The sequence below is a fragment of the Acidimicrobiales bacterium genome, assembly GCA_040219515.1.
Classification (GTDB): Bacteria; Actinomycetota; Acidimicrobiia; order Acidimicrobiales; family Aldehydirespiratoraceae; genus JAJRXC01.
This window is the reverse complement of record JAVJSI010000013.1, coordinates 1-57671: the sequence shown is the minus strand read 5'-3', so window position 1 is coordinate 57671 and position 57671 is coordinate 1. Positions and strand designations below refer to the sequence as shown.

52 protein-coding genes (1 of these 52 running past the window's edge) are annotated in these 57671 nt (G+C 68.5%); 40 read left to right on the top strand and 12 right to left on the bottom strand.

Features of this window, described 5'->3' with window-relative positions; translation table 11 throughout:
* The 4 genes in view from RIB98_12660 to RIB98_12645 are tightly spaced (at most 46 nt apart) and all read left to right on the top strand, a layout consistent with a single transcriptional unit that may run on beyond the window.
* Positions 1–740 carry the 3' portion of an NAD-dependent epimerase/dehydratase family protein gene (locus tag RIB98_12660; protein ID MEQ8841823.1) on the top strand. 355 nt of this gene lie to the left of the window's left edge, so only the last 740 of its 1095 coding nucleotides appear in the window; the start codon falls outside the window, past its left edge; it ends in the stop codon at positions 738–740.
* Between the two features lie 46 nt (positions 741–786).
* A complete protein-coding gene (locus tag RIB98_12655) occupies positions 787–2028 on the top strand; it encodes a cytochrome P450 (protein ID MEQ8841822.1) in 1242 nt (413 codons plus the stop codon).
* A 4-nt stretch (positions 2029–2032) separates the two neighbouring features.
* A complete protein-coding gene (locus RIB98_12650; protein MEQ8841821.1) occupies positions 2033–3673 on the top strand; it encodes a class I adenylate-forming enzyme family protein in 1641 nt (546 codons plus the stop codon).
* Between the two features lie 4 nt (positions 3674–3677).
* Positions 3678–4820, top strand: coding sequence for a hypothetical protein (locus RIB98_12645; GenBank protein MEQ8841820.1), 1143 nt, complete (start codon positions 3678–3680; stop codon positions 4818–4820).
* A gap of 33 nt (positions 4821–4853) precedes the next feature.
* Here the strand turns inward: RIB98_12645 and RIB98_12640 are convergent, their stop codons facing one another.
* Positions 4854–6017 (bottom strand): acyl-CoA dehydrogenase family protein, encoded by a 1164-nt coding sequence (locus RIB98_12640; protein MEQ8841819.1) that lies wholly within the window; start codon positions 6015–6017, stop codon positions 4854–4856.
* On the bottom strand, positions 6017–6832 hold the full coding sequence (locus tag RIB98_12635; protein MEQ8841818.1) for a phytanoyl-CoA dioxygenase family protein: 816 nt from the start codon (positions 6830–6832) through the stop codon (positions 6017–6019). Before RIB98_12635 ends, RIB98_12640 begins: the two co-directional genes overlap by 1 nt.
* Here RIB98_12635 and RIB98_12630 point away from each other — a divergent pair.
* The 8 genes from RIB98_12630 to RIB98_12595 all read left to right on the top strand — a co-directional run bounded on the left by RIB98_12630 (position 6831) and on the right by RIB98_12595 (position 17390).
* Positions 6831–7454: a nitroreductase family protein gene (locus RIB98_12630; GenBank protein ID MEQ8841817.1), complete on the top strand. Its 624-nt coding sequence runs from the start codon at positions 6831–6833 to the stop codon at positions 7452–7454. The two genes, RIB98_12635 and RIB98_12630, sit on opposite strands and share 2 nt — an antisense overlap.
* Positions 7441–7827 carry a nuclear transport factor 2 family protein gene (locus RIB98_12625; protein MEQ8841816.1) on the top strand — a complete coding sequence of 129 codons (387 nt, stop codon included), beginning with the start codon at positions 7441–7443 and terminating at the stop codon, positions 7825–7827. Before RIB98_12630 ends, RIB98_12625 begins: the two co-directional genes overlap by 14 nt.
* The gene (locus RIB98_12620) at positions 7824–8978 is read left to right on the top strand and encodes an acyl-CoA dehydrogenase family protein (protein ID MEQ8841815.1); all 1155 of its coding nucleotides are present in this window, start codon (positions 7824–7826) and stop codon (positions 8976–8978) included. The genes RIB98_12625 and RIB98_12620 overlap by 4 nt, the downstream gene beginning before the upstream one ends.
* 93 nt (positions 8979–9071) lie before the next feature.
* Complete coding sequence (locus RIB98_12615; GenBank protein MEQ8841814.1) at positions 9072–10526, top strand: CoA-binding protein; 1455 nt, start codon at positions 9072–9074, stop codon at positions 10524–10526.
* Entirely contained in the window at positions 10523–11941 is a 1419-nt protein-coding gene (locus tag RIB98_12610; GenBank protein MEQ8841813.1) for an AMP-binding protein, read from the top strand. Before RIB98_12615 ends, RIB98_12610 begins: the two co-directional genes overlap by 4 nt.
* A gap of 24 nt (positions 11942–11965) precedes the next feature.
* A complete protein-coding gene (locus RIB98_12605; GenBank protein ID MEQ8841812.1) occupies positions 11966–13051 on the top strand; it encodes an alcohol dehydrogenase catalytic domain-containing protein in 1086 nt (361 codons plus the stop codon).
* Positions 13048–13488, top strand: coding sequence for a hypothetical protein (locus RIB98_12600; protein MEQ8841811.1), 441 nt, complete (start codon positions 13048–13050; stop codon positions 13486–13488). The genes RIB98_12605 and RIB98_12600 overlap by 4 nt, the downstream gene beginning before the upstream one ends.
* Before the next feature lie 83 nt (positions 13489–13571).
* Positions 13572–17390 (top strand): EAL domain-containing protein, encoded by a 3819-nt coding sequence (locus RIB98_12595; protein ID MEQ8841810.1) that lies wholly within the window; start codon positions 13572–13574, stop codon positions 17388–17390.
* Between the two features lie 4 nt (positions 17391–17394).
* Here the strand turns inward: RIB98_12595 and RIB98_12590 are convergent, their stop codons facing one another.
* Positions 17395–18642, bottom strand: a complete 1248-nt coding sequence (locus tag RIB98_12590) for a phytanoyl-CoA dioxygenase family protein (GenBank protein ID MEQ8841809.1) — start codon at positions 18640–18642, stop codon at positions 17395–17397.
* 35 nt (positions 18643–18677) lie between these two features.
* Positions 18678–19712 carry an acyl-CoA dehydrogenase family protein gene (locus RIB98_12585; protein MEQ8841808.1) on the bottom strand — a complete coding sequence of 345 codons (1035 nt, stop codon included), beginning with the start codon at positions 19710–19712 and terminating at the stop codon, positions 18678–18680.
* A 68-nt stretch (positions 19713–19780) separates the two neighbouring features.
* Here RIB98_12585 and RIB98_12580 point away from each other — a divergent pair, with 68 nt between their 5' ends.
* From RIB98_12580 to RIB98_12560, 5 genes are read left to right on the top strand one after another with little or no spacing between them, the layout of a single operon-like run.
* Positions 19781–20983, top strand: a complete 1203-nt coding sequence (locus RIB98_12580; GenBank protein ID MEQ8841807.1) for an acyl-CoA dehydrogenase family protein — start codon at positions 19781–19783, stop codon at positions 20981–20983.
* Positions 20980–21813, top strand: coding sequence for an enoyl-CoA hydratase (locus tag RIB98_12575; GenBank protein MEQ8841806.1), 834 nt, complete (start codon positions 20980–20982; stop codon positions 21811–21813). The genes RIB98_12580 and RIB98_12575 overlap by 4 nt, the downstream gene beginning before the upstream one ends.
* The gene (locus RIB98_12570; GenBank protein ID MEQ8841805.1) at positions 21810–23009 is read left to right on the top strand and encodes a CaiB/BaiF CoA-transferase family protein; all 1200 of its coding nucleotides are present in this window, start codon (positions 21810–21812) and stop codon (positions 23007–23009) included. The genes RIB98_12575 and RIB98_12570 overlap by 4 nt, the downstream gene beginning before the upstream one ends.
* Complete coding sequence (locus RIB98_12565) at positions 22909–23442, top strand: type II toxin-antitoxin system VapC family toxin (GenBank protein ID MEQ8841804.1); 534 nt, start codon at positions 22909–22911, stop codon at positions 23440–23442. The genes RIB98_12570 and RIB98_12565 overlap by 101 nt, the downstream gene beginning before the upstream one ends.
* A 47-nt stretch (positions 23443–23489) precedes the next feature.
* Positions 23490–24047 (top strand): AAA family ATPase, encoded by a 558-nt coding sequence (locus RIB98_12560; protein ID MEQ8841803.1) that lies wholly within the window; start codon positions 23490–23492, stop codon positions 24045–24047.
* A gap of 42 nt (positions 24048–24089) precedes the next feature.
* Here the strand turns inward: RIB98_12560 and RIB98_12555 are convergent, their stop codons facing one another.
* Both RIB98_12555 and RIB98_12550 read right to left on the bottom strand, forming a co-directional pair.
* Positions 24090–24746, bottom strand: coding sequence for a hypothetical protein (locus RIB98_12555; GenBank protein ID MEQ8841802.1), 657 nt, complete (start codon positions 24744–24746; stop codon positions 24090–24092).
* The gene (locus RIB98_12550) at positions 24743–25810 is read right to left on the bottom strand and encodes a Gfo/Idh/MocA family oxidoreductase (protein ID MEQ8841801.1); all 1068 of its coding nucleotides are present in this window, start codon (positions 25808–25810) and stop codon (positions 24743–24745) included. Before RIB98_12550 ends, RIB98_12555 begins: the two co-directional genes overlap by 4 nt.
* Before the next feature lie 21 nt (positions 25811–25831).
* Here RIB98_12550 and RIB98_12545 point away from each other — a divergent pair, with 21 nt between their 5' ends.
* Positions 25832–26734 (top strand): aldo/keto reductase, encoded by a 903-nt coding sequence (locus RIB98_12545; protein MEQ8841800.1) that lies wholly within the window; start codon positions 25832–25834, stop codon positions 26732–26734.
* An 11-nt stretch (positions 26735–26745) separates the two neighbouring features.
* Positions 26746–27837: an LLM class flavin-dependent oxidoreductase gene (locus RIB98_12540; GenBank protein MEQ8841799.1), complete on the top strand. Its 1092-nt coding sequence runs from the start codon at positions 26746–26748 to the stop codon at positions 27835–27837.
* Positions 27838–27847: 10 nt separating this feature from the next.
* Here RIB98_12540 and RIB98_12535 read toward each other — a convergent pair whose 3' ends face one another.
* Positions 27848–29023: a steroid 3-ketoacyl-CoA thiolase gene (locus RIB98_12535; protein ID MEQ8841798.1), complete on the bottom strand. Its 1176-nt coding sequence runs from the start codon at positions 29021–29023 to the stop codon at positions 27848–27850.
* A gap of 218 nt (positions 29024–29241) precedes the next feature.
* Between RIB98_12535 and RIB98_12530 the strand changes: the two genes are divergently transcribed.
* The 7 genes from RIB98_12530 to RIB98_12500 all read left to right on the top strand — a co-directional run bounded on the left by RIB98_12530 (position 29242) and on the right by RIB98_12500 (position 37237).
* Positions 29242–30558 carry a DUF222 domain-containing protein gene (locus RIB98_12530; protein MEQ8841797.1) on the top strand — a complete coding sequence of 439 codons (1317 nt, stop codon included), beginning with the start codon at positions 29242–29244 and terminating at the stop codon, positions 30556–30558.
* Between the two features lie 108 nt (positions 30559–30666).
* A complete protein-coding gene (locus tag RIB98_12525; GenBank protein MEQ8841796.1) occupies positions 30667–32331 on the top strand; it encodes an acyl-CoA synthetase in 1665 nt (554 codons plus the stop codon).
* Complete coding sequence (locus RIB98_12520) at positions 32328–33233, top strand: SDR family NAD(P)-dependent oxidoreductase (GenBank protein MEQ8841795.1); 906 nt, start codon at positions 32328–32330, stop codon at positions 33231–33233. Before RIB98_12525 ends, RIB98_12520 begins: the two co-directional genes overlap by 4 nt.
* 62 nt (positions 33234–33295) lie before the next feature.
* Positions 33296–34480 carry a Xaa-Pro peptidase family protein gene (locus tag RIB98_12515; protein ID MEQ8841794.1) on the top strand — a complete coding sequence of 395 codons (1185 nt, stop codon included), beginning with the start codon at positions 33296–33298 and terminating at the stop codon, positions 34478–34480.
* The gene (locus tag RIB98_12510; protein MEQ8841793.1) at positions 34477–35436 is read left to right on the top strand and encodes an aminopeptidase P family N-terminal domain-containing protein; all 960 of its coding nucleotides are present in this window, start codon (positions 34477–34479) and stop codon (positions 35434–35436) included. Before RIB98_12515 ends, RIB98_12510 begins: the two co-directional genes overlap by 4 nt.
* Positions 35433–36485 (top strand): phosphotransferase family protein, encoded by a 1053-nt coding sequence (locus tag RIB98_12505; protein ID MEQ8841792.1) that lies wholly within the window; start codon positions 35433–35435, stop codon positions 36483–36485. Before RIB98_12510 ends, RIB98_12505 begins: the two co-directional genes overlap by 4 nt.
* Positions 36485–37237 carry an SDR family oxidoreductase gene (locus RIB98_12500; protein MEQ8841791.1) on the top strand — a complete coding sequence of 251 codons (753 nt, stop codon included), beginning with the start codon at positions 36485–36487 and terminating at the stop codon, positions 37235–37237. Before RIB98_12505 ends, RIB98_12500 begins: the two co-directional genes overlap by 1 nt.
* 15 nt (positions 37238–37252) lie before the next feature.
* On the opposite strand, the gene RIB98_12495 is transcribed toward RIB98_12500, so the two are convergent.
* On the bottom strand, positions 37253–38023 hold the full coding sequence (locus RIB98_12495; GenBank protein MEQ8841790.1) for an SDR family NAD(P)-dependent oxidoreductase: 771 nt from the start codon (positions 38021–38023) through the stop codon (positions 37253–37255).
* A 35-nt stretch (positions 38024–38058) separates the two neighbouring features.
* Between RIB98_12495 and RIB98_12490 the strand changes: the two genes are divergently transcribed.
* Entirely contained in the window at positions 38059–39033 is a 975-nt protein-coding gene (locus RIB98_12490) for a hypothetical protein (protein ID MEQ8841789.1), read from the top strand.
* On the opposite strand, the gene yqeC is transcribed toward RIB98_12490, so the two are convergent.
* Positions 39014–39733 carry a selenium cofactor biosynthesis protein YqeC gene (gene yqeC / locus RIB98_12485; GenBank protein ID MEQ8841788.1) on the bottom strand — a complete coding sequence of 240 codons (720 nt, stop codon included), beginning with the start codon at positions 39731–39733 and terminating at the stop codon, positions 39014–39016. The genes RIB98_12490 and yqeC overlap by 20 nt on opposite strands.
* Before the next feature lie 93 nt (positions 39734–39826).
* Here yqeC and RIB98_12480 point away from each other — a divergent pair, with 93 nt between their 5' ends.
* Genes RIB98_12480 through RIB98_12465 form a run of 4 tightly spaced genes read left to right on the top strand, consistent with a single transcriptional unit; the run spans position 39827 to position 44568 of the window.
* Complete coding sequence (locus RIB98_12480; GenBank protein ID MEQ8841787.1) at positions 39827–41041, top strand: BMP family ABC transporter substrate-binding protein; 1215 nt, start codon at positions 39827–39829, stop codon at positions 41039–41041.
* Complete coding sequence (locus RIB98_12475) at positions 41038–42537, top strand: ABC transporter ATP-binding protein (GenBank protein ID MEQ8841786.1); 1500 nt, start codon at positions 41038–41040, stop codon at positions 42535–42537. The genes RIB98_12480 and RIB98_12475 overlap by 4 nt, the downstream gene beginning before the upstream one ends.
* 13 nt (positions 42538–42550) lie before the next feature.
* A complete protein-coding gene (locus RIB98_12470; protein MEQ8841785.1) occupies positions 42551–43618 on the top strand; it encodes an ABC transporter permease in 1068 nt (355 codons plus the stop codon).
* Positions 43615–44568: an ABC transporter permease gene (locus RIB98_12465; protein MEQ8841784.1), complete on the top strand. Its 954-nt coding sequence runs from the start codon at positions 43615–43617 to the stop codon at positions 44566–44568. Before RIB98_12470 ends, RIB98_12465 begins: the two co-directional genes overlap by 4 nt.
* Positions 44569–44592: 24 nt before the next feature.
* On the opposite strand, the gene leuA is transcribed toward RIB98_12465, so the two are convergent.
* Positions 44593–46308 (bottom strand): 2-isopropylmalate synthase, encoded by a 1716-nt coding sequence (gene leuA, locus RIB98_12460; protein MEQ8841783.1) that lies wholly within the window; start codon positions 46306–46308, stop codon positions 44593–44595.
* A gap of 234 nt (positions 46309–46542) precedes the next feature.
* Between leuA and RIB98_12455 the strand changes: the two genes are divergently transcribed.
* On the top strand, positions 46543–48018 hold the full coding sequence (locus RIB98_12455) for an alkaline phosphatase family protein (protein MEQ8841782.1): 1476 nt from the start codon (positions 46543–46545) through the stop codon (positions 48016–48018).
* An 82-nt stretch (positions 48019–48100) separates the two neighbouring features.
* Here the strand turns inward: RIB98_12455 and RIB98_12450 are convergent, their stop codons facing one another.
* The gene (locus RIB98_12450) at positions 48101–48967 is read right to left on the bottom strand and encodes an alpha/beta hydrolase (GenBank protein ID MEQ8841781.1); all 867 of its coding nucleotides are present in this window, start codon (positions 48965–48967) and stop codon (positions 48101–48103) included.
* 31 nt (positions 48968–48998) lie between these two features.
* Here RIB98_12450 and RIB98_12445 point away from each other — a divergent pair, with 31 nt between their 5' ends.
* Entirely contained in the window at positions 48999–49916 is a 918-nt protein-coding gene (locus RIB98_12445) for an amidohydrolase family protein (GenBank protein ID MEQ8841780.1), read from the top strand.
* Here the strand turns inward: RIB98_12445 and RIB98_12440 are convergent.
* On the bottom strand, positions 49913–51691 hold the full coding sequence (locus RIB98_12440) for an EAL domain-containing protein (GenBank protein MEQ8841779.1): 1779 nt from the start codon (positions 51689–51691) through the stop codon (positions 49913–49915). The genes RIB98_12445 and RIB98_12440 overlap by 4 nt on opposite strands.
* 78 nt (positions 51692–51769) lie before the next feature.
* On the opposite strand from RIB98_12440, the gene RIB98_12435 reads away from it, so the two are divergent.
* The 7 genes from RIB98_12435 to RIB98_12405 are packed head-to-tail and all read left to right on the top strand — an operon-like array spanning position 51770 to position 57529.
* A complete protein-coding gene (locus tag RIB98_12435) occupies positions 51770–52627 on the top strand; it encodes a PAC2 family protein (GenBank protein ID MEQ8841778.1) in 858 nt (285 codons plus the stop codon).
* Between the two features lie 15 nt (positions 52628–52642).
* The gene (locus RIB98_12430; protein MEQ8841777.1) at positions 52643–53089 is read left to right on the top strand and encodes a 2,4'-dihydroxyacetophenone dioxygenase family protein; all 447 of its coding nucleotides are present in this window, start codon (positions 52643–52645) and stop codon (positions 53087–53089) included.
* A gap of 38 nt (positions 53090–53127) precedes the next feature.
* Positions 53128–53868, top strand: a complete 741-nt coding sequence (locus RIB98_12425) for a 50S ribosomal protein L11 methyltransferase (GenBank protein MEQ8841776.1) — start codon at positions 53128–53130, stop codon at positions 53866–53868.
* Positions 53869–53877: 9 nt separating this feature from the next.
* Entirely contained in the window at positions 53878–54393 is a 516-nt protein-coding gene (locus RIB98_12420) for a carboxymuconolactone decarboxylase family protein (protein ID MEQ8841775.1), read from the top strand.
* A 10-nt stretch (positions 54394–54403) separates the two neighbouring features.
* Entirely contained in the window at positions 54404–55231 is an 828-nt protein-coding gene (locus RIB98_12415; GenBank protein MEQ8841774.1) for an alpha/beta hydrolase, read from the top strand.
* Between the two features lie 2 nt (positions 55232–55233).
* Positions 55234–56040, top strand: coding sequence for a thioesterase family protein (locus tag RIB98_12410; protein ID MEQ8841773.1), 807 nt, complete (start codon positions 55234–55236; stop codon positions 56038–56040).
* Positions 56041–56053: 13 nt separating this feature from the next.
* Positions 56054–57529 (top strand): NAD(P)/FAD-dependent oxidoreductase, encoded by a 1476-nt coding sequence (locus RIB98_12405; GenBank protein MEQ8841772.1) that lies wholly within the window; start codon positions 56054–56056, stop codon positions 57527–57529.
* The last annotated feature ends 142 nt before the right edge of the window (positions 57530–57671 follow it).

The following is a 57671-nucleotide window of genomic DNA, read 5'->3' as shown; positions in this document are numbered from 1 at the left end:
CCGATGCCCAGAACGAATACGGCCTCCACAAGCTGCTGTGCGAGGACCTGTTGTGGGCTGCCCGCCGCGACCATGGCTTGCCGGCGACGAGCGTGCCGTTCTCGATGGTCTTCGGGCCTCACAACATGATCTCGGCCCGCGAGCAGGCGATGTTCCGGCGTCTCGTCGAGGGCCGCCCCATCCTGATGCCCGGCGACGGCACCACCCTGCTCCAGGTCGGCCATGTCGACGACCAGGCCCGGGCCCTCGAACAGATGATGGGCAACACCGCCACAATTGGGCGCCGCTACAACCTCACCGGCAATGAGTACGTCACCCGCAACGGCTACGTCGCCGGCCTGGCTGCGGCCGCCGGGGTGACATCGCCCGACGTCCGCCACATCGCACCCGACGCCATGGACCAGTTGTGGAACGGTGAGGTGCTCGTCGATCTCGGTGACAACAACGGCATGAGCCTGGCGGTGCGATCGCGCGGAAGCGGCAACCCGACCGTGAACCGTTCGGCCGGGAGACAGCGTTTCCAACTGAGTCAGTTGGTGCAACACCTGGCGCCGAACATCCATCACTGGAACCGGTCGACGGTGTTCTCGATCGACCGACTCCGCCACGACGTGGGCTGGGAACCGCAACACACGTTCGCGTCGATGGCCGACGACACCTTCCGCTGGTGGCACGACACGGGCCTGGCCGATCGACCCCACGACTGGTCGTTCGAGGACAACATCCTCGCGGCCATCTGACCGACCACCAACGGGCGGCGGACGAGCCGTCGACCTAGGGTTTCCCATGGCCATCGACGGACTCGACCTCATCTCGTCGGCGCACTACGGAAACGCCGGTCCGCCGCACGCCCAATGGCGCGAGCTGCGCAGCCAACCGCTCACCCACTTCGACCCGCCGGGCTACGAACCGTTCTGGGCCGTCACCCGCCATGCGGACATCACCGAGATCTCGAGCCGCCCCGAGGACTTCTGCAACGGCGGCGGCATCGTCCTGCTCACCGAGGAGCAGGCCTACCGCCGGGACAATCCCGAGATCCCGATGCTGATGAAGACCATCATCGAGATGGACCCGCCCGACCATCGGATTTTCCGCAAAGTGGCCAGCGGCTACTTCACGCCTCGCGGCATCGAACGGCTCGACGAGATCGTGACCGAGTCGGCCAGGACGGTGATCGACTCGCTCGGTGCCGAGGGCGAGGCCGACTTCGTCGAGAAGATCACCCAGCAACATCCGCTCCGGGTGCTGTCGACGATCCTGGGCATCGAACCGGATCAGGAGCAACAGCTGCTCGAGCTCACGACTCAGCTCTTCGGCGGCGACGATCCCGACCTCCAGCGCGAAGGCGAGAGCCGGGACAAGGCCAACCTGGCCTTGTTCATGGACTTCTTCACGATGTTCAACACGATCATCCAGGACCGGCGGGCCAACCCCCGCGACGACCTCGCCACCATGCTGGCCACCGCCACGCTGGAGAACGGCGAGCCGCTGGGCGACATCGAAACGCTCGGCTACTACCTGATCATCTTCAACGCCGGCCACGACACCACCCGCCATTCGCTCACCGGTGCGATCCAGGCGTTCCTCGAGAACCCGGGCGAACTCCAGCGGCTGAAGGACGACCCCAGCCTGATGAAGACGGCGGTCGAGGAGGTCGTGCGTTTCGCGGCACCGGTGAACTACATGAAACGCACCGCCACCCGCGACCTCGTCTACGAAGGTCACGAGATCACGAAGGGCGACATGTTCGCCCTCTTCTACGCCTCGGCCAATCGCGACGCCGCGGTGTTCGACGACCCCGACCGATTCGACGTCGGTCGCTCCCCCAATCGCCATCTCGGCTTCGGGTGGGCCGAGCACTACTGCCTCGGCGCCCACCTTGCCCGCGCCTCGATCAAGGCGCTGCTCGAGGAACTCGCGGCGAGAATGGAGTCGATGGAACCCGCCGGGTCGGCCGACTATGTCGCCTCGAGTTTCGTGGTCGGCCCGAAGCATCTCCCGGTGCGCTACCGGATCTCGAGTTCGTGAGGCGATGACCGACGGCCGCAGTTTCCGGGCCCTCGACTATCGGGCCACCGCCGGCGAGTTCATTCGCCACATCGCGACCGAGTGGGGTGACCGGGACCTGGCCGTGCTCGGCGACCACCGCCTCACCTTCGCCGAGGCCGAACGCCGATCGGCCACCATGGCCAGGGCGCTGCTGGCGACCGGCGTGAAGCCCGGCACCCACGTCGGGCTCCTCGCCCCCAACGGGCCGGACTGGATCGTCGGCTGGCTCGCCGCCACCCGCATCGGGGCGCTGGTCCCGCTGCTCAACACCTACTACAAACCCCGCGAACTCGGCTGGGTGCTCGCCCACAGCGAGGTGCAGGTGCTGCTGACCGTCAGCTCACACCTCGGCCACGACTACACCGAACGCCTGGAGGCCATCGCACCGCACCTGGGCCGCCAGACGCATCGAGACATCCGGATCGACAGCCACCCGTCGCTGCGCACCGTCTGGATGTGGGGCGACACCGTTCCGTCGTGGGCCGGCTCGGTCGACGACCTTCTCACCGATGCCGACCGCGTCACCGACGCGCGCCTGCTCGAAGCCGAGGCGAGTGTCAGCCCGACCGACGCGATGCTCGTGATCTACACCTCGGGCAGCACCGCGGAACCCAAGGGCGTCATCCACTCCCATGGCGGCGTGCTCCGTCACCCCTACAACCTGTTGCCGTTCCGCGATCTCGAACCCGGTGATGTCTGCTATACGCCGATGCCGCTCTTCTGGGTGGGCGGCCTCACCTACACCCTCATCAGCTGCATGCACGCAGGCGCCACCGTGGTCTTCGAGGAGCAGTTCGATCCCGGCGCCACCCTCGACCTCATCGAGCGTGAGCGGGTCACCCATGTGATCGGGTGGCCCCACATGGCCAAGGCGCTCACCGAGCACCCGTCGTTTCCCGACCGTGACCTCTCGGCGGTGCGAGGGGGTTCGCTGGATGCCCTGCTCCCTGAGCACCTCCGGGTCGGCGACCCCGAACTACGGGCGAACTCACTGGGCATGACCGAATCGCTCGGGCCTCATTCGATCGAGATGATCGGCAGCCGACTCCCGCCGGAGAAGCGCGGCTCCTTCGGGCGGGCGGTGCCGGGTGTCGAACACCGCATCGTCGACCCGGTCTCGGGCCGTGACCAACCGCCCGGAGAGATGGGCGAGATCTGGATCAAGGGCTACTCACTCCTGCTCGGTCATCTGAAGAAGGACCGGCGCGAGATCTTCACCAAGGACGGCTGGTTCCGCACCGGCGACGCCGGTTACCTCGACGCCGACGGTCACCTCTACTTCAAGGGCCGCATGGGCGATCAGATCAAGTCGTCGGGAATGAACATCACCCCGCGCGAGATCGAGCTCGTCATCGAGGAACAACCCGAGGTGATGCACGCGTTCGTCATGGGGGTACCCCATCCCGAGCGGGGCGAGGACGTCGCCGCGGCGGTCGTTCTCCGGCCCGGCCACACAACCGACGTCGAACAGCTGCGGGCCCGCGTGAAAGCCGAACTCTCCAGCTACAAGGTGCCCCGCCATGTCGCGACCTACGCCTCGCCCGACGAGTTGCCCTGGCTCGACAGCGGCAAGATCGACCGACGGGCCGTGCAGCAGTCGTTGATCGAGCGCTTCGGCAGCTAGCCGCGTGCCCCGACGCTACTGGTGCGGTCTGGCGGCAGTGGCGGCGATCGTGCTGCTGGTGCAGCTGCCGGGAACCCACGCGACCGCCTGGCACTTCTTCGAGCTCGCGGTCGACCTCCTGACCGGCAACGGACCGCCGGGCGATCGTGGCGGACTCGGTCTCTACCGCGATCACCCCGAGCTCCAGTTCGGGCCGGTGAGCATCCTCGTCGCGTTGCCGTTCACCCTGCTCGGTTCCGGTGCCGGCGAGACCGCGGTGATGGTCGCCGGGTCCGTGCTCGGTCTCGCTGTGGTCGGGGTCGTGCTGACGCTGCTTTCCGAAATGACACTGCTCTCGCAGGAGAACCCGGCCGGCCGCTCCGGTGCGACCGTGCGGGAGTGGGTGATCGGCGTCACGCTCGTGGTCGTCTGGGGCGACATCGCGGTGCGGACGGCGCACCTCGACGATGCCATCGCGCTGGCCGCAATCGCCGCCGGACTCGTCGCCGTGCGCCGAGGACACACGGTCCCGGCAACTGCGTTCCTGGCGCTCGCCACCGCGGCCAAACCGTGGGCCGTCGTCTTCGTACCGCTGTGCGCGCTCCCGATCCGCCCGGGCAGCTGGCGACGACCCATCCTCGCTGCGGGCGCCGGCGTGGCGACCTGGTTGCCGTTCATCCTCGCCGAACCCGACACCCTCGACACCTCCGACTTCGGCATCGCCAACGACCCGACCTCGTCGCTCCGCTTCTTCGGAATCGACGCGGCGACGACACCGGCATGGATCCGTCCGGCCCAGCTCATCGGCGGACTGGCGATCGTGGCCCTGCTCGTCCTCTTCCACCGGTGGCCGGGAGCGATCCTCGCCGGCATCTCCTGGCGACTGCTACTCGATCCGGGTGTGCATCGGTACTACACGGCCGGCTTCGTCATCGGCGCACTCCTCGTGGAGCACCGACTTCGACCGGGCAGGCCGCCCTGGTACACCGTGGTCGCGGCCATCGTCCTCGAGCTCAGCGCGGTGCCCGATGTCGCCGTGGGGCCGGGCCGCGCCGCCCGCGTCGCCGTGCTCACGATCGCGCTCATCGCCGCGACGATCGCCCGGGATCCGGGGATGAGGTCGGCCGGACTCGGTCGCCGTCGGCACTGGTTGACCAACACTGGTTGAACAAACACTGGTTGAACGAGTACCGGCGGGCGCTCAGCCGCGCGGCATCCCCAGCATCCGTTCGGCGATGATCGTGCGCTGCACCTCGCTGGTGCCTCCCGCGATCGACGCGGACTTCGACCACAACCACTGGCGTTGCCACGAGCCCGCAGCGGATGCTCCCGTCGGCACGGGCCACAGCGGGGCCTCGTCACCGAGGATCGAGAGCGCCAGCGCCGACAGATGCTGTGTCATGTCCGACCACGTGAGCTTCACCACCGACGACTCGGGGCCGGGTTCCCGTCCCTGACCGAGGGCCGAGAGGGTACGCCAGTTCTGGAGCCGCAGCAGGCGCAGCTGCACGAACGCGTCGGCCAGGTCGTCGGCGATCAGCGGATCGTCGAGCACCCCGCGCGCCGTTGCGAGGCGGGCGAGTTCGTCGAGATAGACCTCGTGGACCACCTGCTCCTTGAACGGGAAGTTGGTGCCTCGCTCGTGAGCCAGGGTCGTGTTCGCCACCGTCCATCCCTGGTTGAGTCCGCCGATGATCTGGTCGTCCGGCACGTACACGTCGTCGAGGAAGACCTCGTTGAACTCGGCTTCGTCGGTGATCTGACGCAGCGGCCGAATCTCGATCCCGTCGGCCTCCATGTCGATCACCATGAAGGAGATCCCTGCGTGTTTCCTCGCCCCGGGGTCGGTGCGCACGAGGGCGATCCCCCACCGGGCGAACTGGGCGTAGGACGTCCACACCTTCTGGCCGGAGACCAACCAACCGCCATCGTCTCGCACCGCACTGGTTCGCAGCGAGGCGAGGTCGGATCCGGCGTCGGGCTCGGAGAACAGCTGGCACCAGATCTCGCTCGCATCGAGGATCGACGGCAGCCACCGTGCCTGTTGCTCGGCGGTGGCACAGGCCAGCAGGGTCGGGCCGGCCAGGTTGATGCCGACCCGATTGACCGGTTGAGGCGCTCCCGCCCGGGCGTACTCCATGTTGTAGAGCGCCACCTCGACCGACGACGCGCCGCGACCGCCCACCGTCTCGGGCCACGAGATCGCCACCATGCGATCAGCCGCCATCCGGGCCTGCCACCGGCGACCCCAGTCGAACTCCTGGTCGATCGACGAGAAGCGGTCGGGCCGGTCCAGGTTTGCCGCCAGCCACGACCGCACCTCGGCCGCGAACGCGGCATCGGACGGCGCCAGGGTCAGATCCATCAGCGGCCCGGTTCGGCGAGATATCCGCCGTGGGCGAGATTGCCGTAGTCGAGCGCGCAGAGGCGGCGCATCCGGGGCGAGAGTTGGTCCACGACGTCGTCGGCCAGCGAACGCCACCAGTTCGTCTGCGGCCGGAGGAATCCCGCCGTGTAGAACGCGAAGAGCAGGGCCCGGTCGCGATCGGTCGAGCGATTGGCGCCCGAGGTGTGCCAGAGGCGGCCGTGCATGAGGATCACCGACCCGGCGGTTGCCGTGAAGGGCGCCATGCCCTCCTTCGGGTCATCGGGCACCTGATCGAAGGCGGTGAACTCGTGGGAGCCCGGCAGGTAGCGGGTGGCACCGTTGTCCTCGTCGGTGTCGTGCAGACACCAGATCGCATTCATCGCCCAGGTCTCGAGCCACGGCTCGGGCATGACGGTCGACTGGTCACAATGGGCGTTCATCGACCCGCTGCCCGGCAGCGCCGTGTTGGCCGTGAAGTTCGACAGGACGATGTCGGGCCCGAGGATCGCCTCGACCGCCGGCAGCACCGACGGATGTTCGGCCAGGTCGGCGAACACCTTGGCGTGGGCGACGAGGTCGTAGACCCGGATGTTGCGCCCGCCCGGGTCGAGGGCATCGAGGCGCACCGGCATGCCTTGCGCCTCGGATGCGGCGGCGGCGTCGATCAACGCGGCGCGGGCTGCAGCGATCTCCGCCGTCGACAGCACGTCGGGAATCACGGCCCAACCGTCGGACCAGAACCGGTCGAGCGTGTCGGGGGCGACGTCGTTCATCTTGGGTGCCAGTATCGACTGTTCTAACGTCCGTGTCATGTCCGACCTCGTCATGTCCGATCTGGAGGCCGTCCGCTCGGTCCTGCGTCGTCAACGGGCCCACCGCTCGTTCACCGACGAACCGGTGCCCGACGACGTCATCACCGACATCCTGGAGCTGGCCACCCGCGCCCCGAGCGCGCAGAACACCCAACCGTGGGAGTTCGTGGTCGTGCAGGATCCGGATCGCCGGGCCGCCTTGTGGGAACTGGCATCACGCCTCTGGGACATGGGCGCCAAGGACGCGACCGACGGCAAGGTGAGCACCACCATGCGCGACGACGTGGAACAGGGCGTGCGCGGTGGCTTCGCCGGCGCCCCGGTCTCGATCGTCGTCTGCGCGAACGCCGAAAGGTGGAACGCCGAACTCATGGACAGTTCGATCTGGCCGGCCACCCAGAACCTGATGACCGCAGCCACCGCTCACGGTCTCGGGAGTGCGCTGACGACGATCGGCACGATCCTGGTCGACGACCTGCGGGCGATCCTGAAACTGCCCGAGCACGTCATCCCGCAGGCGGTGATCCCCGTCGGCCATCCGGCCCGGAACCTGGGGCCGTCGCGTCGCGAACCGGTCCACGCCCATGCCCATCGAGAGGAGTACGGCCATGCCTGGGGCTGAGGAGCAGATTCGCGCCCTGCTGGCGAGCTACTGCCAGCTGATCGACGACGGACACTTCGACGAGTGGATCACCCTCTTCACCGACGACATCGAATTCGTGGTCATGGGCATGCACCAGCACGGCCACGACGAGCTCCGCGGGTTCATCGAACCGAGCCAGCAAGCCGATGCCCGGGGCAAGCACATGCTCAGCGAGCCGTGGATCGAGCTCGAATCCACCACCGCCGCGACAGTGCGCACCGACTTCGTCTGGGTTTCAATGAAGGGAGCAGTCGGTCAGAGTGGCCGCTACGTCGATCAGCTCGTCCACCACGGCGGTCGCTGGAAGTTTCGACGACGAGAGATCGTCTTCACAGGAGACCAACCGGAATGACCAGCCAGGATGTGGCCGACCAGATCATCGAGACCATCGCCAAGTGGGTCGACAAGGACGTCGTCCCCCACGCCGCCGAGCTCGAGCACGCCGACGAGTTCCCCCAGGCGATGTTCGACCAGATGTGCGAGTTCGGACTCTTCGGCGCCACCATCCCCGAGGAGTTCGGCGGGCTCGGCCTCGACATCACGACCTATGCCCGTATCGTCGAGGAGCTGAGCCGGGGCTGGATGACGCTGTCGGGCATCCTCAACACCCACAAGATCGCGGCGACCATGATCGGCCGCTACGGCACCGACGAGCAGCGGCAGGACTATCTGCCCCGCATGGTCGACGGCAGCTTTCGTGCCGCGTTCTCGCTGAGCGAGCCCGACTCCGGCTCCGACGCCGGCGCCCTGCGCTGCAAGGCCACGCAGGACGGCGACGAGTGGGTCATCAACGGCACCAAGATGTGGGTGACCAACGGCGTGCGGGCCAACCTCGTGATGCTCCTCGCACGAACGCCCGACGATCGGGTCACCTGCTTCCTCGTCGAGAAAGAGCCAGGCGACGAATTCGAGGGCATTCGGACGTCGAAGAAGATCCACAAGCTCGGCTACAAGGGCCTCGAGACCGTCGAGATGTCCTACGTCGACCATCGGGTGCCGGCCGCCAACATGCTCGGGGGACCCGAGGGGATGGGCAACGGCTTGCGCTACGCCCTCTCCGCCCTCGAACTCGGTCGCATCAACATCGCGTCGCGCGCCGTCGGAGTGGGCCAGGCCGCGTTCGACGCGGCGATGAAGTACGCCCAGGAACGCGAGACCTTCGGCAAGCCGATCTTCGAACACCAGGCGATCCAGTTCAAGCTCGCCGAGATGGCCACCAAGCTCCAGGCGGCGCGATTGATGACCTACGACGCGGCGGCTCGCTACGACCGCGGCGAACGCATCGACCTCGAAGCGGGCATGGCGAAACTCTTCGCCTCCGAAGCGTGCTTCGAGATCTGCACCGATGCGCTGCGTATCCATGGCGGCAACGGCTACACGCAGGAGTACGACGTCGAGCGTTATTTCCGCGACTCGCCGCTGATGATCATCGGCGAGGGCACCAGCGAGGTGCAGAAGATGGTCATCGCCCGCAAGCTCCGCGAACGCCACGCGATCGACTGACCGTCCCAAAGGTGTCAGACACCCGTCCCCATCGGTGTCAGACCCCTTCGGGACGGGTGTCTGACACCTTTGGGACGGGGAGAGGAAACGACGATGACGATCCGTCAACCGGCCGAGCGGTTCCGGGCGCTGTTCGAACCGCGCGGCATCGTGGTGGCCGGAGCGGCCACCCACCCCGGGAAGTTCGGCTTCGTGGCGTTTCACAACCTGCGCGCCGTCGGCTACGAGGGCGCGCTGTTCGGCACCAACCTGACCGGTGAGGACGTGCTGGGTGAGACGACCTACGCCTCGCTGGACGACATCCCGGAGGCCGACCTCGACCTGGTGTTCCTCGGCGTGCCCGCGTCAGCCACCGCCGACGTGCTGCGTCAGGCAGCCGACCGGGGCATCACGGCCGCGTTCTGCGCGTCGGCCGGCTTCGGCGAGATCGACGACCGAGGCCGCGCCCACCAGGACGAGTTGGCCGAACTGGCCGACAGTCTCGGCATCCTGCTGGCCGGTCCCAACGGGCAGGGGGTGATCTCCACGCCGGTCGCCATGTGCGCCCAGATCGTGGCGCCGATGCCACCGCGAGGCCCGATCGCCATCGCGAGCCAGTCGGGCGGCATGGTGTCGACCTTCGGCAACCTCGCCCGCCAGGCCGGGGTCGGGATCAGCCGCGCCGTCTCGGTCGGCAACGGCGCCCAGGTCGGCGTGGCCGACTTCATGGAGTGGTACGCCACCGACCCCGAGACCACCGTCGGTCTCGCCTATCTCGAGGACATCGCCGACGACACCGTCGAACGACTCGGCGCCGTGGCCGACGAGATGCCCGTGGTCGTCATGCGGGGCGGACGATCACGTTCGGGCGTCGACGCCGTCGCCGCCCACACCGGTTCACGGGCCGGACGCGACGGCACCGACGAATCCCTCGCCGCCGCCGGCGTCACCGTCGTCGACACCATCGGCGAGGCCTACCGCACCGCAGCCACCTTCGCGACCCAGCCCCTCCCCCGCGGGCCCCGCACGCTGGTCTTCGGGACGGCCGGCGGCTGGTGCGTGATCACCGGCGACGCGGTCGAGGCGAGCGAGCTCGACCTCGTCGAACTGCCCGACGATCTCCGCGCCGAGATCGACGCCCGGGTGCCGCCGCGCTGGAGCCGCCGCAATCCGGTCGACCTGGCCGGCGGCGAGACCCGCGACACGATCCCCGAGCTCCTCCCGATCATCGCGTCGCATCCCGACGTCGACGCGGTCATCTACCTCGGCCTCGGCATCCAGTCGAACACGGCGGCCATGGAGCGCGGTGGGCGCTACTACCCCGACCACGGCCTCGAGCGCATCGTCGAGTACCACGAGCGGCAGGACACCCGGTTCGCCGAGGCCGCCGCGGCGGCGAGCGACCGGAGCGGCAAGCCGGTCATCGCCTTCACCGAGCTCGCGCTGACCGATCCCGACAACCCCGGACCCGCCACCGTGCGGGCCACGGGCCGGTTCTGTCACAGCGCCGGCGAGGAAGCCGTCGCCGCGCTCGAGCACCTCTGGCACCACGCCCGACGCCGCCCGTGACGCTCACCGCGCTGCTCGACGCGGCCCCGCCTCGGCCCGACGCGATCGTCCATGGCGACGAACGATGGTCGAGCGCGGCCCTGCACACACGGGCGGCCGCACAGGCCGGTGCGTTCAACGCCCGGGGTATCGGCCACGGTGACCACGTCGCCTTCCAGCTGCCCGTCGGCATCGAAGCCGTGGTCGTCTATCGCGCCTGCTGGTCGATCGGCGTCGTACCGGTGGCGCTGCACCCGTTGGCCGGCCCCGACCAGCTGCGTCACGCGCTCGACCAGTGCGAACCGGCCCTGCTGATCGCCCACCCCGACAGCGCGCTCGCCGATGTCCCCGGTGCCGTGCGGATGAGTGAACTCTCCGGGGGTGTCGCTCCCCCGGTGACCGTCGAGCCGACGGACGACGCACTCGTGATGTTCACCTCCGGCAGTACCGGTGTGCCCAAGGGGGTGGTGCACACCCACGCGTCGCTCGCTTACAAGACGGCCGAGTCCGTCGAGGTCCACGGCTTCACCGCCGACGACGTCGTGCTCATGCCCGCGCCGCTCGCCCATGTCTCGGGACTGCTCCATGGCGTGCTCGTGCCCGGGGCGGCCGGCGCGAAGGCGGTGCTCATGTCGAAGTGGAACCCGGGAGCGGCCCTCGACCTGATCGAGGCCGAGGGAGTGACCTGGATGGTCGGACCTCCCACCTTCTTCCTCGGCCTCATGGACGACCCCGCATTCCGACCCGAACGGGTCGGCTCGCTGCGGCTCGTCTCGTGCGGCGGTGCCGGGGTCAGTCCCGAGTTCGCGGCGCGGGCTCGCGAGGAGCTCGGCGTGGTCGTGAAGCGGGCCTACGGTTCCACCGAGGCACCCACCATCACGACGAGTCGCTTCGACGACCCACCCGAGCGCATGGTGTCGACCGACGGTCGACCGTTCGGCGGCTCCGAGATCCGCATCGACGACGACGGCCAACTCTGGCTCCGTGGGCCGGAGCTCGCCCGGGGCTATCTCGACGACGCCCGCACCGCGGAGCACTTCGTCGATGGTTGGTTCCGCACCGGTGACCTCGCCTCGATCGACGACGGCTGGTTGACGATCACGGGCCGCCTCGGTGAACGCATCATCCGCGGCGGCGAGAACATCTCGGCCGGTGAGGTCGAACGTCATCTCGAGGCCCACCCCTCGGTGCGTCAGGCCGTCGCCGTGGCGGAGCCCCACGAGCGGCTGGGCGAGCGGGTGGCCGCGTTCGTGGTCGCCCCCGACGGGTTCGATCTCGACGAGTGCCGTCGCTGGTTCAGCGAGCGCGGCGCGGCGAAGTTCATCACCCCCGAACGGCTCGAGATCGTCGACGAGATGCCGCTCCTCACATCGGGCAAGGTCGATCGTGCGACGCTGGCGGCATCACTGGTGGCGCCCGACCGATTGCACGGCTGAGCGAACCCGACGAAGCTCTCGACCATGTCCACCCAGCCCACGATGAGAGCGGCGATCTATCGCCGGCGGGGTGAGGTCGACGTCGTCGATCTCCCGCGACCCGGAGGCGAAACCGACGCGTTGGTCGCGGTCGAGTACTGCGGCATCTGCGGCACCGATCTGCACATGATGCTCGACGGCTGGGGCCCGCCCGACTCGGTCTTCGGCCACGAGTGGTCGGGTCGGATACACGATCCCGGCACCACCGGCCTGGCAACGGGCACACTCGTCGTCGGCCTGCCCTCGCCCGCCTGCGGTTCGTGTGCGCTCTGTCGGGCCGGGCGGACCAGCCTCTGCCGCAACCGACCCGAGGCCGGAACCGGCCCGGAACGGGGCGCCTTCGCCGAGTTCGTCGCCGCCGGCGCCGACCGCCTGTTCCCCGTACCGTCGGGTGTCGATGCTCGCGCCGCGGCCTACACCGAGCCGCTCGCCGTCGCCCTCCACGCCATCACGCGCTCCGGTTTGTCCGTGCATCCACCCCGATCATCGTGGTCCGGTCCGCGGGTACACACCGAGGGTGGACACGACCAACGAGCGCTCGTCATGGGCGCGGGACCGATCGGTGCGGCGATCATCGCCGTGCTGGCCGGGGCCGGCATCGCCACGGCCGCAGTCGAGCCCGGCGAACACCGTGCCGCCCTCGCCCACCGACTGGGCGCCGAGGTCCGCGCCGTCGAGGATCTCGAGATCACCGCACACCCCGGCGCCGCGCCGGCCGACGCCGTCGACGTGGTCTTCGAAACCTCCGGCGCCCGGGCTGCCGTCGAGACTGCGCTCACCCAGCTGAAGCCCGGCGGCACCCTCGTCCTCGTGGGCACGGGGCTCGACCTTCCCCAGCTCGACACCAACCGGGTCATCCTCAACGAACTCGAGGTCACCGGCGCGTTCAACTACGACGCCGACGGCTTCGCCGACGCGCTCACCCTCATCGGATCGGGCAGTCTGCCCCTCGACGATCTCCTGGCGCCCGACGAGGTGCGACTCGACGATCTGCTCGCAACGATGCACCGTCTCCGGACGGGCTCGATCGCCGGCAAAGCGCTGGTGCGACCGATGGGAAGGACGACATGAGTGAGTTCCGCGGCCCCGCCCGCTTCAACCACGTGGCGATGAGCATGCCCGCCGACGCCCTCGACGAACGGTCCCGCACCGACATCGTCGACTTCTACTCCGACGTGTTCGGCTGGGTCGAACACCCGACCATGACCGAGGACCGCAAGCGCCTCGTCATGGGCGTGCACGCCTATGACCAATTCGTGTTCCTCATCGCCGACGACGAGCCGATGTCCGCGCCCCGGCTCGATCACTTCGGCCTCGCTGTCGACACCGTCGACCAACTCCACGAGGTGCTCGGTCGGGCCAAGGCCTACGCCGAACGGGACGACCGAGTCGATGTGATCGACTACGAGGTGGAGGACCACGGCGTGCTGAAGCTCCACAACTTCTACGTCGGGTACCTGCTCCCCATGATGGTCGAGGTGCAGTGCTTCGAGATGATCGACACCTGACCTTCCGCCGCCGTCACGGCATTCGTTAAAGGCACAGCCCTCGCGGCCGACAGGAGACTGTCTCGCGCCAGAAGGGCTGTGAAATGAACGCCGAATCCGAGGAGCGCACCGGAACCGCCCCGGCGGTCACCGACGCTCGATCCTTCGCGTTCGAACACCTGGCTGCCGTTGCGGCCGTCATCGACAACGAGGGCACCATCGTCGACACCAACGCAGCGTGGCGACTGTTCGCATCTCTGAACGGGGGAACGATCGCGACGACCGGACCGGGGACGAACTACGTCAAGCTCTGCGAGCGGGCAGGAGCCGACGGCGACGCGGTGGCCGGGTCGATCGCGCGTGGACTCCGGCGGGTACTGTCCGGTGAAACGACGCACTTCGAGTTCGAGTATCCCTGTCCCACGGCCACCGAGGATCGTTGGTTCCTCCTGCAGGCATCGTCCGCGCCGGTGACGACCGGCGGTGGCGCGATCGTGTTCCACGTCGACATCACCACTGAAAAGGCGCGTCGAGACCGACTGTCCTTCGAGGCGTACCACGACGAGCTGACCGGCCTCCCGAACCGCCGGGCGCTGACCCGCCGGCTGGAGAACCTGCGCAGGGAGCACGCGGTCGGACCGAACCCGAGCTGGCTCTTCTTGTTCGATCTCGACGGTTTCAAGAGGGTCAACGACGACCACGGCCACCAGATCGGTGACGACCTACTCGGACTCGTGGCCGCCCGCGCCCAACGCATCGTTCGAGACGGCGACATGGTGGCGCGTCTCGGTGGCGACGAGTTCGTTCTCCTCTGCGAGAACCTCCCGGAAGAGGGAGCCCTGGTGCTCGCTGAGCGACTCCGGGTCTCGCTCGCCCAACCGTTCCAGATCCGATCGCTCGAAGTAGCGCTCGGTGCATCGATCGGCCTGATCCAGGTCGACCGCTCCCTGACCCCGGCCGAACTCCTCGACGTCGTCGACCGCAGAATGTACGACGACAAGCGTCGCAGGTACGAGAACGAAACGAGCCCGCCGACCACGGCCCCACCTCTCCCGATCGCCCCGAGTTCATCAGCTGATGCGGAACGGCATTTCGAACCCACCGCCGCGAACACCCGCGGGTCAGAGGCGAAGCGGGTGATCGCGTCGGCCATGACCGACGCCGTGGTGGCCAACTCCAACGACCTCGTGATGTTCTTCGCCCAGGACGGAACGATCGAGTGGGTCAGTCGGGCGAGCCAACGTGTCTTCGGTGTGGCGCCCGAGGCGCTGGTCGGCCTGAACGGCTTCGACATGATCCACCCATCGGACCGGGATCGGGTGATCGGCGACTTCATGTCGATCCCGAACCTCGAGGACCGCGTGCGCACCGAGTTCAGGATCGTCACGCCCGACGGCCGGGTGGGCTGGGTCGACGAGATCGCCACCAACCTTCTCGAGGACCCCAACGTCGGGATGATCGTCGGAAACCTCCGCGACATCACCGATCGAAAGCAGGCCGAGGACGCCGTGCGCTTCCAGGCTCGCCTCCTCGACGCGGTGCGACAGGCCGTCGTCGCCATCGACCAGCCGGGTGCGATCATCTACTGGAACGAGGCCGCCACGGCGCTCTACGGTTACCGACGCGACGAGGCTCTGGGCCGATCGCTGACCGAACTCCTTCCTGCGGCGGAGGGTTGGGAGTCGATCAGCGACCAGATCCAGGACCGACTCAGGCGGGGCCTCCCGTGGGATGGCGAGATCCGGATCGTGGGAAAGGACGGGCGCGAGATACCTCTGCTGGTATCCGACACGCCCGTCTTCGATGACGACGGGGGACACGTGGCCACCATCGGTGTCGGCACGGATATCACCGAGCGAATCCGATCGGAGGAGATCACGGCACGACTCTCGGCCATCGTCGAGTCCTCGGGCGATGCGGTCGTGTCCGCCGATCTGAACGGTGCCGTCGACACCTGGAACCATCGGGCTCGCGAGCTCTTCGACCCCTCGAGTCGCGACTTCAACGGCCGACAACTGGTGGACCTCTTCGACAGCGAGAACCGAGCAGTCGTCGAGGCCACGATCGGCCAAGTCGCCGACGGCGGACCCGTGACCGGTCTGGAGCTCCGCACTGACGGGCCGGACGGCGATTCGATCGAGCTCGGGGTGACCTTCTCACCGATCAGACGTTCAGTCGACCACACGACGATCGGAATCTCCGTCATCGCCCGCGACATCACCGAGCGACTCCGTCTCCACCGGGGCATCGACCAGGAGCGTCGGCGTTTGGCCGATGCCCAACGCTGTGCCCGGCTCGGAAGTTTCGAACTCGACCTGGACACCGGCAGGAGCACACGCTCAGAGGAGCTGTGTCGCATCCTCGGCCTTCCCGTCGAATCGTCGGGCAGCATCGACCTCGAGTGGGTGCACCCGGACGATCGAGAGGAGTGCGCCACCGCCATGCGCCGCATCGTCGACGGAGAGGTCGACGTCGAAATGACACATCGCATCGTCCGGCCCGACGGCGAGGTGCGATGGGTCGTTTCCCGCACCAGCGATCTCTCCCGCGGCCGGATCATCTGCGGCACCGTGCTCGACATCACCGAACAACGGGTCGCCCAGCTCACTCTCGAACATCAGGCGTCCCACGACCCGCTGACCGGCCTCGAAAACCGAGTCGGTTTGGCGCGATCCGTCGGCCAACTCCTCGCTCGAACGAGGCCCCAGGGTCAGTCGGTGGCGGTCGCAATGCTCGACCTCGATCAGTTCAACCAGATCAACGACACGCTCGGTCACACCGTCGGCGACGAGGTACTCAAGGCCGTCAGTAGCCGCTTCGAACAGGGGCTACCAAGCACTGACATCGTCGCCCGCTTCGGGGGGGACGAGTTCGTCGTGATCCGCACCGACGTCGCCACGTCCGAGGAGGCGGAGGCGCTCGGCGCCGACATCCAGCGGACCCTCGACGACGAGATCCTGCTGGGCCACCGTCGCTTCCACGTGTCCTGCTGTGTGGGTGTCGCGATCTCCACGGCCGATACCGACGTCGACTCGCTGTTGAGCCACGCCGATGCCGCGGTCCACCTCGCGAAGCAGTGCGGTCGCTCGGAGATCGCGGTGTTCGACCCCGCCTCCCGGGCGGCCGCCAATCGTCTCCACAACCTCGAGTCGGCGCTGGCCCGGGCCATCGACAACGACGAGTTGCGGGTCGAGTACCAGCCGGTGATCGATCTCGGCGACGGCACCGCTGCGGGCTTCGAAGCGCTCCTTCGTTGGACCAGCGACGCGTTCGGCGATGTGTCCCCGGCCGAATTCATCCCGATCGCGGAAGCGAGCGGCCTGATCGTCCGTATCGGCCGCTGGGTGCTCGATCGGGCGCTCGCCCAGCTCGCGAGCTGGCGCGCGGTCGACACTGCGTGCGATGTATGGCTCTCGGTGAACGTCTCCGCCCGCCAACTCGACCGACCCGAGTTCGTCGACACGGTCCTGGATCTCATGCGATCTCACGGGGTCCCGTTCCGCAACCTGCACCTCGAGGTCACGGAGAGCGCCGCGCTCCACGAAACCGAGACATCCTCCGACACCCTCGTGCGACTGCGGAACCACGGCATCAAGGTCAGCATCGACGATTTCGGGACCGGCTACTCGTCGCTCAGCTACCTCGACCGGCTCCCGATCGACGTGATCAAGATCGATCGCGCCTTCGTGCGCGAGCTCCACGTGTCGGCCGAGCGAACCGCGATCGTCCGCACGATCGTCGCTCTTGCTTCCACGCTCGATCTCGACATCGTGGCTGAAGGTGTCGAGAACGACTACCAGGCCCGCTTCCTGCGGAAGCTCGGCTGCCGCCACGGCCAGGGATTCCTCTGGAGCCCCTCGCTTCCGGGGGACGAGGCGGCGGCATGGATCGGGACGCGGGCCGCGCTGCCGCCGACGCAGTGAACGGTCAGCGACCTCGGCCCGGGGTGTAGCGGTTGGCGGCCTCGGGGTTGTCGGCGGCTGATATCCGGTCCTGGACGTTGGTGAGTTCGGCTCGCGCTTCTCGGCTGTAGCGGGGATCGGCCTTGACCTCGTCACCCGGCATCGGCGCCAAGCCGAACCCCGAATAGACGACCTTGCGAGGACGTTCGACGGGCGGGTGGGCGCGATGCAGCGTGTCGCTGCAATGCACGGTGACATCGCCGGTGCGGGTCTCGAGCATGCGCGGCGCAAGGTCGAGCAACGGGTCTCGGCCAGTGGCCATGGTGTTGGCCCGATGCGAACCGGGGATCACCCCGAGGGCACCGCTGACCCGATCGGCACCGGTGACGGAGATGCCGCACGTCATCGAGTTGCACATGTACGAATGGCGGCCCTGGCCACAGTCCTTGTGCCAGGGCAGGTCCGACAGGCCCTTCACGATCCCCAGCGGCTTCACCAGACCTTCGGCCCCACCCTTGTGGACGTGGCCATCGCCCGTGAGCCCGGCGAGCCATTGGTACCGCTCGTCGTTCACCAGCTCGCGAAGGGCGTCGGACTTCTCGTAGAAGAAGAGCACCCGCACGGCCTGGTCCAGCCCGTCCTCGTCGGTGGCCCACCACGACTCGCCGTCGTCCGGGGTGGCCTGCGCGATCCAGTGGTCGATGTCGTCGGCCACTACGGCCATCTCGCCCTCGTCGAACACCTGCTCGATGTGGAGGAATCCGGCCTCGCTCAGAAAGTGGGCGATCTCCTCGTGGTCGTCGTCGATCGTGAAGGTGCGCGAAAGATCCAGCGGATTGCCGTCGAGATCGCTGAACGTGACATCGCCGGTCTCGTGCACCCGACGGCCGTCGAACAGCGCCCGCAGGATGGGTTCCCATCCGATCCATTCGTTGATGTTGCCGGCCCGCAGCTGCACCCGCGAGGTCATGGCCAAGCCCATGGTGGACTGAACATCCTGGACGAGATCGGACAGGGCGTCGGCCGCCATCTCGGCCACCACCGCGGCGCCATCCGTGCCCTCCGAGGCGATGAGCACGCCGTCACGCACCGACAACGTGATGCCCCTGCCATCGACATGGAAGCCGAGCGAGGGTGCCTGCTTGTAGGTCGCGCCGCGTCCGGCGAGGTCGCCGTGCGTGTGCAGCGCGGTGACGATGATCTCGTCGAACACCTCGTCGCGCGCCAAGGGTCGTTCGTCCTTGTACAGCCGGGTCCGATGATCGATCGACATCACGCGACCTCCTGTGTGGTTGTGACAAGTGTGGTTCACGCGAGGACCGAGCCGCCACTCTCCATACGGGCCGAGAGCAGCGCGGCGAGACGGCGACGGTGGTGGCGGGCATCGCCGAACGCGACGGAATCGAGCTGGGCCCGTTTCAGGAACAGGTGCACGTCGCTCTCCCAGGTGAACCCGATGCCGCCGTGTACCTGGAGCGCGGATTCGGCCACCCGAACGCCGGCGTCGCTGCACCACACCTTGGCAGTGGCCGCGGAGATCGGTCCCTCCACATCGCCGGCGCCCAGCGCCCACGCCGCGTGGTACACCGCCGACCGCATGCCCTCGACGTCGACGAGCATGTCGGCGCAACGATGCTTGACCGCCTGGAAGCTGCCGATCGGGCGCCCGAACTGTTCGCGTTCCTTGGCGTAGTCGACGGCAAGATGCATCACTGCCTCGGCCCCACCGAGCATCTCCGCGGCATGGAAAACCGCACCGCGGTCGAGATGGGCGGCGACCTCCTGCGCACCGCCCACGACCATGGCGGGCGCATGGTCGAGGTCGATCCATGCCAGCTCACGGGTGAGGTCCATCGACGGTTGAGCCGTCCGCTCGATGCCTCGGAGATCGATGGCGACGAGCTCGTCGCCGGCGGGGACGACGAGCACGTCGGCCCGAGCGCCGTGGATCACCGGCTCGGGTCGACCCGAGACCGTCCCGTCGCCATGACGGGTGAGGGGCGACCGAGCGGCCGTTGCCACCGCACTGCCGTCGAGCAACGACGGGCCCCACTCGGTGCCGGCCAGCACCGACAGCCCCAGGAGTTGCTGGGTGAGGGGCACCGGGGCCAGGTGGGCGCCCGCCTGTTCGAGGAGCACGGCGACCTCCACCAGGCCGAGGCCGACACCGCCGAGCGACTCGGCGACGGCGATCCCCGTCCACCCCTGCTCGACCATCGCGGCCCAGAGGTCGACGTCGAATCCGCGCGCCGCCCGCACCCGGTCGGGACGACAGCGGGCGTCCAACAGGTCCCGCGCCGCGTCGCGCAGCGCAGCCTGGTCGGGCGACAGGTCGAAGTCCATGCGGGAGGCATCGTAGATCGGGGTGGAGATTTCTGACAGTTGTGTCACCTGCCTGGTAGACCCGCGGCGTGGACCTGTCACCGACCGAGGAACAAGAGACGTTCCGGGCCGAGTGTCGTGCGTGGCTGCGGGCAAATTTGCCGTGGGAGTACGGCGTCGGCCTGCCCCCGCACTTCGACGACCTGTCCGAGGAGGTCGAGTTCCTCCGCGAGTGGCAGGGCCGACTGGCCGCCGCCGGCTTCGTCGGGGTCACCTGGCCGATCGCCTACGGCGGCCGCGACGCCGGACCACTGGATCACTACATCGTGCAGGAGGAGCTGGCCCGGGCCCGCGCCCCGGAGCTGGTCGGCCGCATCGGCGTCAACCTGGTCGGCCCCACCGTGCTGGCCCACGGCACCGACGAGCAGAAGCTGCGTTGGCTCCCGAGCATTCTCGATGCCGGCCATTTGTTCTGTCAGCTGTTCTCCGAGCCCGACGCCGGGTCCGACCTCGCCGCGTTGTCGACCCGAGCGGTTGCCGTGGCCGGCGGGTGGGAGCTCCACGGCCAGAAGGTCTGGACGTCCTACGCCCAGTTCGCCGACTGGGGCCTGTGTCTGGCCCGCACCGATCCCGATGCACCGAAGCGGCACGGCATCTCCGCCTTCATGGTCGACATGCGGGCACCGGGCATCGACATCCGGCCGCTGCGCCAGATCACCGACGAGGCCGACTTCAACGAGGTGTTCTTCGACGGGACCTTCGTGGCCGACGACCAGCTGATCGGCCCGCTCCACGGCGGCTGGGCCGTATCGGGGTCGACGCTCACCCACGAGCGGGGCACCAACCCGCGCCAGCTCGTCATCCACACGCAGCTTCTCGACGAGTTGTTCCATCTGGCCGACGATCGTGGCCTCACCGACGATCCCCGTACTGCGCAGGCTCTCGCCCAGTCCTTCGTGGAGCTCCGCCTGTTCCAGCTCCAGAACTGGCGCTCACTCAGCCGGCTCGCCAACGGTCGCGAACTCGGACCCGAAGCGGCAACCGCCAAGCTCTACTGGAGCGAGATGAGCCAGCGCCTCCACCACACGGCGATGGACATCCTGGGCGACGAGGCGCCGCTGTGGCGCGGCGCCGAGGGCAACCCCGCCGACGGTCGCTGGCAACGGTCGTGGCTCTACTACCGAGCCGCGTCGATCTTCGCCGGCACGAACGAGATCCAGCGCAACATCATCGGCGAACGCACCCTCGGCCTCCCCCGCGAACCGCTCCCACCTGAAAGCATGAAGAGATGAACGAGTTCCACACGATCACCTACGCGGTCGACGATGCGATCTGCACGATCACCCTCGATCGACCCGAGGTCGCCAACGCGCAGAACACCGCGATGATCGACGAGCTCGACGCCGCCCTCGACCGGGCCGACGCCGACGATGCCGTGCGCGTCGTCGTGCTCGCCGCCAACGGCAAGCACTGGTCGGCCGGCCACGACCTGAAGGCCCTCGTGGGCGACACCGAGCCCGACGAGTGGCGGCTCATGCGCGAAACCCCCGAAGGCAAGTGGCACCACGAGAAGACGATGTACTTCGACCGTTGCCTTCGCCTGCGCGACTTCCGCAAGCCCACCATCGCCGCCGTCCAGGGCAAGTGCATCGCGGCCGGCGTGATGCTCGCATGCATGTGCGACCTCATCGTGGCGAGCGACGACGCCTCGTTCCAGAACCCGGTCCTGCGGATGACCGGCGCCGCGGTGGAGATCCTGGTCGAACCATGGGAGATGCCGGCCCGCAAGGCCAAGGAGTTCCTGCTCGCGGCCGAGACCTTCAGTGCCGCCGAGGCTGAGCGATTGGGCATGGTCAACCGGGTCGTGCCCCGCGACGAGCTGGCCACCGCCGCGGCCGAACTCGCCGGCCGGATCGCCCTGGTCCCGCCGGCCACCGCCCAGGTGGTGAAACGATCGATCAACAAGACGCTCGATCTCCAGGGCCAGCGCGACTCGTGGGACTACCACTTCCAGGCACACCACTGGATGCACAACACCGCCACTGCGCTCGACGCGCTCGAGGCCCGCAAGTCAAAGGGCTCGATGAAGGAAGTGTTCGCCGAACACCAGGACAACGCGTGAGGCGACCGCTCGAGGGCCTGCGGGTCCTCGATCTCGGCACCCGGATCGCGGCGCCGTTCTGTGCCGGACTGCTCGGCGAGCAGGGCGCCGAGGTCATCAAGATCGAGCAGCCCGATGGCGGCGACCCTCTACGCGATCTCGGCCCGTTCGTCGACACCGACGAGGGCCCGTATTCGCTCTACTGGTCGGTCGAGGGGCGGGGCCGCAAGTCGGTCACCCTCGATCTCCGCAAGCCCGAGGGTCAGGAGCTCTTCCGCCGCCTCGCCGCCGAGTCCGACGTGGTCTGCGAGAACTTCCGCCCCGGCACCCTCGAGCGCTGGAACATCGACCCCACCCGCCTCGACCCGAAGCTCGTCACCATCCGCATCAGCGTGTTCGGCCAGGACGGTCCCAAGTCGCTGCGACCCGGGCTCGACCGCAACGGTGTCGCCTACGGCGGGCTGCTCCACCTCACCGGCGAACCCGACCGCCCGCCGGTGCGGCCGGGCGTGACCGTGACCGACTACCTCACCGGCGTGTTCGCGGCCCAGGCCGCGCTGGCCCTGCTCTACGAACGAGACGCCCGCGGCACCGGCGAGGGCGGCGTGATCGACGCCTACCTCTACGGCTCGGCCCTGCGCATCCTCGAATGGACGATCGCCGCCTACGACAAGCTCGGCATCGTGCGCTCCCGCACCGGCAACCGGCTCGACCACTCCGCACCACTCGACAACTATCGAAGCAGCGACAACCGCTACGTCTGTATCGTGGCCGCCGCCCAGAACAACTTCGTGCGCCTGTGTGCCGCGATGGACCGCGACGATCTCCTCGCCGACGAGCGCTACGCCACGCCGCAGGGTCGTGCCGCGAACAACGAGGCGATCAACCAGATCGTCGCCGACTGGGTCGCGGCCTCTACCGCGGCCGAGATCGAGGAACGGTGCGTGGCCCACGACGTACCCGTGGGCACGGTCTACGACGCCGCCGACCTGAGCAACGACGAACACGTCCTCGCCCGCGGCGACATCCTCTCGGTCGTCGACCCGATCATCGGCGCCGTCCGCCAGCAGGCCCCCTTTCCCCGCCTCGCCGGACAGGCCCACGAGGCGCCCACCGGTGCCCCCCGGCTCGGCGAGCACACCGACGAGGTGCTGTCGACCGTGCTCGCCCTGGCCGCCCCGGAGATCGCTCGTCTCCGGGCCGAGGCCATCGTCTGAGCGGGGGCTCGTCTGTATCGACTCGAGCGCGCTCGTCAAACTCGTCGTGGACGAGCCCGGGTCCGAGGTGGTGGTGGCGCTCTGGAACGGATGCGACGCTGCGCTCTCCAGCCGGTTGGCGCACCCCGAGGTGTGCGCCGCGCTCGCATCTGCCGGCCGCAACCACGACCTCACGCGCTCCGAGGCCGGCGCGGCCCGTGAGGAATGGGAGGCCTTCTGGTCAGCGATGCGCCCCGTCGAGTTGTCCACCGAGGTCGAGCGGCTCGCCGGCGAACTCGCGGCGGTCCACGCGCTTCGTGGCGCCGACGCCGTCCACCTCGCGAGCGCGCTCATCCTGGGAGATGCAGCCCTCACGGTGACCGTCTGGGATCGACGTCTCCACGCCGCCGCCACAGCCGCCGGTCTGGCTGTTGCCCCCGCGACAATCCACTGACGAGCTCGCGTCGCAGTGGCGTTCCGCTTCACACCTACGCTGAGGGCATGGCGCTGCTCGTACTGCTGAACGGTCCGCCGGCGAGCGGGAAGTCGACGATCGCTCGACGTTTCGTCGACACCCGCCCACTCGCTCTGAACCTCGACATCGATGTCGTTCGGAGCATGCTCGGTGCATGGCTCGATGACCCTTCGAAGGCGGGGGCGAGCGCTCGCTCACTCGCACTGGCGATGGCCGAGACGCACCTCGCGGCGGGACACGATGTGATCGTGCCGCAGTTCCTCGGCCGCCCCGAGTTCATCGATCAGCTGTCCGACGTCGCTGCGCGCACCCGGTCGACGTTCGTCGAAGCCGCTCTGTGGCTCGATCGCGCGAGCGCACTCGACGCATTCGCCCAGCGTCGAGCAACCCCGAGCGACCCGACCCACCACGACGCCGCCGCGCTGGTCGATCGCTCCGACGACGCCGACCCGGTCGGCCGGATGTACCACGCGTTCGTCGACGTCGTCGAGCATCGTCCCGCGACCCGGCGAGTCGAGGTCATTCGAGGTGACGTCGACCGCACCTACCGGCGATTCGCCGCGGCGCTCGATCTCGACGCCTGAGAGAGCGGCTTCGAGCACTTCCTGCCGTAGCGAGGCGGGACGCTACTCGGGCTTGCGTTTCCCGATCCGCAGGTAGATCTCCTCCGGCACGTCCTCCACTCGTCGGTAGACGTGATGCACACAGGGATCACCGGCCTGCTCCGGAGGGAACTCGACCGAGGTCAGTCGGCCGGTCGTCTCCACCGACTGCATCTCGTTGTTCACCGAGCAATGGGCGCAGTAGACCCACATCGAGTCGCGGCCGAAGGTGCGCGGGCCCGGCTCGGTGAGCGTCATCAGGGCGTCGTCGCCCTCGTAGGCCCCGGAATCGATGAGCCACCCGCCGCTGCCGCAGCGAAACGACATCACGATCTTCTCGTCGTCTTCGGCGAGTTCGACGTCGGCGCCGTTGGCCAGCATCGCCCGGGCCACGACCTTGGCTCGCACCTCGGCCGGCACCGACCACCAGTCGTTCTCGGCCTCGGCCCGGTCGGCAAGATTGCGGTCGCCGAACCGGCGCAGCGCGGCCTCGACCGCAGCTTCGCCTTCGGTCTCCCCGATCCACGACAGCAACTCCGCGATCCACCGGATCGAGTACTGCTTCAGCTGGCGCGCCTGCCGCTCGGCCCGAGCGATCTGATCGGCCGCCAGTTCGGTGTCTTCCGCTGTCAGCGCTGCGAGCGCCTGGGCGAAATGCGATGTCTCGTCGATGCCGCTCATGACCGCAGGAACTCCGACAGGGCGACGATGCGACCCTCGTCGATCGAGCGATGCGCAGCGGCGCCGATGGCGACCGACCGGAGCCCGTCCTCGAGTGACACCTCCGGAGGGCGACCTTCTCGGATCGCGTCCCGGAAGCGCAGGTGTTCGAGATACGACGAACCGTCGTGGTAGCCCTCGTAGGCCACCGACTCGTCATGGACCTCGTGGGCCTCGACCCCGCCGATCCAGTGCTCCCCGCGGCGGCCGATGCGCACGATGGGTTCGGGCACCGACGTCTCGACCTTGCCGGCGGCGCCCACCACGCTCAGCTCCTCCTGGTGATGGGTCGCTTCGGCGAACATGCAGAGGTCGAGCATGCCTCGGCCGCCGTCGTCGAACTCCACGATCACGAACGCGTTGTCGAGGATGTCGGGCACCTCGCCGTCGTAGATCTCGTCGAGATGGTTCACGTCCTGGGCCCCGCTCGCCATCACCCGCACCGGTTCCCCGGGCATGAGCCGACACATCAGGTCGAAGAAGTGACACGTCTTCTCCACCAGCGTGCCGCCGGTGTTGCGCGAGAACCGATTCCAGTCGCCCACCTTCTCGAGGAACGGGAACCGGTGCTCGCGGATGGCGACCATCCGGGGTCGCCCGACGGCGCCACCGTCGACCTCGTCGATCAGCCGGGCGATCTGGGGTATGTAGCGGTATTCGAGGCCGACCCACGTGAGCGCGTCGCGACCTTCGGCGAGGTCGAGCACGGCGTAGCAGTCGTCGACCGTCGTGCAGAGCGGCTTCTCCACGAGCACGTGGAGGTCGGTGGCCAACACATCGCGCAGCACGTCGACATGGGTCATGTTCGGCGATGCCACGACGACCGCATCACACCCACCGTCGGCGATCAGGCGCACGTGGTCGGTGTGGACCGCAGCGTCGGGAACCAGCGCTGCGGCGGTGTCGCGGCTCGCCTGATGAGGGTCGGCCAGCGCCGTGATGATGGCACCCTCGACATGCAGGAGGTTGTGGATGTGCTCGACACCCATCATCCCGGTTCCGATGATCCCGTAGCGCAAATCCATGAGATGAGTACCTTACGGGCGATGACTGTTTCGCTGATCAACACCGCGGCCCGCACGATCGGGCCCTTCGAGGTCGGCCCACTTGCCTTCGGGTGTTGGCGCCTGACCACCTCGGTGACCGACGACGCTCGCGCGCTCGTGGAGACCGCCCTCGACCTCGGGCTCAACCTCATCGACAACGCCGACGTCTACGGATTCGACTGGGGCGGCGGCGGGTTCGGCGCCAACGAGGAGGTGCTGGGCGCGGTGCTGGCGTCAGCCCCCTCGCTTCGCGAACGCATGGTGCTGGCGACCAAGGGCGGCATCGTGCCACCCACGCCGTATGACTCGAGTCCGCTCGCGCTCGAGGCGGCCTGCGACGCGAGCCTGCGCCGTCTCCAGACCGACGTGATCGATGTCTACCAGATCCACCGACCCGATCTCTTCTCTCATCCCGCCGACGTCGCGGCCACGCTCACCCGGCTGCGGGAGAAGGGCAAGATCCGTGAGGTCGGCGTCTCCAACCACACGCCCGCGCAACACGAAGCACTGGCCGCCCACCTCCCCTTCCCGATCCTCACCACCCAACCCGAATACTCCCCCGCCGTGCTCACGCCGCTGCGCGACGGCACGTTCGACCTCTGCCTGCGTGACGGCGTCGTGCCGCTGGCCTGGAGCCCGCTGGCCGGCGGTCGCCTCGTGTCGGGCGAGGGCATCCGCCCCGAGTTGCTCGCGGTGCTCGACGACCTGGCCGAGCGTGAGAACGTCGACCGCGCCGCGATCTGCCTCGCCTTCGTGCTCGCCCACCCATCGGCACCGGTGGCGATCCTCGGCACCCAGACCCCGGCCCGCCTCGCCACCGCAGCCACTGCGCTGGGCGTGATGCTGGACCGGGCCGACGTCTACGCCATCGTCCAGGCGTCCGAAGGCGTGCCGCTTCCGTGAACGAGAGCGCCGTGAGCGAGAGAGCCGAGCCGGTCGAGATCAGCTGGTTCGCCGCCCTGTGCGACGACGACTACGAGTTCCTCGGCGTACCCGATGATCTGCTGCGCAGCTCGTGGTCGCACTGCCGCGACATCACGCTCGCGGCCGATCGCCACGGCTTCGACAACATCCTCCTGCCGTCGGGCTACCAGCTCGGCATCGACTCGGTTGCGTTCGCCGGCGGCGTGGGTCCGTCGACCGAGCAGATCCATCTGCTGCTGGCCGTGCGGGTCGGCGAGATGTGGTTGCCGCAGCTCGCCCGTCAGCTCGCCACCCTCGACCAGATGTGCGGGGGGCGCCTCACGATCAACATCATCTCGTCGGACCTCCCCGGCCAGTCGCTCGACAGCGAACCCCGCTACCAACGCACCCGCGAGTTCATGCACGGACTCCGGCAGCTGCTCGACGGTGAGCGGCTCGAGATGCACGGCGACTTCGTCGATCTCGCGCTCGATCCGCCCCGCATCGCCACCGAGGGGACGGGCTGCCCGCCGATGTACTTCGGCGGATTCAGCGAAGCCGCCAAGGAAACGGCGGCGGAGTGCGCCGACGTGTTCCTCACCTGGCCCGACACCGTCGCCTCGGTCGGCGAGACGATCGTCGACATGCGGACGCGAGCCGCACGGTTCGATCGGACGCTCCGCTACGGATTGCGCGCCCATGTCATCGTCCGCGAAACCGAGTCCGAAGCCCGAGCCGCGGCCGACCGACTCGTGTCGCAGCTCGACGACGACACCGGCGCCACGATCCGCAACCGATCACTCGACGCCGCATCGGTGGGTGTGTCCCGCCAGGCCGAGCTGCGCGACGCCGCCGACGACGACGGCTACGCCGAGCCCAACCTGTGGACCGGCATCGGCCGCGCCCGCAGCGGGGCCGGCGCCGCCATCGTGGGCGACCCGGACCAAGTGGTCGCCAAGCTGCGCGCCTACCGAGCAGTGGGTGTCGACGCCTTCATCCTGTCGGGCTACACCCACCTGGCCGAGTGCGACCTCGTGGCCGAACACGTCTTGCCCGCCATCGACCACGCCCCGCTCCGGCCGAGGCTCTCGTCGAGCGCGTAAGCCGGATTCGTCAGGGCAGGCGCTGGATCAGCGTGCCGGTGCCGAGTCCGCCACCGCAGCACATGGAGATGAGGCCCCACTCACCGTCGGTTCGTTCGAGCTCGTGCAGCGCCTTGGTGGTGAGGATGCAGCCAGTGCCGCCGAGCGGGTGACCGAGGGCGATGGCACCGCCGTTGGGGTTCGTCTTCTCGAGGTCGGCACCGGTGGCCTTGGCCCAGGCGAGCACCACCGAGGCGAACGCCTCGTTCACCTCGAACACGTCGACGTCGTCGATCGAGATGCCCTCACGGCTGAGCACCCGTTCGGTCGCCGGGATCGGCCCCTCGAGCATGAGGACCGGATCGCAGCCGACGAGCGCGGTCTGGGCCACGCGGGCACGCGGCTTGAGGCCGAGCTCGGCTGCCTTCTCGGCCGACATCATGAGCACCGCAGCGGCGCCGTCGGAGATCTGCGACGACGTGCCGGCGGTGTGGATGCCGTCCTCCCGCGCGACCGGCTTCAGGTTGGCCAGCGCCTCGCGGCTCGTGTCGCGCGGCACCTCGTCGCGGGCGAATTCCACCGTGTCGCCGGTCTTCTTGCCCTCGTCGTCGACCAGCACCGCGTCGACCGGCACGATCTGCGTCTCGAAGCGACCCTCGTCGCGGGCACGGGCGGCGCGTTCCTGCGACTCGAGCCCGAATGCGTCGGTGTCGTCGCGGGTGATGCCGTACTTCGTGGCGATCCGTTCGGCCCCCTCGAACTGCGAGGTGAACTCGTAGTGATCGAAGTAGCTGCGGCTCACCGGACGCCCGGGACCGTTGGCCGTGTTCGACCCGACCGGCAGCATCGTCATCACCTCGACCCCGCAGGCCAGCACGACGTCCTCCACGCCCGACGCGATCAGGGAGTACGCGAGGTTCACCGCATGCTGGCTCGACCCGCACTGCGAATCGACCGTCGAACACGCCGTGTTCTCGTCGCCGCCGTGACTCAGCCACGCCGTGCGGGTGACGTTCATTCCCTGCGCCCCGATCTGGTTGATGCACCCGCCGACCACCTGGTCGACGTCGGCGCTGTCCACCCCGGCCCGTTCGAGACACGCCATCTGCACCGTGCCCAGCAAGTCGGTCGGGTGGGTGTGACCCAGGGTGCCGTTCTTCTTGCCCACGGCGGAACGGACGGCTTCGACGATCACGACGTCGGTCATGGCGGACTTCTCTCTCTCGAGGTGACGCTCCAGCGTGTTCCGCACACGCCCCCAACGCAAGACCGCCAGCTCCACCCACACCCCCGAACCCCCGAAATTGAGGCGAGTTGACCACCCCTACGGTGGGCAACTCCATCAAGTTCGAGGGAAGCACAAACGATCAGTGCGTGAGTCTTCGGCTGATCTGGCTGTCATACCCACTCACTAGAGTCGAACGTATGTTCGCTACTGACGGGTGTTTCGAGACGGAGGAATTCGATGCCGATACCGCCGCGGCCGAGATCGCTTCTCTCGAGCGTGAGGCCCGCCGCCTGGATGCCCGCCGGGTGGCGTTGCTGGACCGGATCGACCGCACCGGGGTGTTTCTGGCCGACGCGCATTTCTCGGCCAAGATCATGATGCGGGTGCACGGACAGTTGTCGGGGTCCGAGGCGTTTCAGCGTGACCGGGTCATGAAATGCCTGCGCGGGTTGCCGGCGGTGGCGGAGTGTTACGGCGATGGTCTCGTCGGCACCGACCAAGTACGGCGCATCGCCGCGGTGTGGGCCAACCCTCGGGTCCGCGAGTACCTGACCGTGTGCGAAGACGAATTCCTTCTCGCCGCCCGCGAGCTCGAGTACCCCGACTTCGACACGTTCTGTGTGCAATGGGTCAACCATGTCGACCACGACGGCGCCCACGACAACACCAACCGACGCTGGCGCCGCCGCTCGATCAAGACCGTGCAGGACTTCAACGGCTTCTGGGACCTGAGAGGCCGCCTCCTCAGCCTCGACGGCGCACAACTCGACGAAACCCTCTCTCATCTCGTCGACGCGCTACGGCTCGCCGACATCGAGCGCGCGCAAGCCGAGCACGGCGACAACTGGCGCCAACACCTCCTCCGCACCGACACACAGCTCCGCTACGACGCCTTCATGGAACTGGTTCGCCGCGGCGCCGCGGTCGGCCCCGACAACCAACCCCTCGACACCACCACCGACCTCGTCATCGACCACACCACCTACGAACACCACCTCGCCAAACTGGTCGGCGCCACCCCTGCCCCGTTGGATCCGACCGACCGCAACCGGTTCTCGCGCACCCTCGACGGCACCTACGTCAACCCCGCCGAAATCGTCGCCCAGACTCTGGTCGACCACGTCCGGCGGGTCGTCACCAACGCCGCCGGCGTCGTCACCGACCTCGGCCGCCGCAACCGACTCTTCACCGGCAACGCCCGCCACGCCGCCCTCCTCGCCGAGACCGCCTGCTACTGGACCGGCTGCTGGGTCCCCGCCACCAAATGCCAGATCGACCACCTCACCCCATGGACCCCCACCACCGGCCAAGACCCCGGCAGAACCAACCCCGACAACGGGGCACCCGCCTGCGGGACACACAACCGCACCAAACAACGCGGCTACCACGCCTGGCGCACCGAAACGGGCGAGTGGGAACTCACCCGCCCCAACGGCCAACCAATCCCCAACCACCAAACCCACTGGCCCAACCCACGCCACGAAACCGACGACGACCAAGCCGACGCGGCCTGAGTCAGCCCGGTTCGATTTCGCCCGCACATGGGCGATCTCCAGGAACTCGCCTCCGGGGGCGAGGGCCCGGAAGTGTTCACAGCGGCCGGGGAATCTAGATTCGCCGCCGTGGGGTTTGACGCAAACATTGCCGAGGCGTTCGAGCGGATCGCGGCGCGGGTTCCCGAGAAGGAGGCCCTCATCACGTCGCAGCGGCGGTTGACGTTTGCCGACGTGGACGCCCGGGCCAATCGGCTCGCCAACGCACTCGTGGCCGCCGGCATCGGCTGCCACACCGAACGGGCCGAGCTCGAGCCGTGGGAGTCGGGGCAGGACCATGTCGCCCTCTGCCTCCACAACGGACCGGAGTATCTGGAGGGGATGCTCGCCGCGTGGAAGGCACGCGGCGTCTCACTCAACGTCAACTATCGCTACGTGGCCGACGAGCTGGTGCAGTTGCTGACCGACGCGGACGCGAAGGCCGTCGTCTACCACGCGTGCTTCGCGCCGGTGATCGACGAGATCCGGTCGCAGCTGCCCGCCGTCCACACACTGATCCAGGTCGCCGACGCCAGCGGCGAGCCACTCCTCGACGGTGCCCACGACTACGAGCAGCTTCTTGCAGCGTCGTCGCCCCGCCGACCCGAGCTCGACCGTTCGCCCGACGATCTCTACATGGTCTACACCGGCGGCACGACCGGGGTCCCCAAGGGCGTCCTGTGGCGTCAGGCCGACATCTGGGCCGCGGCGATGGGTGGAGCGGACCCCCGCGACGGCGAGGAGTTCGAGAGTTACGACGCGGTCGTCGAGGACGCGGCGGGTGAGCGGGTGTATCCGTATCTCATCGCCGCACCGCTGATGCACGGCGGCGGCCAGTGGCTCGCGTGGTTGGCCTGGATGGGCGGGAACCCGGTCGTGCTCGGCGAGGTCGTCGACCGGCTCGACCCGGCCGACGTGCTCCGCACGATCGAGCGGGAGCAGTGCTCGTTCATCATCGTGATCGGCAACGCGTTCGGGCGACCCATCCTCGACGAACTGAACCGGGCGATCGAGGCCGGCGAGCCCTACGACATCTCGGCGCTGAAGGTGCTCGCCACCGGCGCGGCGGCGATGACCACCGGGGTCAAGGAGGAGTTCCTGGCCCACCGGCCCGGGCTGCGGATCATCGACTCGATGGGCGCGTCGGAAAGCGGCACGCAGGGCCGCAACGTGAGCACCGACGACGCCGATGTCGAGGCCGGCGTGTTCGAGCCCGGGCCCGGTACCGGCCTGATCACCGAAGACATGACGGAGGCCGTCGCACCCCGGGAAGGGGCCACCGGCTGGCTCGTCCGCCGCGGCCGCATTCCGCTCGGGTATCTCGGTGATGCCGAGAAGACCGCCCGCACGTTCCCGACCGTCGACGGGGTCCGCTACTCCGTGCCCGGCGATCGGGCCGAGTGGCTGGCCGACGGACGGCTGAAGCTGCTCGGGCGAGACTCCGTGTGCATCAACACCGGTGGCGAGAAGGTGTTCGTCGAGGAGGTCGAGGCGGTGCTGCACGCCCACCCGGCCGTGCGTGACGCCGTGGTGGTCGGCCGACCCAACGATCGCTGGGGCAACGAGGTGTGCGCAGTCGTGTCGACCTCGGCGCCGGTGACGGCCGACGAACTCATCGCCCACTGCGACGGACATCTGGCCCGCTACAAGCTGCCCCGTACAGTGGTCGCCGTGCCCGAGGTCGTGCGCGGCCCCAACGGCAAGGCCGACTATCGATGGGCGGCCGAGATCGTGAAACAGGAGCAACAACCATGAGCGAACTCCGATTCGACGAGCGGGTGGCCATCATCACCGGGGCCGGCAACGGGCTGGGCAAGGCCCACGCGCTGGAGCTCGCCCGCCGTGGCGCGATGGTGGTCGTCAACGATCTCGGCGGCGCGGTGGACGGCGACGGTACGGACTCGAGCGCGGCCCAGCTCGTGGTCGACGAGATCACCGCGGCCGGTGGCATCGCGGTTGCCAACACCGACTCCGTCACCGATGCCGCCGCCGCGCGGTCGATGGTCGACCAGGCGATCGACGAGTTCGGACGCCTCGACATCGTGGTCAACAACGCCGGCATCCTGCGCGACAAGGCCTTCCACAACTCGACCCTCGAGAACTGGCAGGCCGTGATCGACGTGCACCTCACCGGCGCCTACAACGTCACGTTGCCGGCTTTCCAGCACATGCGTGAGCAGGGCTACGGACGCATCGTGATGACCTCCTCCCCCGCCGGGCTCTACGGCAACTTCGGCCAGACCAACTACTCGTCGGCGAAGATGGGGCTCGTCGGGTTCGCCCGGGCCATCAAGCAGGAGGGCGGTCGCAAGGGCGTGCACGCCAACGTCATCGCGCCAACCGCCGACACCCGCATGACCGAAGGCCTGCTCGGCACGATCGCCGAGGACTCCCAGCCCGAGCACATCACCGCGGTGGTCGGCTACCTCTGTCACGAGAGCTGTGAGCTCAACGGCGAGGTGCTCGCCTGCGCCGCCGGTCGCGTCGCCCGCGCCTTCGTGGGCGTCACCCCCGGCATCTTCGATCGTGACCTGTCGATCGACACCGTCGCCGCCAACATCGACGAGATCATGGACGAGGACGGCTACACGGTGCCCGACAACGTCGGCGACGAGATGAAGCTGATCCTCGAGGGGCTCAAGGCCAACCCGACCTGAGCGGGGCCGGTGCCGCCCGCGCAGAAGTGACGTGACTGTCAGAAGTGGTGCATGCTGGCGCCATGGTCGGTGCCGCGAACCCCGACGCCGACGGCGTGGATGTCGACCGCCTTCGCCGCACCCGGCTCGATCGTCTGCAGGCCGAGATGCAGGGCCAGGGGGTCGATGGCGCCGTGCTTCTGCACGGACCACATGTCACCTACGCCACCGGGTTCGTGCCCGACGCGGTGGATGGGAGCCACGCCGTCCACCACCGCGCCGTCGCCATCGTCGCGGCCGAAGGGCCGGCCCGGCTCCACGCCCACCCGACCCGCGATCCGCTGTGGCCCGAACTCGACGAGGGCATGGACGACGTCATCGGGGCGATACGGGACGCGCTCGGGGATCTCGACGGCAAACGCATCGCGGTCGACTCGATCACCGGCGCGATGCATCGCGCCGGCGTGTTCGGCACGGCCGAACTGAGTGACGCCACTCGGGTGCTCGGACCGGCTCGCCTGAGCAAGACCGACGACGAGATCGCCTGCATCGAGCAGGCTCAACGACTCAACGAGCAGGCGATGGAGGCGGCCCGACAACGCTGTGTGCCCGGCGCCCGGCGCTCCGAGGTGGCCGGGGCGCTCCTGGCCGAGCTGCGACGGCTCGGTGCCGATCACAACGAAATCGACCCGATCTTCCAGGTGATGACCCGTCGACGAGCGGACGGCGTGCAGACCGACGTCGGCGCCGTCGCCTTCCCCACCGGCATCGAGGACCCCGAGTTCGCCGAAGGCGACCTGGTCTGGGTCGACGGCGGCCACGCGGTCGAGGGCTACGCCTCCGACTACGGGCGCACGTGGATCGTCGGCCGCCCACCCAACGCCGACGAGCACGCGTGCTTCGCCCGCTGGAAGGAGATCCTCGCGGCGTCGATGGACGCCGTGCGGCCGGGCGCCACGCTGGGCGACGTCGGCCGCGCCGCGACGGCGGCCAATAGCGGCGAACGGCCCTGGCTGCCGCACTTCTATCTCGCCCACGGCGTCGGGCTGTCCAGCGCGGAGATGCCGATGATCGGGTCGGACCTGGGCGACGAGTTCGACGACGGGTTCGTGCTCGCCGAGGGGATGGTCCTCGTGCTCGAACCGATCGTCTGGGTCGACGGCGTGGCCAGCTACCGCGCCGAGGAGATCGTGGTCGTCACCGCCGACGGGTGCCGGGTGCTCACCGGCGCACCGGGGTATCTCCCGTTCGAGGGACCGACGCCATGACCTCGTTACTGAGATCCCGACGCGACCGGGTGCTCGCGGCCATGGCCGACGCCGAGCTCGACGTGCTCGTGCTCGGACGCCAGGACGACGCCAACTTCGCCAGCGGCATGCACCGCTTGTGGACCGCCGGCACACGGCCGTTCGGCGCCGGGTGCATCGTCGTGCGATCGACGGGCCGCACGCATGTGCTCTCGAGCTGGGACGCCGGACTGCCCCCGACGATGTCGCGCGACGACCTGTTCCCGGCCTCGTGGAACCCCCGCATCATGGCCGGCCACATGGCCACGGTGCCGGGGCTGGCCGACGCCCGTCGGATCGGCGTCGACGAGATGTCGCCCTCCTTCGGCCGGGCGGTGGCCCGCCTGGCCCCCGACGCCGTGGTGGTGCCGGCCGACGTCGTCATCGCCGCCGCCCGACGGCTCAAGTCACCCGACGAACTCGACCGCATCCGCGCGGCCTGCGTGGTGGCGTGGCGCGGTGTCGAAGCGGCGCTGCGCCAATCGGCGTCACCCGATCCGACACTGGGCCTCGCCGAGGCGATCGAGGCGATGGCGGCGGAGGGCGTGACCACCCCGTCGTCGGCCCCGGTGATTCGTCGATCGCCCGAGGGCTCGACGATCGACCTGGGCGTGATGCTCGACGGTTACGAGGGCGGCGTCGGCGGGTGTTTCGTCGATGGGCGGCGGGTCGGCGCCGACGATCTCGCGATGGCGTGCCGGCCGGGTGCGACCCATGCCGATCTGGTCGCCGCCGCGGCGGACGACTGGTTCGTCCGGGGGCTCGGCATGGGCTACGAGAAGCCGGTGATCACACCCACACTCGGTGTCGGCGAGGTGCTGGAGGACGGCATGGTCCTCAGTGTCCGCGACGGCGACCGGCGAGACGTGGTGGCGGTGACGGCGACCGGGCCCGTCGTCCTGTCACAGAGGCCCCACTCCGAGGAGAGATCGACATGAATGACGAATCCGACCGAACAGCCGGGCTGATCGAGCCGATCGCCCTCGGCCGCTGGATGGACGAACAGGGCCTTCCCGGCGCGGGCGAGCCGATCACCGCCCGGTTCGTCTCGGGCGGCGCGTCGAACGAGATCTTCGAGATCGCGCGCGGCGGTGCGCGGTGGGCGTTGCGGCGGCCGCCCCGCGTCGTGCCCAAGGGGCGCAACGAGACGATGCTGCGCGAGTACCGGATCATCGAGGCGCTCACCGACACCGCGGTGCCCCACTGTCGGGCCTGGGGGGTGTGCGAGGACACCTCGATCCTGGGCAGCACCTTTTATCTGATGGAGTTCATCGACGGCTGGTCGCCGATCAGCGAGCCCGAGTGGCCCGAGCCGTTCCTGTCCGACCTCGAACTCCGACCGGCGCTGGCCTACGAACTCGTCGACGCCATCGCCGAGCTGTCGAAGGTGGACTGGAAGGCCCGGGGGCTCGAGGGCCTCGGGCGGCCCGACGGGTTCCACGATCGCCAGGTCGATCGCTGGACGGCCCATCTCGATGCCTTCTCGTTCCGCGAGATCCCCGGGCTCGACGAGGCCGCCGCGTGGCTGCGCGACCGCCGCCCTCGCAGCTACGCGCCGGGGATCATGCACGGGGACTATCAGTTCGCCAACGTGATGTTCCACCATGGCGCACCGGCCCGCATGGCCGCCATCGTCGACTGGGAGATGGGCACCGTCGGCGACCCACTGCTCGACCTGGCCTGGGTGGTGATGGGCTGGCCCGACGAGGGCGAGGACCGCAGCGGGTCCGGCTATGTCGACTACGAGGGCATGCCGAATCGGGCCGACCTGCTCGAGCGGTACTCGATGGTCTCGGGGCGTGATGTCGACGAGATCGACTACTACGTGATCCTCGCCCGCTTCAAGATGGCGATCGTGCTGGAGGGCGGCTACGCCCGCTACGTGCAGGGCGGGGCCGACAATCCGAAGATGGCCGCGTTCGGCGACGTCGTGCTGTCGATGGCCGCTCGGGCCGCGGACCTAGCGGCGTCGACCAGACTGGCGTGATGCTCAACGACAAGATCGCGCTCATCACCGGAGCGGGGGCGGGGATCGGTGCCGCGGTGGCCCGGCGGTTCGCGGCCGAAGGCGCCACGCTGTGGCTCAACGACATCGACGACGACGCACTCGCTGCACTGATCGAGGAGACGGGTGGCGGTGGCATGTCGGGCGACGCCTCCGACCCCGAGTTCGTGGCCACCTGGGTGACCGAGGCCATGCGCAACCACGGTCGCATCGACGTGCTCTACAACAACGTCGGCGTCTCCCGGTCGGGGCGGATCGGCGACCTCACCGACGAGGAGTGGCGATTCCAGCAGCGGCTCACCCTCGACTCCTGCTTCTACGCGACCCGAACCGTGCTGCCCCACATGGTTTCCGCCGGGGGTGGCAGCATCGTCAGCATGTCGTCGGGCGCCGGCATCGGTGGCCAGTACGGGCTGGGCGGCTACGCCGCGGCCAAGGCCGGCGTGATCTCGCTGATGGAGACCGTCGCCACCGAGTACGGCACCGACGGCATCAGGGCGAACTCGGTCACCCCGGGGCCGACGGCCACTGCGCCGTTGCTCGCCTACCTCGACGAACAGCCCGGCGGGGTGGCCGCCCACACGGCCGACCTCAACCTGGCCCGACTCACCGAGCCCGACGAGGTCGCCGCGATCGTGGTGTGGCTCGCGTCGGACCAGGCATCGAGCGTCAGCGGCATGTGTGTGCAGTCCAACATCCGCGCGGCCAGCCGGCGGCCCGCGCCGAACGGTTAGGCCCCGGCCCGACGATCAGGCCCGCATGATCCCGCCGCCGTCGACGCCGATCGTCTGGCCGGTGACATAGCGGCTGTTGTCGGAGAGCAGGAACGCCACGACGGGGGCGATGTCGAGTTCGGGATCGCCATCGCGGCCAAGCGGATGATCGTCGTACATGGCGGCGAAAGCCGCCTTGCGGTCGTCGCTGGAGTCGGGTTCGAGCCGGTGGGCGGCCGAGGCGGGCAGCACACAGTTCACGGTGATGCCGTCGCGGCCCCATTCGTTGGCCGCGGTGCGGGTGAGCGAGCGGATCGCCTCGTTCGACGCGGCATAGGGCCCGTAGCCCGACGCCCCGGTGAGGCCGATCGACGTGGCCATCGTGACGATGCGACCCCAGCCCTGCTTCTGCATGTAGGGCAGCACCGCCTGCATCGACCAGAGCGTGCCCTTGGGGCCGGTGTCGAACAGCAGGTCCATGTCGTCGGCGGTCACGTCCTCGAGCGGAGTGACCGGTCGGAAGCTCTGGGCGTTGGCCACCAGGCCGTCGATCCGCCCCCATCGCACGACCGCCTTCGAAGCGAGGGCCAGCATCGCCTCGCGGTCGGCCACATCGGCGGCCGCGGCCAGGTGATCGATGCCGAGCCCGTGGAGCTCCTCGCCGACCGCCGCCACCCGATCGGCCTTGCGACCGGTGATGACGATCTTCGCCCCTCGGGAACCGAGGTGGCGGGCCAAGCCGTGACCGATTCCCCTCGTCGCCCCGGTCACGACGATGACCCGGTCGCGCAGACTGTCCTCACTCATCGGCGTCACGATAGGCGTGCTCCTACACTCCAGCCATGATCCCGCTCGACGGACCGTTCTACGACCAGCTCGCCGTGGGTGACGAGCTGCCCCGCCAGCCCGCGGTCACGCTCGACGCGGGCATGGCCGCCCTCTATCAGTCGTGGGTCGGCGAACGGCTTCCGATGGCGCTGGACCACAGCGTCCACGAGGCCGTCACCGGCACGCCAGGGCGGCTCGCCAGCCCGGGCCTGGTCATGCAGCTGTCGATCGGGCAGAGCACCACCATCAGCCGCCGGGCCATCGCCAACCTGTTCTACCGCGACGTACGGCTGGTGCAACCGGTGGTTCTCGGCGCATCGATGGCCACGGTCGTGACCGTGGTCGGTCTGGCCGACGGCTCCCACAAGGAGGGGCGCGACCGGCGCGGGAAGGTGCTGGTCGACATCATCACCACCGCCGACGGCACGCCGGCCGTGGAGTACCAGCGTTGCCCCATGCTCCCGCAGGCCCAGCACGAGACAGCCCCCGGCAACGACGACGACCTCGGTGCCGATGGCGACCTCGACCTCGTCGACTACGCCGCCCTCGTGCCCACCCACTGGGACTTCGGTCCGCTCGGCCCGGCCACCGACTGGGCGCCGGGCGAGACGATCGCCGATCCGACGCGTGACGTGATCGACGGCGCCACCGGTATGGTCCGCCTCACCCACAATCTGGCCATGATCCATCGCGACGCGGCGCGCTCGCCATACCCCAGGCGCCTCGTCTACGGCGGACATGTCGTCGGACTCGCGCAGGCCTCGCTGTCGCGAGTGCTGCCGGGCATGGCCACCGTCGTGGGCTGGCACGGCTGCGATCACACCGGTCCGGCATTCGAAAGTGATCTGCTGTCGTTCGAACACACGCTGCTCGATGTGACGCCGGCCGGTCAGGGGCGCGCGTTCGCGATCCGGGTGATCGGCACCGCGCATCGCGACGACGGAACGCACGGGATCCTCGACTGGACGCTCATCGCCGTGGCTCCGTGAACGACGCGACCGCGACGAGCGGTGCGTCGTCGCCCAGATGGCCGACGAGCTCGTCGATGAAGTCGCCGTCGCCGGGCGATACCTGATTCGCGAGCACCACGAATCGGGCGGCCGGCGGGCAGTCCTTCCGTGAACCGGCCGGGCTGGTGAGTACGGCAGCCAGGCGAACGGGAGACAGGACGTCGCCGGTCTCACAGCCGGCGAGGCGTGCCACCGACTCAGGCCGATGACAGACCTCCTCGATCGGTGCGCCGAACGCCGCCGCGCCCACGCACGCCACGAGCAGGGTGGTGGCACCGGGCACCACCGGCTCGTGCTCGGCCGGTGCCTTGAACGGCCGTCGTCGAGAACCGTCGGCCTCCAGAACCAGGTGGTCGGCCAATCCGTGCCACGCCGTGCACTCGGCCGGCGGGTAGCCGACAGCCCGATGATCCTCGACGCGTTTCCACGCGAGAGCCACGCGGTCGCGATCGAGGGCGGCCGAGATCTGGGCCGCCGTCGCGCCCACGAGAGGCTCGAGACCGTCGCGACGGTCACTGCCCATCTTGGTCGTCGTCGAGAGCAGCACGCGTCCGGGCAGCTGTCGCCCCAGCGCGAACAGCGCCGTCGTCTTCCCGCCTCCGCCGACCAGCGAGACAACCGATGTCGCACCGGGAGCCAGGGCGGCAGCGAGCTGGTCGATGTCGATGGGGTCGGGCATTCGTTTCGGCGGGATGAACAAGTCTCCCCGACAAGTTGACACGCCGCACCCATCACGTAGGTTTCCGGCAATTCACCTTGGAGGGGAACCACTATGAAACGACGACTTCTGCTCGTCCTTGCCGTCCTGATGAGCTTCTCGCTGATCGCCGCCGCCTGTGGCGACGACGACAGCGGCGATGCCGACGCCGGCAACGACGACACCGGCTCGACCGACGACGACAGCGGCGATGCCGACACCGGCACGGCCGACGACGACGACAGCGGCGATGCCGTCGCCGGCGATGCGTCCGACGTCACGGCCGCGTTCATCTACATCGGCGAACCCGGCGACGCCGGTTGGACCTGGGCCCACGACCAGGGTCGGATGGAGGCGGAGGCCGCCACGGGCGCCACCACCCTGACGATCAACAACATCGCCGAGGGCAGTCCCGAGTTCGACCAGGCCGTTCGCGACTTCATCGCCGACGGGGCCAACGCCATCTTCGCGACGTCGTTCGGCTACATGGACGCCATGGAGACGCTGGCGGCCGAGTTCCCCGACGTCGCCTTCTTCCACGCCACCGGCTTCAAGTCCAACGACACGAACTTCGCGAACTACTTCGGTCGCATCTACCAGGCCCGCTACCTCACCGGTATCGCCGCCGGCGCGGCCAGCGAGTCGGGCAACATCGGCTATGTCGCCGCCTTCCCGATCCCCGAGGTCATCCGCGGCATCAACGCCTTCACGCTCGGCGTGCAGGAGAGCAACCCCGACGCGACGGTCACGGTCAGCTGGACCTCCACCTGGTTCGATCCCGCGGTCGAGGGCGACACGGCCCAGGGCCTGCTCGACGACGGCGTCGACGTGCTCGCGATGCACCAGGACTCGACGGCCACGGGTGAGCGGGCCGAGGAAGCGGGCGCCCGCTGGGTCTCCTACAACTCCGACATGAGCGCGTTCGCCCCCGACGCCTATCTCGCCTCGGCCATCTGGGACTGGGGCCCCTACTACACCTCGGCCATCGAATCGGTCGCCGACGGCAGCTTCGCCGGGGGCTCGCAGTGGGACGGCATGGAGACCGGCCTGGTGCAGATCGGCAGTCTCGCCGACGACGTCTCCGACGAGACCAAGGCAATGATCGACGAGAAGTCCGCCGCCATCATCGACGGCTCCTTCGACCCGTTCACCGGCCCGATCAACGATCAGGACGGCAACGAGATCATCGCCGACGGTGAGGTTCCCCCGGACTTCGCCGACGAGGGAACACTCAGCCTGCTCAGCATGTCCGTCTTCGTCGAAGGCGTGGTCGGTTCGGCCGAAGGGTGACCCAGCCAGCCGTCGAACTCGACGGCATCTGGAAACGTTTCCCCGGTGTGATCGCCAACGCCGGGGCGAGCCTCACGGTTCGCCCCGGCACGGTGCACGCCGTTCTCGGCGAGAACGGCGCCGGGAAGACGACGCTGATGAACTGCCTCGCCGGGGTGTACCGCCCCGACGAGGGCACCATTCGCATTCACGGACACGAACAGCGCTTCGCGTCGCCGGCCGACGCGATCGCCGCCGGGATCGGCATGGTGCACCAGGAGTTCCGCCTCGTGCCCACGTTCTCGGTCGCCGAGAACGTGGTGCTCGGGGCCGCCCCCCGGGTGCTCAACCGCGCCAAGATCGCCACTCAGGTCGGCGAACTCGCCGAGCGGTTCGGGTTTCAGGCCGAGCCCACCCGGCCCGTCTGGCAGCTGAGCATGGGCGAACGCCAGCGCGTCGAGATCCTCAAAGCCCTCTGGCGCGATGCCCGCGTGCTCATCCTCGACGAGCCCACCGCGGTGCTCACGCCGCAGGAAGCCGTCGACCTCGGCGGCGTGTTGCGGCGCATGGTCGACGACGGCTGCTCGATCATCTTCATCAGCCACAAGCTCGACGAGGTGACGGCGTTCTGCGACGAAGCCACGGTGCTCCGTGGTGGCGCGACGGTCGCGTCATCGGTGTCGATCGCCGAGGTCGACTCCGCGACGCTCGCCTCGTTGATGGTCGGTGACGTGGAAGCAGCACCCGTCCCGGCCCGGATCACACTCACCGGCGACATCTCGATGTCCGTCGGCGGACTCACGGTCCACGACACCCGAGGTCTCGTCGCCGTCGACGACGTGTCGCTCGAGGTGCGAGCCGGCGAGATCGTCGGCATCGCCGGCGTGGCCGGCAACGGCCAGCGCTCGCTCACCGACGCGATCGCCGGACTCCAGCCCGCCACCCGCGGCTCGGTCACCGTGATGGGCAAGGACGTCAGCGGCGCGGCACCGCAACACCGATTCGCCGCCGGTCTGGCCTACGTGCCCGAGGACCGGCTGGGCGTCGGACTGGCGCCCAAGCTGCCGGTCACCGAGAACGCGGTCATGCGTTCCTACCGCAAGCTGCGCCGTGGCCCGCTGCTCAACTGGACGGCGGCCCGGGCCCTCAGCGACCAGATCGTGCGGGACTTCGAGGTGAAGATCGCCCGCAACGATCTCCCGCTCGCCTCGTTGTCCGGCGGCAACCTCCAGCGCCTCCTGCTGGGCCGCGAACTCGCCGGCCGACCCGACGTCGTCGTTGCGTCACAGCCCACCCGCGGCCTCGACGTGGCCGGCGTGCGAGCCATCCAGCGACTCCTCCTCGAGCAACGCGACGGGGGCACCGGCGTGCTGATGGTCTCCGAGGATCTCGACGAGCTCCTCGCGTTGGCCGACCGGATCCTCGTGATGGTGGAGGGCCGCATCGTCGCCGAGTTCGACGCCCGCGCCGCGAGCCGCACCGAGATCGGTGAGGCGATGATGGGTGCACCGGCGTGATGGGCGCACCGGCATGAAACGTCTCGTCCTGGTTCGCCGCGAAACCCCGACGCGCGGGGGGCAACCGGTCGCGTTCGTCGCCGGGCTCCTCTTCGCACTGTTGCTCGGCGCGATCCTGTTGTCGATCGCCGGCGACCCGGTCATCGACGTCTACCAGCGCATGTTCGAACGCAGCCTCGGCTCGAAGGACGTGATCGCCGCCACGCTGAACCGCGCCACACCGCTCGCCTTGGCCGGGTTGGCCGTCGGCATCGCCGCAACCATGGGCCTCTGGAACATCGGGGCCGAGGGCCAGATCATGTTCGGCGCCACCGCCGCCACCTTCGTCGGCCGGGTGTTCCCCGACCTTCCCGGCCCCGTGCTGATCGTGGCCATGCTCGCCGGTGCGGTCATCGGCGGCGCCCTCTGGGCGGCGGGCCCCGGTCTGGCCCGGGCCGAGCTGGGCGTGAGCGAGATCATCACCACCCTCATGCTCAACGAGGTGGCCATCCGACTCGTGGTCTATCTCCAGCAGGGTCCCTGGAAGGATCCCGAGGGATTCTCCTTCCCTCAGATCGATGCCCGTCCCGAGCAGGCGGCATTCGGCCAGGTCTGGGAGCGGGTCCACCTCGGCGTGCTGATCGCGTTCGCCTTCATCGCGCTGTTCGCGTGGTTCAGCAGTCGCAGCGTGTGGGGCTACGAGCTGCGCATCACCGGCTCGTCACCGAAGACGGCCGCTTATGCCGGCATCTCCGTGCGCCGCAAGGTCCTCGGCGTCATGCTGCTCTCCGGCGGCGTCGCCGGCCTCGCCGGCGGCATCGAGTTGTCGGGCACCGCGGTGCGGCTCAACGAGAACCTGTCCAACGGGTTCGGGTTCGCCGGCATCATCGTCGCCGCCCTCGCGCTCATGCGACCGAGCGGTGTCGCCCTCGTCGCCATCGCGTTCGGCGCGGTCCAGGTGGGCGGCCTCAGCATCCAGTCGATCGGCGTGTCGTCATCGGTGGCGTCGATCCTCCAGGCCCTCATCCTGTTCGGCGCCCTCGGGGCCGGCGTGCTGTCGACCTATCGCCTCCAGCTCGTCGACCGGAAGGTGGTCACATGATCCTCGGCATCACCTTCAGCGAAGACGCCGTCATCGGCCTGGTCGTCGCCGCGATCCAGTTCGGCACGTTGCTCTACCTGGCTGCCCTCGGCGAGACGATCGCCGAGAAGGCAGGGGTGATCAACCTCGGCGTCGAGGGAATGATGGCCGTCGGTGCCGTGACCGGCTACATCGCCGGCGCGACCTCGGGGTCACCGTGGGTCGGCCTGCTCGTGGGCGCCGGTTGTGGCGCCCTCCTCTCACTCGTCCACGCGCTGGCCGCCGTGGGACTGGGAGCCGACCAGGTCGTCAGCGGCCTCGCCCTCACGATCCTCGGCCTCGGTCTCGCCAACTTCATCGGCACCGACTACACCGGCGACACCCGACGAGCCTGGTTCATCGAGGTCGACGTCCCGGGGCTCCGCGACATCCCGTGGCTGGGAGAGACCGTCTTCTCGGCGACCCCGGTCACCTATCTCGCCGCGGTGCTGGGCATCGGCGCCTGGTGGGTGCTCAACCGCACCAGCGTCGGGCTCGGCATCCGGGCCGCGGGCGAGAGCGCGTCGACCGCCGACGCGGCCGGCCATCGGGTCGCCGCCATCCGGGTCGGCGCGATCGCCATCGGTGGCGCGTTCGCCGGCATGTCGGGCGCCTATCTCACCAACACGCTGCTCGGCACTTCGTGGAACGAGGGCATCACCGCCGGGCGCGGGTGGATCGCCGTCGCCCTGGTCATCTTCGGGGCGTGGCGCCCGGGCCGGGTGGCCATCGGCGCAGGCGTGTTCGGACTCACCCTGGCCCTACAGACCCGGCTGAGCTTCTTCGACATCAATGTCTCGGGCACACTCGTGTCGATGATGCCCTACCTGATGACGGTCTTCGTCCTGGTCGTCATCTCCTACCGCGCTCGCAACCAGCCGTCGCCGGCCCCGGCCGGGCTCGGCCTCGCCTACCGGCGCGAAGAACGCTGATGCTCGACCGGGCCGCCGGCGAGCTCAGGCCCGCACGCGGTTGACGGCTGACACGATCGCCCGCAGCGAGGCCGACACGATCGACTCGTGAAGGCCCACACCCCAGACCACCTCTCGCGCTCCGGTGTCCACCGCGACGTAGGCCGCCGCCGTCGCATCGGAACCGGCGCCCATCGTGTGCTCGGTGTAGTCCTCGATCTTGCCCTCGAACAGACCCGCCTCGGTGAGTCCGCGGACGAAGGCGTCGATCGGGCCGTTGCCCTCGCCGGTGATCATCCGCTCCTCGCCGTCGATGATCATCTTCGCTTCGAGCGTCGTGAGCCCACTGTCGATGGTGTCGCTCGTGGCCCGGTGACCGACGATCTCGACCGTACGCGTCTCGGGTTCGACGTACTCGGACATGAATCGGCGATGGATCTCGTAGGACGTGATCTCGGTGCCCGACTCCTCGGTCACCTTCTGGATCTTCCGGGAGAAGTCGACCTGGAGTCCACGCGGCAGATCCATCCCGTACTCGTGCAGGAGCACGTAGGACACGCCACCCTTGCCGGACTGGCTGTTGACCCGGATCACGGCCTCGTAGCTGCGCCCGAGATGACGGGGATCGATCGGCAGGTAGGGCACGTCCCACGAGTCGTAGTCGCCCACGAGCTCCTCGCCCGGCTGGGCGTCGTAGATGTGGGCCATGCCCTTCTTGATCGCGTCCTGGTGGCTGCCGGAGAACGCGGTGTAGACGAGATCACCCACGTAGGGGTGGCGCGGGTCGATGGTCATCCGGTTGGCGAACTCGTAGACCCGCCGCATCTCGTCGATGTCGCTCATGTCGAGCTTGGGGTCGACGCCCTGGGTGAACAGGTTGAGCCCGATGGTGACGAGGTCGACATTGCCGGTGCGCTCACCGTTGCCGAACAGCGTGCCCTCGACGCGATCGGCGCCTGCCATGAGGCCCATCTCGGCGGCGGCGACCGCGGTGCCCCGGTCGTTGTGGGGATGCAGCGAGAGCTGCACGGTGTCGCGGTCCTTGATGTCGCGATCGAAGCGCTCGATCAGATCGGCGTAGAGGTTCGGCGTCGACATCTCGACGGTGGCCGGCAGGTTGAGGATCAGGGGTTTCTCGGCCGTGGGCCCGAACACGTCCATCACGGCCTCGCACACCTCGATCGCGAAGTCGGGTTCGGTGCCGGTGTAGCTCTCGGGCGAGTACTCCCAGCTGATCGACTCGGGGTTGCTCGAACGCTCGAGGCCCTCCATGCAGATCTTGGCGCCGTTGACCGCGATGTCGATGATGCCCTGCCGGTCGAGACCGAACACCACACGTCGCTGGGTTGCCGAGGTGGAGTTGTAGAGATGGACGATCGCGCTCGGCGCGCCCTCGATCGCCTCGAAGGTGCGGTCGATCAGGTCCTTGCGGGCCTGGGTGAGCACCTGGATGGTGACGTCGTCGGGGATCAACCCGTCGTCGATCAGTTCTCGCACGAAGTCGAAGTCGGTCTGCGATGCGGCCGGGAACCCGACCTCGATCTGCTTGAAGCCCATGTGCACGAGTTGGTCCCACAGGCGGCGCTTGCGGGTCGAGTCCATCGGATCGACCAGGGCCTGGTTGCCGTCGCGGAGGTCGACCGAACACCAGATGGGCGCAGCGTCGATGCGCCGGCCCGGCCAGGTCCGATCGGGAAGCTCGACGGCGGGATAGGGCCGGTACTTCTCGAACGGCATCTTGTTGTCTGCCTGGGTGGTCATGGGATTCTCCGTGACGGGGTTGGTCGGTTCGATTCTAAAAACATGCGGGCCGGAAAAACACGAAACCCCCCGGCCCGAGGGCACGAGGGGTTGGGCGAGCGCCTATGGGGCACTCGCCTACATGAGAAGAAGCAGGTTCGGTTGGGTGTCGCGTCCGGTCTTCACGTTGTTCAGCTTATCACCTTCGACAGCAGAGCCATCGGCCGGCATGTCAACCTGCATTAGCGTTCGGGCATGACGAACCCGGCGACCCGCGACCTCGCAGAGTCGGTGCTCACCGACGCAGCCCTCGACCAGGAAGTCGACACCGTGCTGCGCCGAACGGCCGACGGCTACCGGGCCGCGTCGGCGCGCGGTGCCGTCGACTTCACCCGTACCGGCGAGGGAACGATCGAGATCCTGGCCGAGTCGGGAGCTCATTCGTTGGCCGACCAGCGCACCGATCAGCGCACCGCCATCGACGAAGAGACCGATGATCCGTGGGCCCTCCTCGGCGAGCATCCGACTCCCCACGCCATGGCCAGCGTTGCGCAGTACTTCGACTCACCCCACGCGCCCGACCTGGTCGTGCTCCACGCCCCGACCCACCGGTTCCACGGCAACGTGGGCGAGCACGGGTCGCTCGCCACCACCCAGGCCCGCGCGCCCTTCATCGCCGCCGGCCCCGGCGTGGCCGCGCGTGGCATCGTCGACGACCATCTCCGCACGGTCGACATCGCCCCGACCCTCGCGGCCCTCCTCGATTGTGCGCCGATCGAAGGGGTCGACGGGCTCGGCCGACCTCGCTCGGGGGTGCGCGTCGCCGTGCAGGACGGCGACGAGTGCACCGCCGTCCTCGACCCCGACACCCGTCCCGATCATGTGGTGCTCTTCCTCTGGGACGGCTGCAACCCGCAGGCGCTGCACGCGGCCGCGGCGTCGGGTGCGGCGCCCCGTATCGCCGAGCTGATCGAGCGGGGCACGTCGTTTCGCCACGGTGCCTACGCGAGCCTCCCCACCGCCACGCTGGCCAACCATTCGGCCGCCGCCACGGGTGTGTTTCCCGGGCGCTCGGGGATCCTGCACAACACCTGGTACGACCGCGGCCGCGACCAGCTCGTCGACCTGCTGGAGTTCGGCCAGATGATCACGGCTCGTGATCATCTGCGCGACGACATCGAGACGATCCACGAGGCGTTGCATCGCAACGAACCCGACGCGATCTCGGTGGCCACCTACGAGTACGGCGACCGCGGCGCCGACTGGTCCAGCTACCTCCAGATGACCAACCGGGAGCCGCAGGGGCCGCTCACCGACGACGATCGTCGCCGCCACCGCAGCACCGAGTTCATGGGCATTCCCGAGTTTCGCAGCTATAGCGTCTACGACGCCCACAGTGTGGCCGACGCCCGCCATTGCTGGTCGGGCGACCTGGGTGGGCTCCCCCGCTTCTCGTGGTTCACGTTGAATCTCACCGACTCGATCGGCCACTACGGCGGCCCCCACAGCGAGATCGGCCGCGCCGCCATCCGCGACACCGATGCCCGGATGGGTGAGATCATCGACGAGATCGACCGCCGCGGGGTGCTCGACCGCACCGCCATCGTCATGTGCGCCGACCACGGCATGCAGACCACCGCCGAGGGTGAACCCGTCGACCTGTCGGTTCCCCTTCGTGACGCCGGCGTCGACCATCTGATGGTCGACGCCCAATACGTCTACCTCCGCTGACCGTTGCATCCGGGGTCAGACCCCCGTTGCAGTTCGGGCAAACGGTGGAGATGGGACGGGGGTCTGACCCCGGCGTCCCAACTCAGGGGAGGCGGTTGAGGAAGCTGACGACCTCGGAGGTGAAGGCGTCGTTGCGGTCGCCGGCGACCATGTGGCCGGCGTCGCTCACGTCGGCGAACTCGGCGTTGGGCACCTCGGCCACGAACTCGGCGGCGCCCTCGGCACTGACGACGTCGCTCATCCGGCCCCTCACCAGCAGGATCGGCTCGTCGATCGCCATCGAACACTCGGTCAGCAGCACCGGGTCGGTGATCTCCGACGGGCCCCTCTCGGCCGTCGGCATGATGAAGGCAGGGTCCCAGTGCCAGTACCAGCGGCCGTCCCGCTCGCGCAGGTTCTTGCGCAGCCCCTCGACCGACGGCGGTCGTTCTCGATGGTGGTTGTAGGCCGCGACGGCGTCGGCGGCCTCCTCGAGCGTGGCGAAGCCGGTGCGGGCGTTGGCCGTCATGAAGTCCGAGATCCGGTCGGCACCCTTTTGCTCCATCCGGGGCACGATGTCGACGAGCACGAGCCCGCTCGCGGCTCCCGTAGCGTCACGGCCGAGGAGCAGCAGCGATGTCAGTCCGCCCAGTGACGCACCGACCAGCGCCGGCCGACCACCGATCTCGTCGATGACCCGGCCCAGGTCGGCGGCGAACATCGACAGGCGATAGTCGCCACTCGGCGACCAGTCGCTCTCGCCGTGACCGCGGGCGTCGACGGTCCACGCGGTCCAGCCGCGCTCGGCGACTGCGGCCGCCGTGCCGCCCCACGAGTGTCGCGTCTGGCCGCCGCCGTGGAGGAAGATCACGTGCCGGCCGGTGTCGACACCCTCGTCTTCAGGGGCTCGACGGTCGGCGACCAGGGTGAGCCCGTCGCGGCTCGTGAAGGTCGTACGACTCGGTTCCATTGGCCAGGAACGTAACCGTTAGGGTCCGGGCATGGGTACTACGGCCAACACATTTCCTGACGGCATCGCCGCAATCGACACGATGATGGGTACCACCGCCGGTACCACCGGCAAGGACCGCTACAAGTTCCTCGACCGGGCCCTCAAGGACGCCGAGTCGGCCAACATGAACTTCCCGGCCCAGTACATGTTCAAGGACGTTCCCTTCTCCGATCAGGCCCGAACCGCCGACGGCGAGCTCGAGGAACCACCCCAGGGCGCCGACCTCCTCCTGCCGTTCATGGACCGGGCCGGCGTCGAGATCGCCATGGTCGGCTGCAAACCCGAGGGTGACGGCTACGGCAACCAGTGCGTGCAGGATCACCCAGATCGGTTCATCGCGGCCTATGAGGCCGACCCGAACGAGGGGGTCGATGCGCTGCGAAAGATTCGCAGGATGCACGCAGAGATGGGACTCAAGGCCATCACCGCGTTCCCGTCGGGACGCAACCCGCAGGTGCCGATCGACGCGCCGTTGATGTATCCGATCTACGCCCTGTGCGTCGAACTCGACATTCCCATCTTCTGTTGTGCCGGCATTCCGGGTCCGCGCGTGCCCGCCGATGCCCAACACGTCCGGCGGATCGACAACGTGATGTACGACTTCCCCGAGCTCACCTTCGTCACCCGCCACGGCTGCGAGCCGTGGGAGGACCTGGCGGTGAAGCTCATGCTCAAGTGGCCCGGCCTGCACTACTCCACATCGGCGTTCGCGCCGAAGCACTACCCGAGCGCGATCATCGACTACGCCAACACCCGCGGCGCCGAGAAGGTCATCTACGGCGGCTACTTCCCCATGGGGCTCTCGCTCGACAAGATCTTCGAGCAGATGCGTGACGTGCCCTTCCGCGAGCACGTGTGGGAGCCCTTCCTGCGCACGAACGCGCAACGCGTGCTCCGGCTGGACTAGACCCTGCTGATCCGACGCGGTTCGATCCAGGAGAGCAACTCGTCGGCCGGCATCGGTACGGCGATCCCGTAGCCCTGGAGACGATCGATCGGCAGATCGGCCTCGCGAATGTGGTCGTGCACGGACTCGTTCTCCACGCCTTCGGCGACCACGATGAGGTCGAGCGATCGACCGAGGTGGCTGACGGCCCGCACGATCGCCTGATCGTCCTCGGACTCGCGCATCCCCGACACGAAACTGCGGTCGATCTTGAGCGAGGTCACCGGAAGTCGACGCAGGCGGGAGAGTGACGAATGCCCCGTGCCGAAGTCGTCGATCGCGATGCCCACACCGAGTTCGCCCAGTGCGTCGAGCACGGCTCTGGCGGTCGATTGGTCGTCGGCCATCTCGTCCTCGATCATCTCGACCGTGATCCGCTGCGGGACGACGTCGTAGCGGCGCAGCGTCTCGTCGAGCACCTGGGGGACCGACGAGCGCAGGATGCTTCCCGCCGACACGTTCAACGACACCCCGATGTTCATCGGCTGGAGCCGAGCAGCGAGCGAGGCGGCCTGATCGAAGACCATCCGATCCATCGTCGAACGGAGACCGATTCCCTCGACGAGCTCGAGGAAGTCACCGGGCACGAGCAGTCCGTGGACCGGGTGGCGCCACCGCAGCAGTCCCTCGACATCCACGACGCGACCGGATTGCGTTTCCACGATCGGTTGGAAGAACAGCTCGAACTCGTTCGTCTCGAAGCCTCGTTCGACATCACCCGACAGACTCACCCGCTGACGTGACGCCGAACGCGTCGTGTCGTTCCACCGACGCACGCCGACCTGGCTGCGCTTCGCCTCGTACATCGCGAGATCAGCGCGGCGGATCAGCTCCGAGGAGTCGATACCCGGCTCGGCGAACGCGACACCGATCGACGCCCCGATCGAAACATCGATGTCGCCCAGGGTGAATCGTTGGCGGCAGGCCCGCAACAGCTCGCCGGCCAGCAGGTCCGCATCGGTGCCGTGGACGAGAACCGAGAACTCGTCGCCACCGGTGCGGGCGAGCACGCCGACCTCGCCGACCACATCACTCATGCGAGAGGCCAGCGCGACCAGAAGCTCATCACCTGCCTTGTGACCGAGCGTGTCGTTGATGTCCTTGAAGCCGTCAAGATCCAGCGCGACGACCGCGTCGATCCTGCCCCGGAGCATGGACGTCGCGAGGCCGGCCCGATTCCGCAGGCCGGTGAGCGAATCGTGCTCGGCCCGGTGGCGAATGCGCTCGTTGTATCGGCGCTCCCGTTCGGCCTGGGCCGAAGCGAGAAAGTTGATCAGTGGCAGGAGTACGAGATAGACCGCCATCATCACGACCCAGAGATCGACATCGTGCAACAGCCCGGCGGTCGTGAAGCCGACGGCACCGAGGGCCGCGGAGATGTTGAGGTAGCGCTTCCCCTCATTGGCCACGAAGGCGAGCATCGCCATCGCGACGATCATCGTCGTCGCGTACAGGCTCGGCAGCAGCAATACCACGACAACGCACCACGCCATGTCCACCACCGTCGCCACGGCGAGCATTCGGTCGGGGTGAACGAGTCGGTACACGATGACACTCCCGATCGGAATCGGGCCCAGGAGCAGAAAGGTGATCGTGAAGCGATCGTCACCGAGGGCAGGGAGCAGCGCACAGGTGATGCCCAGCGAGAGCGTGGAGATCGTCCGAATCCACACGACGCGAACCACGAGCGAAGGGTCCCAACGGGGCTCCAACTCGAACTCGGGCGCGGCGGTCACACTCTTCAGTCGGCATTTCTGCGTTCGGCGTGAGTACGACGGGTGGGCACGGCGATGCCGTGAAGGCACACTTGTCGGGTGGACCAGCTGATCTGGGAGAACGAACCGACGCGGGGACTGCACTCCCCCATCCTGGTCACGGCCTGGGACGGGCTGTTCGACGTGGGCGGGGCAGCCACCGGGGCGATCGAGGCGCTGCGCGGTGTCGATGCGACCAAGGTCGGCCACATCGACGCCGACGAGTTCTTCGACTTCAACGAGCGCCGGCCGTATGTGCGCATCGACGAATCGGGCGCCCGCCGGATCGAGTGGCCCCACAACGACATCTACGCGCTGCCGCTCGACGGTCGCGATCGTGACCTCGTCCTCATGGAGGGTGTCGAACCGCATCTGCGGTGGCGCACATTCGTCGATGCGGTGGTCGAGGTCGTGCGCCGGTTCGACGTGAGGATGGTCGTCACCCTCGGCGCGATGATCGCCGAAACCCCGCACACGCGACCGCCGGCCATCACCGGCTCCACCACCGATGCCGAACTAGCCGCGCTGATGCGTCTCGATCGGCCGTCGTACCAGGGGCCGACCGGGGTGGTCGGTGCCCTCCACGAACACCTCGATCGCATCGGCGTACCGGCGGTGTCGCTGCGGGCCAGCGTGCCGCACTACGTGGCCGGCGCGCCCAATCCCAAGGCCTCGAGGGCGCTGCTCGAACGCTTCGAGCGGGTCACCGGTCTCCCCACCGGCTGGGCCGGACTCGACCAGGAGGCCCGCGACTGGGAGGCCCGGGTCGACGATGCCATGGCCGACGACGCCGACATCTCTCGCTACGTCCGTCATCTCGAAGAGCGCTACGACGCCCGGACCGCATCCTCGCTGCCCAACGCCGACGACCTGGCCGCCGAGTTCGAACGCTTCCTTCGCCAGCACGACGACGGCTGACCTACGCTCCGGTCCATGACTGAAGCAGTGCATCTCGGAGAAGACGACATCCCGTGGGTCGGCACCGGTGCCGGTGTCGAGATCAAGCTGGTCCAGGCCGACATCGAGCTCGGGCTGTGGATCGTGCGTAATCGTTTCGAACCGGGAACGGTGGTCCAGAAGCACAAGCACACGGGCCAGGTGTTCGGCTACACGCTCACCGGCGCCTGGAAGTACGCCGAGTATCCCTATGTGAACCGAGCCGGGTCGTTTCTGTTCGAGCCGGCCGGGTCCGAGCACACGCTCACCGTGCCCGCCGACAACACCGAGCTCACCGATGTCTGGTTCCAGATCTACGGCGCCAACCTCAACCTCGACGCCGACGGCAATGTCGAGTCGATCACCGACGCCGCCGGCATCTACGCGGCCTACATGGCGCTCTGTGAAGCCCAGGGTCTCGGTCGGCCCAACGTGCTCACCTGAGCCACTTCCTGTTCACGGTCACCGTCGATCGCGACGGTGTGGATGCGCAGTCGGCGCAACTCTGGGAGCACGGCGCGATCGGCGTGGAGGAACTCGACGGTGCGCTTCGGGCGGCGTTCACCGATGCAACCCGGGCTGCCGCGGCCCGCGACCGGCTGGCGCCGCAGGCCGTGATCGAAACCGTCGACGACACCCACGGACTCGACGCCGCGCGTGACCTGCTCACCATCGAGGTCGCGGGAGGTTTCGCGGTGCACCCACCGTGGCTCGATCCGCCGACCGGTTCCATCGGCATCGCGATCGACCCCGGCCATGCCTTCGGGAGCGGGTCGCACCCGAGCACGCGGCTGGCCCTCGACCTCATCGGCACCGAGGTGCGCCAGGGCCAGCGGGTGCTCGACATCGGGTGCGGCACCGGGGTGCTCTCGATCGCCGCCGCGCTCGTCGGTGCCGGGGTCGTCGCCGTCGACATCGATCCCGCCGCAGTGGACGCCACGATCGCCAATGTCGCCCGCAACGGCGTCGCCGACTCGGTCGCAGTGAGATCCGGCTCCGTCGACCCCGGCGACGGGACCCCGTACGACCTCGTCGTCGTCAACGTGACGATCGACATCCACGAGCACATCGCCGGTGAGCTGCACCCCGCCCACCCACGCTTGATCGTCGCAGGGATCCTCGGCCCGACGCAGCTCGACCGGTGTGCGGCCGCCTACGGCGCAACGACGGACCGCCACATCGAATCGGATGGCTGGATGGCCGCGGTGCTGACCCGCTCCTAGGCTCCTCAGATGGCACGGATCGATGTTCCCGACGGCAGAGGACTCGAGCGCGAACGGCTGCTGATGATGCAGCCCGACGTCGCGATCGGCATGGGGGCCTACTCCCAGGCCGTCTACGAGAAGACCTCGCTCCCTCCACGAGTGCGCGAGATCGCGCGTCTGCGCGTGGCGGTGGCCAACGGCTGCCCCGTCTGTCTCAACACCCGCTCGCCCAAGGCAGCCGCCCAGGGGCTCGACGAGGACGGCGTCCAGGACGTCATCGCCTGTTCGATCGGGCAGGCACCCGAGATCGAGGGCCTCACCGATCGCGAACGCCTCGCCGGCGAGTTCGCCGACCGGTTCGCCACCGACCACCACTCGATCGACGACGCCTTCATCCAGGAGATCCGCAATCACTTCACCGACGTCGAGGTCATCGAGCTCACCGCCCTGTGCGCCATGACCGTCGGCAACGGTCGTTTCATGACCGTGCTCGACATCGCAGCCGACGACGACGGCCACTACATCCTCCCCGAGGGCGATTGAGCCGCAGCCGATGGGTGAGCTGATCCGATCGACCGATGGGGTGTCGGTCGCCCTGCACGACCTGGGCGGCGACGGCCCGCCCCTGTTGCTGCTGCACGCCACCGGCTTCCACGGGCGGGCCTACACGCAGATCGCCCGCCGACTCCACGACCACTTCCGCGTCTGGGCCCCCGACCTCCGCGGCCACGGTGACAGCATCACCCCCGACATGGCGCTGCCGTGGCGAGGCATGGTCGACGACGCGCTGGCCGTGCTCGACCATCTCGGTGCGGACGCGCCGTTGGCGGTCTGCGGTCACTCGATGGGCGGCGCCACGGCGATGGCCACCGAGCTCCGCCGGCCCGGCACGGTCCGCGCCGCGTGGATCTTCGAGCCCATCATCTTCCCGCCGTCGGCCACCGCCGGCAGCGGGGCGAATCCGCTCGCCGAAGGGGCGCGGCGCCGGCGACAGGACTTCGCGTCACTCGACGAGGTCATCGAGCGCTACACGGGGCGCGGCCCCTTCGCCGCGGTCGACCCGGTCGTCCTGCGGGACTACATCACCCACGGCTTCCGCCCCACCGCCGACGGGGTCACACTCACGACCACCGGCGAGAACGAGGCCCGCACCTTCGAGGGAGCCGACCTCGAGTTGTTCCCCCGACTCCACGAGATCGGGGTGCCGGTCACCGTCGTCGGCTCGGGTGACGGCGCGCCGCCCGCACTGGCCGCGCCGCTGGTGGCCGCCGAGTTGCCCGCCGGCCGCCTGGTCAGCTGGCCCGACCGCAGCCACTTCGGCCCGTTCGAGGACCCGGCGCGCGCCGCGGCCGAGATCATCGCGGCGCTGGCCGAGGCCTGAGGATGGACGCCCGCGAATGGTTGGGTCTGCAGCCCACGCACAACCCGACCCGCTGGATCCTGCCGATCACGCCCAAGATCAGCGTCGGCTCGAGGTTCCTGTTCGGCGGCGCCGCGCTCGGTGCGGCCACTGCGGCGCTCGAACAGACCACCGGTCGTCCGGTGGTGTGGGCAACCGCGCAGTACCTGTCGTTCGCGCCCGTCGGCTCGGTGATGGACCTGGACATCCACGTGTCGGTGAGCAGTCGGTTCACCTCCCAGGCACGCGTGATCGGCCACGTCGGCGACAACGAGGTCATCGCGGTCATGGCCGCGCTCGGCCGCCGCGAACTCGATGTCGAGCGGGAGTTCCCGCAGATGCCGAGCGTTCTCCCGCCCGCCGAGTGCCTTCCCCGGGGTCGGCACTACGAGGAGGAGAGCCTCGGCCAGTACATGGACCAGCTGTTGGCGATGGCGCCGCCCGGCGAGGCACACCATGGCCCGACCGGTCACGGCGAGGGTCGGGTCTGCATGTGGGCCAAGCCCCCCGAAGCGTTCGAGCCGTCGGCGACCACCCTTGCCGTGCTCGGCGACTGGGTGCCGATGGGTATCGCGATCAGTTCGGGGGAAGCACTCTCGAGCAACAGCCTCGACAACACGCTGCGCGTGCTCGATGTGCACCCGACGGAGTGGTACCTGCTCGAGATCGAAGCCGCCGGCATCCGCCACGGCTTCGGACATGGTCAGATCCGGATCTGGGGCGACGATGGACGACTCCAGGCGATCGCCAGCCAGTCTGTGGTCACTCGGCGACGCAAGGAGCCTTCATGAGCAGGGACGCGAAGTGAGCGCCGATCCGAGGATCGTCATCATCGGGGCCGGCATCGCCGGCATCGGCACGGCGATCAAGCTGCGCGAGGCCGGCTTCGACAATTTCGAGATCGTCGAGAAGTCACACGCCTTCGGCGGCACGTGGCTCGACAACTCCTACCCCGGGGCATCGTGCGACGTCCCGGCCCACCTCTACACGCTGTCGTTCGAACCCAATCCCGACTGGCGCGAGACCTTCGCCGGCCAACCGGAGATCCTCGCCCACATCCAGGCGACGGCGGCGAAACACGGGCTCGACGACGTCGCCCGGTTCGGCACCGAGATCGCCGCCGCCGAATGGGACCACGACCACACCGAGTGGGTGCTCACCACCACCGACGGCGACGAGATCCGCGCCACGATCGTCATCTCCGGCCTCGGTCAACTCAACCGGCCGTCGGTGCCGCCGCTTCCCGGGCTCGACACCTTCGCGGGCACGACCTTCCATTCGGCGCGGTGGAACCACGACCACGACCTGGCCGGACGGCGGGTGGCGGTGATCGGCACCGGCGCCTCGGCTGTGCAATTCGTGCCCGAGATCGTGCCGTCCGTCGCCCATCTCGACCTCTATCAGCGGTCGGCGAACTGGGTGATGCCCCGCAGGAACCCGCCGATCAGTGCGGCTGCCCGCCGCCGCTTCCGCCGCATCCCGGGCTGGCGACGCCTCCATCGACTCGGGATCTATCTCCGCTTCGAGATCCTCGTGAACCAGGTGTTCAACACCGGGTCGTTCGCCAACCGGAAGGCGACCGAAGAAGCGGTGAAGTACCTCGAATCAGCCGTGCCCGACGACGAGCTGCGAGAGCGTCTCACCCCCGAGTACCCCATCGGCTGCACTCGCATCCTCGGCCACGACGGGTGGTACTCGTCCTTGCAGGAACCCCAGGTCGACGTGGTCACCACCGGCATCCGCGAGATCGTCGCCGACGGCGTCATCACCGACGACGGCGAGCACCGACCGGCCGACACCATCATCTTCGGCACGGGGTTCGACACCAACAACTTCCTCGCCCCGGTCGACTTCATCGGGCGTGACGGCATCTCGATCCGTCGCCGATGGGCCCAGGGAGCCGAGGCCTATCTCGGCATCACCGTCGCCGACTTCCCGAACCTGTTCATGCTCTACGGGCCGAACACGAACCTCGGCCACAACTCGATCATCTTCATGATCGAGCAGCAGATCCACCACACCGTCGGCCTGCTCGAACGCATGCGGGACGAGGGAATCGCCGCCATCGATCTCCACCGCCACGAACAGGATCGTTTCAACCGGCGTATCCAGGAGCGGATGAAGAAGCGGGTCTGGGTCACCTCCTGCAGCAGCTGGTACAAGAACGACTCGGGCAAGGTCGTCAACAACTGGCCCGGTTCGACCATCGACTACCGGCGGAAGTGCCGACAGGTCAGTCTCGATCGCTACGAGCAGATCACCGCCGCCGGCGACGTCTAGATGTGATCTTCGGGGAGGTTGTCCTTGATGATCGTGGCGAGGGTGCCGGCTGGTGTTGCCCATTTGAGTGCGCCGTGTGATCTGTGGTGATTGTAGAAGTGGGTGAAGCCGGCGTAGCTGGCTGCTCGTTCGTCTTCTGAGG

What these genes read in the sequence shown, in the direction of transcription:
- RIB98_12655 (MEQ8841822.1), top strand. Translation starts at nt 787, where the DNA reads ATGGCCATCGACGGACTCGACCTCATCTCGTCGGCGCACTACGGAAAC.
- RIB98_12650 (MEQ8841821.1), top strand. Translation starts at nt 2,033, where the DNA reads ATGACCGACGGCCGCAGTTTCCGGGCCCTCGACTATCGGGCCACCGCC.
- RIB98_12640 (MEQ8841819.1), bottom strand. Translation starts at nt 6,017, where the DNA reads ATGGATCTGACCCTGGCGCCGTCCGATGCCGCGTTCGCGGCCGAGGTG.
- RIB98_12630 (MEQ8841817.1), top strand. Translation starts at nt 6,831, where the DNA reads ATGTCCGACCTCGTCATGTCCGATCTGGAGGCCGTCCGCTCGGTCCTG.
- RIB98_12635 (MEQ8841818.1), bottom strand. Translation starts at nt 6,832, where the DNA reads ATGACACGGACGTTAGAACAGTCGATACTGGCACCCAAGATGAACGAC.
- RIB98_12625 (MEQ8841816.1), top strand. Translation starts at nt 7,441, where the DNA reads ATGCCTGGGGCTGAGGAGCAGATTCGCGCCCTGCTGGCGAGCTACTGC.
- RIB98_12620 (MEQ8841815.1), top strand. Translation starts at nt 7,824, where the DNA reads ATGACCAGCCAGGATGTGGCCGACCAGATCATCGAGACCATCGCCAAG.
- RIB98_12615 (MEQ8841814.1), top strand. Translation starts at nt 9,072, where the DNA reads ATGACGATCCGTCAACCGGCCGAGCGGTTCCGGGCGCTGTTCGAACCG.
- RIB98_12605 (MEQ8841812.1), top strand. Translation starts at nt 11,966, where the DNA reads ATGTCCACCCAGCCCACGATGAGAGCGGCGATCTATCGCCGGCGGGGT.
- RIB98_12600 (MEQ8841811.1), top strand. Translation starts at nt 13,048, where the DNA reads ATGAGTGAGTTCCGCGGCCCCGCCCGCTTCAACCACGTGGCGATGAGC.
- RIB98_12595 (MEQ8841810.1), top strand. Translation starts at nt 13,572, where the DNA reads ATGAACGCCGAATCCGAGGAGCGCACCGGAACCGCCCCGGCGGTCACC.
- RIB98_12590 (MEQ8841809.1), bottom strand. Translation starts at nt 18,642, where the DNA reads ATGTCGATCGATCATCGGACCCGGCTGTACAAGGACGAACGACCCTTG.
- RIB98_12585 (MEQ8841808.1), bottom strand. Translation starts at nt 19,712, where the DNA reads ATGGACTTCGACCTGTCGCCCGACCAGGCTGCGCTGCGCGACGCGGCG.
- RIB98_12575 (MEQ8841806.1), top strand. Translation starts at nt 20,980, where the DNA reads ATGAACGAGTTCCACACGATCACCTACGCGGTCGACGATGCGATCTGC.
- RIB98_12560 (MEQ8841803.1), top strand. Translation starts at nt 23,490, where the DNA reads ATGGCGCTGCTCGTACTGCTGAACGGTCCGCCGGCGAGCGGGAAGTCG.
- RIB98_12555 (MEQ8841802.1), bottom strand. Translation starts at nt 24,746, where the DNA reads ATGAGCGGCATCGACGAGACATCGCATTTCGCCCAGGCGCTCGCAGCG.
- RIB98_12550 (MEQ8841801.1), bottom strand. Translation starts at nt 25,810, where the DNA reads ATGGATTTGCGCTACGGGATCATCGGAACCGGGATGATGGGTGTCGAG.
- RIB98_12545 (MEQ8841800.1), top strand. Translation starts at nt 25,832, where the DNA reads ATGACTGTTTCGCTGATCAACACCGCGGCCCGCACGATCGGGCCCTTC.
- RIB98_12535 (MEQ8841798.1), bottom strand. Translation starts at nt 29,023, where the DNA reads ATGACCGACGTCGTGATCGTCGAAGCCGTCCGTTCCGCCGTGGGCAAG.
- RIB98_12530 (MEQ8841797.1), top strand. Translation starts at nt 29,242, where the DNA reads ATGTTCGCTACTGACGGGTGTTTCGAGACGGAGGAATTCGATGCCGAT.
- RIB98_12520 (MEQ8841795.1), top strand. Translation starts at nt 32,328, where the DNA reads ATGAGCGAACTCCGATTCGACGAGCGGGTGGCCATCATCACCGGGGCC.
- RIB98_12515 (MEQ8841794.1), top strand. Translation starts at nt 33,296, where the DNA reads ATGGTCGGTGCCGCGAACCCCGACGCCGACGGCGTGGATGTCGACCGC.
- RIB98_12510 (MEQ8841793.1), top strand. Translation starts at nt 34,477, where the DNA reads ATGACCTCGTTACTGAGATCCCGACGCGACCGGGTGCTCGCGGCCATG.
- RIB98_12505 (MEQ8841792.1), top strand. Translation starts at nt 35,433, where the DNA reads ATGAATGACGAATCCGACCGAACAGCCGGGCTGATCGAGCCGATCGCC.
- RIB98_12500 (MEQ8841791.1), top strand. Translation starts at nt 36,485, where the DNA reads ATGCTCAACGACAAGATCGCGCTCATCACCGGAGCGGGGGCGGGGATC.
- RIB98_12495 (MEQ8841790.1), bottom strand. Translation starts at nt 38,023, where the DNA reads ATGAGTGAGGACAGTCTGCGCGACCGGGTCATCGTCGTGACCGGGGCG.
- RIB98_12490 (MEQ8841789.1), top strand. Translation starts at nt 38,059, where the DNA reads ATGATCCCGCTCGACGGACCGTTCTACGACCAGCTCGCCGTGGGTGAC.
- yqeC (MEQ8841788.1), bottom strand. Translation starts at nt 39,733, where the DNA reads ATGCCCGACCCCATCGACATCGACCAGCTCGCTGCCGCCCTGGCTCCC.
- RIB98_12480 (MEQ8841787.1), top strand. Translation starts at nt 39,827, where the DNA reads ATGAAACGACGACTTCTGCTCGTCCTTGCCGTCCTGATGAGCTTCTCG.
- RIB98_12470 (MEQ8841785.1), top strand. Translation starts at nt 42,551, where the DNA reads ATGAAACGTCTCGTCCTGGTTCGCCGCGAAACCCCGACGCGCGGGGGG.
- RIB98_12465 (MEQ8841784.1), top strand. Translation starts at nt 43,615, where the DNA reads ATGATCCTCGGCATCACCTTCAGCGAAGACGCCGTCATCGGCCTGGTC.
- leuA (MEQ8841783.1), bottom strand. Translation starts at nt 46,308, where the DNA reads ATGACCACCCAGGCAGACAACAAGATGCCGTTCGAGAAGTACCGGCCC.
- RIB98_12455 (MEQ8841782.1), top strand. Translation starts at nt 46,543, where the DNA reads ATGACGAACCCGGCGACCCGCGACCTCGCAGAGTCGGTGCTCACCGAC.
- RIB98_12450 (MEQ8841781.1), bottom strand. Translation starts at nt 48,967, where the DNA reads ATGGAACCGAGTCGTACGACCTTCACGAGCCGCGACGGGCTCACCCTG.
- RIB98_12445 (MEQ8841780.1), top strand. Translation starts at nt 48,999, where the DNA reads ATGGGTACTACGGCCAACACATTTCCTGACGGCATCGCCGCAATCGAC.
- RIB98_12430 (MEQ8841777.1), top strand. Translation starts at nt 52,643, where the DNA reads ATGACTGAAGCAGTGCATCTCGGAGAAGACGACATCCCGTGGGTCGGC.
- RIB98_12420 (MEQ8841775.1), top strand. Translation starts at nt 53,878, where the DNA reads ATGGCACGGATCGATGTTCCCGACGGCAGAGGACTCGAGCGCGAACGG.
- RIB98_12415 (MEQ8841774.1), top strand. Translation starts at nt 54,404, where the DNA reads ATGGGTGAGCTGATCCGATCGACCGATGGGGTGTCGGTCGCCCTGCAC.
- RIB98_12410 (MEQ8841773.1), top strand. Translation starts at nt 55,234, where the DNA reads ATGGACGCCCGCGAATGGTTGGGTCTGCAGCCCACGCACAACCCGACC.